Source organism: Streptomyces sp. NPDC058335 (assembly GCF_042723915.1).
Lineage (GTDB): Bacteria > Actinomycetota > Actinomycetes > Streptomycetales > Streptomycetaceae > Streptomyces.
This window is the reverse complement of record NZ_JBHXHX010000038.1, coordinates 1-40,548: the sequence shown is the minus strand read 5'-3', so window position 1 is coordinate 40,548 and position 40,548 is coordinate 1. Positions and strand designations below refer to the sequence as shown.

The 40,548-nt window shown below is 68.3% G+C and carries 33 protein-coding genes and 2 pseudogenes; 20 read left to right on the top strand and 15 right to left on the bottom strand.

The genetic code is table 11. The features are described 5' to 3' along the window. Positions 1-248 precede the first annotated feature (248 nt). From ACFWJX_RS40105 to ACFWJX_RS40080, 6 genes are all read left to right on the top strand, one after another. A complete protein-coding gene (locus ACFWJX_RS40105) occupies positions 249-1,064 on the top strand; it encodes an alpha/beta fold hydrolase (RefSeq protein WP_383251958.1) in 816 nt (271 codons plus the stop codon). A 99-nt stretch (positions 1,065-1,163) separates the two neighbouring features. Continuing rightward, positions 1,164-1,781: an NAD(P)H:quinone oxidoreductase gene (wrbA, locus tag ACFWJX_RS40100; RefSeq protein ID WP_383251956.1), complete on the top strand. Its 618-nt coding sequence runs from the start codon at positions 1,164-1,166 to the stop codon at positions 1,779-1,781. Positions 1,782-1,901: 120 nt separating this feature from the next. Beyond that, on the top strand, positions 1,902-2,348 hold the full coding sequence (locus tag ACFWJX_RS40095; RefSeq protein ID WP_383251954.1) for a hypothetical protein: 447 nt from the start codon (positions 1,902-1,904) through the stop codon (positions 2,346-2,348). A 404-nt stretch (positions 2,349-2,752) separates the two neighbouring features. Continuing rightward, positions 2,753-2,956 carry a hypothetical protein gene (locus ACFWJX_RS40090; RefSeq protein WP_383251952.1) on the top strand — a complete coding sequence of 68 codons (204 nt, stop codon included), beginning with the start codon at positions 2,753-2,755 and terminating at the stop codon, positions 2,954-2,956. Positions 2,957-3,095: 139 nt separating this feature from the next. After that, positions 3,096-3,425 (top strand): DUF485 domain-containing protein, encoded by a 330-nt coding sequence (locus ACFWJX_RS40085; RefSeq protein WP_383251950.1) that lies wholly within the window; start codon positions 3,096-3,098, stop codon positions 3,423-3,425. Further along, complete coding sequence (locus ACFWJX_RS40080) at positions 3,422-5,050, top strand: transporter (RefSeq protein ID WP_383251948.1); 1,629 nt, start codon at positions 3,422-3,424, stop codon at positions 5,048-5,050. The genes ACFWJX_RS40085 and ACFWJX_RS40080 overlap by 4 nt, the downstream gene beginning before the upstream one ends. On the opposite strand, the gene ACFWJX_RS40075 is transcribed toward ACFWJX_RS40080, so the two are convergent. From ACFWJX_RS40075 to ACFWJX_RS40060, 4 genes are all read right to left on the bottom strand, one after another. After that, on the bottom strand, positions 5,044-5,355 hold the full coding sequence (locus tag ACFWJX_RS40075) for a hypothetical protein (protein WP_383251946.1): 312 nt from the start codon (positions 5,353-5,355) through the stop codon (positions 5,044-5,046). The two genes, ACFWJX_RS40080 and ACFWJX_RS40075, sit on opposite strands and share 7 nt — an antisense overlap. 500 nt (positions 5,356-5,855) lie before the next feature. Further along, positions 5,856-6,899: a porin PorA family protein gene (locus ACFWJX_RS40070; RefSeq protein WP_383251944.1), complete on the bottom strand. Its 1,044-nt coding sequence runs from the start codon at positions 6,897-6,899 to the stop codon at positions 5,856-5,858. A 246-nt stretch (positions 6,900-7,145) separates the two neighbouring features. Continuing rightward, positions 7,146-8,489 carry an FAD-binding oxidoreductase gene (locus ACFWJX_RS40065; RefSeq protein WP_383251943.1) on the bottom strand — a complete coding sequence of 448 codons (1,344 nt, stop codon included), beginning with the start codon at positions 8,487-8,489 and terminating at the stop codon, positions 7,146-7,148. Positions 8,490-8,536: 47 nt separating this feature from the next. Next, positions 8,537-8,920 carry a nuclear transport factor 2 family protein gene (locus ACFWJX_RS40060; RefSeq protein WP_383251941.1) on the bottom strand — a complete coding sequence of 128 codons (384 nt, stop codon included), beginning with the start codon at positions 8,918-8,920 and terminating at the stop codon, positions 8,537-8,539. An 898-nt stretch (positions 8,921-9,818) separates the two neighbouring features. Here ACFWJX_RS40060 and icmF point away from each other — a divergent pair. Both icmF and ACFWJX_RS40050 read left to right on the top strand, forming a co-directional pair. Next, entirely contained in the window at positions 9,819-13,049 is a 3,231-nt protein-coding gene (icmF, locus tag ACFWJX_RS40055) for a fused isobutyryl-CoA mutase/GTPase IcmF (protein WP_383251939.1), read from the top strand. 49 nt (positions 13,050-13,098) lie between these two features. Then, positions 13,099-13,959 (top strand): 3-hydroxybutyryl-CoA dehydrogenase, encoded by an 861-nt coding sequence (locus tag ACFWJX_RS40050; RefSeq protein ID WP_383251937.1) that lies wholly within the window; start codon positions 13,099-13,101, stop codon positions 13,957-13,959. Between the two features lie 506 nt (positions 13,960-14,465). On the opposite strand, the gene ACFWJX_RS40045 is transcribed toward ACFWJX_RS40050, so the two are convergent. Then, positions 14,466-15,278: an IclR family transcriptional regulator gene (locus ACFWJX_RS40045; protein WP_383251934.1), complete on the bottom strand. Its 813-nt coding sequence runs from the start codon at positions 15,276-15,278 to the stop codon at positions 14,466-14,468. Between the two features lie 239 nt (positions 15,279-15,517). On the opposite strand from ACFWJX_RS40045, the gene ACFWJX_RS40040 reads away from it, so the two are divergent. From ACFWJX_RS40040 to ACFWJX_RS40000, 9 genes are all read left to right on the top strand, one after another. After that, complete coding sequence (locus tag ACFWJX_RS40040; protein ID WP_383251932.1) at positions 15,518-16,516, top strand: MaoC family dehydratase; 999 nt, start codon at positions 15,518-15,520, stop codon at positions 16,514-16,516. Between the two features lie 47 nt (positions 16,517-16,563). Beyond that, positions 16,564-17,481, top strand: coding sequence for an HpcH/HpaI aldolase/citrate lyase family protein (locus ACFWJX_RS40035; RefSeq protein ID WP_383251964.1), 918 nt, complete (start codon positions 16,564-16,566; stop codon positions 17,479-17,481). A gap of 90 nt (positions 17,482-17,571) precedes the next feature. Beyond that, complete coding sequence (locus ACFWJX_RS40030; protein ID WP_383251930.1) at positions 17,572-18,993, top strand: aldehyde dehydrogenase family protein; 1,422 nt, start codon at positions 17,572-17,574, stop codon at positions 18,991-18,993. Continuing rightward, on the top strand, positions 18,990-20,141 hold the full coding sequence (locus tag ACFWJX_RS40025; protein WP_383251928.1) for an acyl-CoA dehydrogenase family protein: 1,152 nt from the start codon (positions 18,990-18,992) through the stop codon (positions 20,139-20,141). Before ACFWJX_RS40030 ends, ACFWJX_RS40025 begins: the two co-directional genes overlap by 4 nt. 29 nt (positions 20,142-20,170) lie before the next feature. Next, on the top strand, positions 20,171-20,572 hold the full coding sequence (locus ACFWJX_RS40020; RefSeq protein WP_383251926.1) for a hypothetical protein: 402 nt from the start codon (positions 20,171-20,173) through the stop codon (positions 20,570-20,572). Then, entirely contained in the window at positions 20,569-21,423 is an 855-nt protein-coding gene (locus ACFWJX_RS40015; protein ID WP_383251924.1) for an alpha/beta fold hydrolase, read from the top strand. The genes ACFWJX_RS40020 and ACFWJX_RS40015 overlap by 4 nt, the downstream gene beginning before the upstream one ends. After that, positions 21,420-22,619 carry a CaiB/BaiF CoA transferase family protein gene (locus tag ACFWJX_RS40010; protein ID WP_383251922.1) on the top strand — a complete coding sequence of 400 codons (1,200 nt, stop codon included), beginning with the start codon at positions 21,420-21,422 and terminating at the stop codon, positions 22,617-22,619. The genes ACFWJX_RS40015 and ACFWJX_RS40010 overlap by 4 nt, the downstream gene beginning before the upstream one ends. 220 nt (positions 22,620-22,839) lie before the next feature. After that, entirely contained in the window at positions 22,840-25,521 is a 2,682-nt protein-coding gene (locus ACFWJX_RS40005; protein WP_383251920.1) for an alpha/beta hydrolase fold domain-containing protein, read from the top strand. Between the two features lie 353 nt (positions 25,522-25,874). Next, the gene (locus tag ACFWJX_RS40000) at positions 25,875-26,291 is read left to right on the top strand and encodes an SsgA family sporulation/cell division regulator (protein WP_383251918.1); all 417 of its coding nucleotides are present in this window, start codon (positions 25,875-25,877) and stop codon (positions 26,289-26,291) included. Positions 26,292-26,846: 555 nt separating this feature from the next. Here the strand turns inward: ACFWJX_RS40000 and ACFWJX_RS39995 are convergent. From ACFWJX_RS39995 to ACFWJX_RS39950, 10 genes and pseudogenes are all read right to left on the bottom strand, one after another. Beyond that, positions 26,847-28,031, bottom strand: coding sequence for a TetR/AcrR family transcriptional regulator (locus ACFWJX_RS39995; RefSeq protein WP_383251962.1), 1,185 nt, complete (start codon positions 28,029-28,031; stop codon positions 26,847-26,849). A 515-nt stretch (positions 28,032-28,546) separates the two neighbouring features. Further along, positions 28,547-29,353, bottom strand: a complete 807-nt coding sequence (locus ACFWJX_RS39990; protein WP_383251916.1) for an enoyl-CoA hydratase/isomerase family protein — start codon at positions 29,351-29,353, stop codon at positions 28,547-28,549. 5 nt (positions 29,354-29,358) lie between these two features. After that, positions 29,359-30,189, bottom strand: a complete 831-nt coding sequence (locus ACFWJX_RS39985) for an SDR family NAD(P)-dependent oxidoreductase (protein ID WP_383251914.1) — start codon at positions 30,187-30,189, stop codon at positions 29,359-29,361. A 16-nt stretch (positions 30,190-30,205) separates the two neighbouring features. After that, a complete protein-coding gene (locus ACFWJX_RS39980) occupies positions 30,206-30,607 on the bottom strand; it encodes a MaoC/PaaZ C-terminal domain-containing protein (protein WP_383251912.1) in 402 nt (133 codons plus the stop codon). Beyond that, complete coding sequence (locus tag ACFWJX_RS39975; protein ID WP_383251911.1) at positions 30,604-31,062, bottom strand: MaoC family dehydratase N-terminal domain-containing protein; 459 nt, start codon at positions 31,060-31,062, stop codon at positions 30,604-30,606. Before ACFWJX_RS39975 ends, ACFWJX_RS39980 begins: the two co-directional genes overlap by 4 nt. A 3-nt stretch (positions 31,063-31,065) precedes the next feature. Further along, entirely contained in the window at positions 31,066-32,250 is a 1,185-nt protein-coding gene (locus tag ACFWJX_RS39970) for a lipid-transfer protein (protein WP_383251910.1), read from the bottom strand. 281 nt (positions 32,251-32,531) lie between these two features. After that, positions 32,532-32,909 (bottom strand): enoyl-CoA hydratase-related protein, encoded by a 378-nt coding sequence (locus ACFWJX_RS39965; protein WP_383251909.1) that lies wholly within the window; start codon positions 32,907-32,909, stop codon positions 32,532-32,534. A 297-nt stretch (positions 32,910-33,206) separates the two neighbouring features. Continuing rightward, complete coding sequence (locus tag ACFWJX_RS39960; RefSeq protein ID WP_383251907.1) at positions 33,207-35,636, bottom strand: SpoIIE family protein phosphatase; 2,430 nt, start codon at positions 35,634-35,636, stop codon at positions 33,207-33,209. A 236-nt stretch (positions 35,637-35,872) separates the two neighbouring features. Next, on the bottom strand, positions 35,873-35,950 hold the full coding sequence (locus tag ACFWJX_RS39955) for a hypothetical protein (RefSeq protein ID WP_383251960.1): 78 nt from the start codon (positions 35,948-35,950) through the stop codon (positions 35,873-35,875). A gap of 13 nt (positions 35,951-35,963) precedes the next feature. Continuing rightward, positions 35,964-36,349: pseudogene (locus tag ACFWJX_RS39950) on the bottom strand (SDR family NAD(P)-dependent oxidoreductase). A gap of 814 nt (positions 36,350-37,163) precedes the next feature. Here ACFWJX_RS39950 and ACFWJX_RS39945 point away from each other — a divergent pair. From ACFWJX_RS39945 to ACFWJX_RS39935, 3 genes and pseudogenes are all read left to right on the top strand, one after another. Then, positions 37,164-37,541: a DoxX family protein gene (locus ACFWJX_RS39945; protein WP_383251905.1), complete on the top strand. Its 378-nt coding sequence runs from the start codon at positions 37,164-37,166 to the stop codon at positions 37,539-37,541. A gap of 25 nt (positions 37,542-37,566) precedes the next feature. Beyond that, a pseudogene (locus ACFWJX_RS39940) lies at positions 37,567-38,538 on the top strand (pirin family protein). A gap of 45 nt (positions 38,539-38,583) precedes the next feature. Then, positions 38,584-39,150 (top strand): NADPH-dependent FMN reductase, encoded by a 567-nt coding sequence (locus ACFWJX_RS39935; protein ID WP_383251904.1) that lies wholly within the window; start codon positions 38,584-38,586, stop codon positions 39,148-39,150. Positions 39,151-40,548: the final 1,398 nt, after the last annotated feature.

Here is a 40,548-nt window from a genome sequence, read left to right as displayed (position 1 = left end):
AGGCGATCCCCGCTGCCGAGACCGTCGTCGACCTGCCGGTCGTCACCGCCTCCACCGCCACCTCCTGGCAGCTGCTGTCCTCACTCGGCGCCTACGTCCCGGTCGCCAACTCGGGCGCGCTGTTCCGGGGTTGAGCCGTGGAGCGGCGGAGGGGTGGGAAGCTACCCGCCCGTTCTCGGGTTGCCCCTCCGTCACCACGCCCCCGCAATCCCTTTCTCTGCCGTACTCGTCGGAGGCGAGGCCTCACCATGACTGATTCCATCCCCTCCCCCTCTTCCCGCACTGTCGAGCTGCGTGACGGGTTGAGCATCACCGTGACCGAGCAGGGTGACGCCGATGCCGCGGGCGGCAAAGGCATTCTGCTCCTGCACGGTGGCGGCGGACCGTTCACGGTCGCCGGACTGGCGACCGCGCTGGCGGACCGTACCTATGTGATCACTCCGACGCATCCCGGTTTCGACGGCGAGCCCCGACCCGAGTGGTTCGACGACCACACCGACCTCGCCCTGGCGTACCTCGATCTCCTCGACGCCCTCCAACTGCGGGATGTCGTGGTCGTCGGAAGCTCGATGGGCGGCTGGGTCGCCGCGGAGATGGCGCTGCATGACACGCGGGGCAGGCTGGGCGGGCTGGTCCTGATGAACGCGGTCGGCATCGACACCGACGGCCGCGCGAAGATCGTCGACATCAGGGAACTCACCCCTGGCGAGATCGGCCCTCTCGCCTTCCACGATCCGGCCGTGCTGCCCGACCCCGCCACGCTGAGCGAGGAGCAGCTGGTCACGGTCGCCGCCAACCAGATCGCGCTGGAGATCTACGGCGGCGAGCGGTTCAACCATGACCCGAAGCTGCGCCGCCGACTGCACCGCGTCGCTCTCCCCGCGCTCGTCGTGTGGGGCGAGGAGGACGGCATCCTGCCGACCGAGTACGGACGCTTCTATGCCGACTCGATCCCCCATGCCCGGTTCCGCACCGTCGCCCAGGCCGGCCACCTGCCCCACCTCGAGCAGCCCGAGGTCACCGTGGCGGCCATCGAGGAGTTCCTCGACGACAGGGCGGTGTAGCGCCGGAAGGCGCTTAACTCCGACCTCATAGATGATGCATCAATCTGAACGAGGCCGAGACTTTCCCCAACGCCCCTCATCTCCACCGGAGTTCAGCCCATGTCCACCCAAGTCAAACTCGCCGTCATCTACTACTCGTCGACCGGCTTCAGCGCCCAGATCGCCCACGAGATCAGCGACACCGCCGTCAAGGAGGGCGTGGAGGTACGCCTGCTCCGGGCCCCCGAGCTGGCCCCGGAGGCGGCCATCGCCGCCAACGACGCCTGGGCCGCCCACGCCGCCGCCACCGCCCACATCCCCGTGGCCGGCCCGGACGACGTCGAGTGGGCCGACGCGGTGATCTTCGGTACGCCCACCCGATTCGGGAACGTCTCCGCGCAGCTGAAGCAGTTCATCGACACGCTCGGCGGCCTGTGGGCGCAGGGCAAGCTGGCCAACAAGGTCTACAGCGGCTTCGTCACCACGGCCACCGCGCACGGCGGCCAGGAGTCGACGCTCCTCGCGCTGTACAACTCCATCCACCACTTCGGCGGCGTCATCGTCTCCCCCGGCTACACCGACCCGGTGAAGTTCGTGGACGGCAACCCCTACGGCACCTCGCACATCGACGGCCAGGGCCAGAACGCCATCGGCGACCAGACGCGCAACGCGGCCCGCCACCAGGCGCTCCGCGTGATCCAGCTCACGGCCGCCCTCAAGGCGGGCCTGTCCGGCTGACCTGGCCACGGGGCTGCGACTGTTCGTCCGAGTCGCCCACGAGGACCGGCGATCGGCAGGTTCCTCGTCCGCTACGCCCTCACCGACAAACATCTGCGGACGCTGCTGAGCGGCCCGCCCATGAAGGACCTCTCCGGGTGCGTGCGTCAGACGACTGCGCAGCCTGCGCGCTTTTTCCGCCCCACGGCCAAAGCGATCAAGCTCGCCCATCCCATCTTCCGCATGCCCAACCTGGAGGCAGAAACCTCCCTTCGCGATTTCGGCCTCATCGCCGCGGAACGCGGCCGGCAGCGAATCCTGGTCCGCGCCGCGCTACCGCGTCCGCAGGGCGCGAGCAGCGCCTCCTCAGGTCGCACTCCTCGTCGACAGCCTGCCTGGCTGAAGGCACTCAGCGCGCTCCCGGGGCGTGGGCCGATGACGCTGAACGTCGAGGGCCAGCGTCCCCGCGCCAACGCCGGTCAGCGGCCCGCGATGGAGTCCCCACACATCCTCGAACTCGGCCGTGTCGTCCGTGATTCGCCGATTGCCACAAGACGATCGGCTGGTGCACCGAGCACGTCGGGCTGATCCCCAGCGATGTGCAGCTCCGGCCGGACGGCCCCCCTCGTCGCCTTCATGCGGCTGAACCTCGGCGACACCCCTGCCGACCGCTACACACCGCCGCTGCCGGGGGTTGTGGCCCAAAATCAGCCTCAAGGCGGCGCGCCTCGCCTGGCACTGCCGACGTCATACCCCGAAGTGCCAGTCGGCGAACTCCGGTCGATGGCCACCCCTGATCTCCGCATCCCGTGCCCGATGCGCTGAGAGGGGAAAGACATGGCAACCGCCGTGGTGCACTACGCCACCGGCGGTCCAGTGCGCTGGGGCCTACTGCGCGACGGCAAGATCACCCGGTTCCCGGCGAGTTCGGAACGACGGGTGAGCTCGTCGAGGGCACGACCGGCGCCGAACCGGTCGCACTGGACGGTGAGATGGTCGACGTCGACGACGTCCAGCCGCCATCGCCCTCGACCCGCCGCCAGCAGTTCGTCTGCCAGGAAGCCGCCCCGGAACGCATCGTCGGCACGATGCCCGTCGAGGACAACACCCAGGTCCACGGCCTTCTCTGCTCGGCCCGCCTGACCTGCATGGTCCGGGCGTCCGTTCCCAACAGGCCCGAAGGCACGGTTGGCTGACGACTCCCCATGACAGCGTCGAACCCATGGTCACATACGTTGACAAGTCATCGATCAGTGTGACCCTCACGATCACCGCAGGCTGGGCCGTCCCCGCCCAGCCCTTCCTCGGTCATCCACCCTCGCCCCGGAGGTTCCCTTGCACCCCTTTTTCACCCCGGCCCCGCCCAATCGCCCACCGGCGCCACCCCCCTCGTACGATGCGCTCCGTAAGCAACGCACCGAAGCCCTGCGCGCGGCCACGCATCGTGCCCAGCGCTCCTTCCTCATCGTCAACGCGCTCCCTTTCGTCACCGGGATCGTGCTGTCCTGCTTCACCGACGTCCCCGCGGTCTCCGTGCACGGGCACCTGACCCTGGGCCTGGTGTGGGGCGTCCTGCAATGCGTCCTGTTCGTCGCCAGCGCCTGGCGGTACGAGACGCGGTCCACGCGGTCTGGTGATCCCATCGAGGAGATCCTGGCACGATGACCCTGCACCTCTTGAGCTCGGGCGTCCTCGACCCCATCGGCTCGGACGCCAGACGCCCCGTGCTCCTTGCCTTCATGGTCTTCATCGGTATATCCATGCTGTGGCTCTTCACCCTCGCCACGGCGGAGGAGGACCACCCGGAGAGGCTCTACCTGGCCGACCGGTCCCTCTCCCCGGTCCTCAACGGCTTCGCCATGGCGGGCGAGCAGATCTCGGTCCTCACCCTGTTGGCGGCTTCCGGGGTGGTCGCCCTGTTCGGCTACGACGGATTCACCTTCGCCATCGACAGCCTCATCACGCTGGGCGTCCTTCTGGTCCTGGCTCAGAAAATACGCAACAGCGGCCGCTACACACTCGGGGGCCTTTTCTCCTTGCGTGCCGCGGGGCCGGGGCCGCGTATCGCCGCGGCTCTGGTGACGATGACCATCACGATTCCCATCCTCATGGTCCAGCTCCGCGCCGCCGGCATCAGCGCGGCCCTCCTGATCGGCATGCCGACCGATGGGGCCCAGATCCTCTGCACGATCCTGATGGGCTGCCTCGTCGCGTGCTTCGCCGCGGTGGCGGGCCTGAAGGGCACCACCCTCATGCACGTCGTCAAGGTGCCGCTCACCCTGGTCACCCTCGCGGTGGTCACGGTGCTGGCACTCAGGAAGTTCTCGTGGAACCCCGGGGACCTGCTCTCGGCCGCCGCGGCGAACAGCGTGGCACCGGACGACTACCTAAGCCCCGGCATGTGGCCGTACACGGCGAGCCTCGGCTCGCTGAACACCTTCGGCAACCACATCGTCGTCATCCTCGGTACGGCCGTGATGCCGCACCTGATCCTGCGGGTCAGCGCCGCCCGGACGGGGCGCGCGGCGCGGCGGTCCATGAGCATCGCCACCGTACTCGTCGGAGTTTTCGTCGTCCTCCTGGTCGCGACGGGTTTCGGAGCCGCGGCCGTGGTGGGCGGTGCCGAGATCGGCGCCTTCGACGCCACAGGGCAGTCGTCCCCCATCCTGCTGGCCGCCGGCGTCCTCGGTGACGGTGCGGCCCGCGTCGCGCTCATCACCGTGGTGGCCTGTGTCGTGTTCGCCGCCGTCCTCACCACGGTGACCAGCGTGACCTTCGCCGCCGCAGTCTCCTTCGCGCACGACGTGTTCGCGCGCGGCAAGCGGCCTCGTACCGAAAGCGGAGAAGTGCGGGCACTGCGTGTGGCCGCAGTCCTGATGTGCGCCGTGGGGCTGTCGCTGGCCGCCTCCACGCACCGCTATCCGACCGAGTTCCTCGCGACGTTCTCGATCTGCGTCGCCGCGTCGTGCATCTTCCCCGCGCTGATCTACTCGTTCTTCTGGCACGGCTTCAACCGCAGCGGCCTGCTGTGGTCGGTCTACGGCGGGCTGGTGCTCAGCGTGGTCCTGACGATCCTCTCCCCCACCGTCTCGGGCAGTGAGTTCGCGCTGTGGCCGGACGCGAACTTCGATCTGTATCCGTTCCAGACCCCGGGCCTGGTCTCGGTGCCCGCCGCGTTCCTCCTCGGCTGGCTCGGCAGCATCGCCTCTAAGGAGCGCTCGCCGTCCGATTTCCGGCAGATCGAGCAGAGTCTTCTGACGGATCGGGAAGTCGGGCCCAGGATCTACTGACACCGAAGGGGACGCCGTCTTGTGCGGACGGCGTCCCCTTCGGCGTTCTCGGTCAGTCCCGGTGAGCTCGGGGTTAGCTTGTCGACGAAGGGCTTGACGCCTTCACAGAAGACGGCGGTGCCGAACATCAGCAGGTAGACGCTCGTTCGGAACGCGAGCCCCGCGTCCAGCAAGGCGTCGAGCCCCTGCCGTACGACCTCCTTGATCTGCCGGACCGTCGGCGGCGCGTTGTCGGCCACCACTTCGGCGAGCTTCAACGCCCGTGGCAGCGCCTCGCCTTCGACCACCTCGGACGCCAGCCCCATCGGCTTGCCGGGCTGGCAGGAGCGCCTCCCTGATGGAACGTCGTCGGCCGTGCTCGATCGCCCCCACCCTCCAGGGCATCGGCGACCGGTGGAGCTCGCTGGTCTCCTGCGCTCCGGCCGACACGGCATCAAGCGGTTCGACGACTTCCACATCGACCTGGGCATCGCCGAGTGCATCCTGCCCCAGCGGCTCGGCCGGCTGATCGAGTTCGGCGTGCTCACCCGGCGCGGCTACAGGTCAACCCGCCGCGGCACGAGTACGTGTTCACCCCGAGAAGGGGCTCGCGCTCTGCCCGAGCTACCTGGTGTTGCTCGTGTGGGGCCACCGGTGGCTGCCGTCCTGCGACGGTCCCCATGGTGCTGGAGCACGAGTCGTGCGGCCACAGCGTGGAGCCGGTGCTCGTGTACGCCGCCCGCCAGGGGCCTGTCTCCACCAACACGGTCGCCGGAAGGGGCGGTACGCACAGCGCGTACCGCCCCTTGGCACCCCGGCCGATGGCTCAGCCGGCCGCGGTTTCCGCGGACTCCTTCGCCACGGTGTCCGGGACGGCGGTCCGCCGACGCCTGCGCAGCACGGCGATCGTGAGCAGCAGCAGGCCCACGCCGAGCAGCGCCAGCGGGGTGACGGTCCTGAGCACCAGGAGCTGGGTTCCGACGGAGCTCGCCTTGTCGGCGAGGTCCCGCTGCGAGGCCGGGGTGGCGGACGCGTCGAGGGCGAACACCGGCAGGAGCGGGGTCGGCTTTGCCGTGACTGTCGCGTTGGCTGTCAGTTGCTGGCGGAACCGTGCGTCGATCACGATGCCGCTCTTGCTGTCCACAGACATGTCGATCGTCGTGCTGGCCGTGTAGAACAACGGGAGCGGGTCCGGCAGGGTGGCCGAGTTGCGACGGATCTGCGCAGCGGAGGCTGGGGGGAGCAGCGGCAGGAGCGAAACGGCCACGGACTTGGGGAGGGCGGGCGGCAAGGTGTCGAGCGTGGCCCTCTCCTGGAGTGCTCCGGTGACCGTCATCCGGTAGTTGTTGACGTCGTGCCCGCGCACGTGCTCCTTGCCCTTGAAGTCCACCCGTGCCGTCGACTGGGTCATGGGCTCGAAGTACAGGTAACTGTCGTCGGCCTTGGGTGCGGTCGGGAAAGACACGGTCAGGCCCTTGGCCGGCTGTATGCCCGCCCAGTCGGCTGGTGCGCTGGTGGCTTGCAGGCTGCCTCGGTCCACGGCGTACTTGTAGGAACTCGGCAGCTTGGTGCCGCCGGCGTGCACGGTGGTGTCGTCGGCGACCAGGGCCTTGTCCCCCTTGGTCTGCACGACGTGGACCCGTCGGTACACGGTGGCCGGCACGTCGGATGCGAGCGCGTGTTCGGCGTCCCCCGCGGCGAGGGCCTTGTTGTCGAGCAGGGTCGCGGTACCGGTGTACTTCATGGTGGCGTCGGTGTCGCCGGGCAGCCGGGTCGCCCAGGGGGCGATGACCGGTCGGACCGTCGCGGCGAGGGCGATCAGTACGACTCCGAGGACGCCGTACAGGATCGATGAGCGGCGAAATGCCACGGGGTACCTCCTTGATGGGGGCATGCACCGCCATATCTGATGGCCGGGGCGGCCTGTGGCGGTGCTGAGCGGGTGAACCAGTGAGCGGACAGGGCTCAGCCCTCGGGCACGAGTGGGGCAACTCGTCGCGATGTCGAACGTGTCTTATCCGCGGGGATGTTGAGTGATACCGGAGTGATGAGCGTCAGGTCGACAGCGGCATGCGGAGAGGGACGTCGCGGCGAACTTGGTGAGCGTACGCTCAGCTCAGAGCCGGCCCATCCAGGCCTGGAAGCGTCCATGCGGGTCGTACGCGGCGCGCACGCTGTCGAGGCGAGCCATGGCGGTGTCGGCGGCGAACCTGGCGGGGCGCTGGCCGAGGTTCTCATCGGCGAGTTGGGTGCCGCTCGCCAAGGGTTCCATGGCGACCATGTTGGAGCGGGCCCAGTCGGCGTACTTGTCGTCGTCGGCGGGGTCCTGCCAGCTGGAGTAGAGGGTGAGGAAGACGTCGTCCTCCAGGCTGAAGGCCATGTCCGGGCGGGACGGCACGGCTCCCCAGTTCACCAGCTGGAGCTGGGCGGGGTAGGGCGGCATGGTGTCGATGGCGCGGCGGATGCCGGGCAGCAGGTCCGCGGCCGATGCCGATGACCACATATTGTCGGTGGCGTAGCGATAGCCGGCGGGGCAGTTGCTCATCACCTCCTCGTACAAGGTGGCTAGCGTCTTGGGTACGTAGGGAGCCCGCACAAGGGCCTGGGTGACGACCGGGCAGGTGTCGAGCAGGGCCAGGGCCTTGAATGCCTCGTCCTCGGTGTCGGCGAAGACTGGTGCGACGACGACGACCGCGGGCTGGTCCAGGCCGATGTCGGGCACGGTGCGGGAAACGACGAGTTGCATCTCGACCCGCCGGTCGACCTTGGCGCCGATCCGTCGAGCCCAGGTGAACACCTCGTCCAGCACCTCAATGGGGTAGACGTACAGGCCGGCCGCGCACACCGCCGGACGCGGGTGGAGCGCCAGGTGGAAGGCGGTGACCACACCGCAGAAGCCCGGGCCCGAGCCGCGGGCGGCCCAGTACAGGTCGGGATGGTGCTCGGCGTCGCAGTGCAGATGCCGACCGTCGGCGGTGACGACGTCGACGGCGAGGACGCTTTCGCAGGCCGGTCCGAGCCGCCGGCTGTTCCACCCGTAGCCGCCCTGGAGGAGATATCCGCCCAGGGCCACGCCGGTGCAGTGCCCGGTGGGGAAGAACAGTCCTTCGGAGTCGAGTTCGGCGGCCAGGGCACTGCCCTCCTTGCCGGGCCCGACGACCGCGGTCATCCGGTCGGCGTCGATGGCGCAGTGGTCGAGTCGGCCGACGTCGAGCAGCAGTCCGCTGTCGCGGAGGTGGTTCGCGTGCCAGCTGCGTCCGCCCGAACAGACTGTGACGCGCAGGCCGTCCGCACCCGCGTAGCGCAGGGCGGTGGCCACATCCTCGGAGTCGCGAGCTTGCACGATCACGTCGGGATACCGCGGCGGGACCCGGCCGTTCCACACCGTGGCCCGCCGGGCCGCTTCATAGCCGTCCTCGCCGCGCAGGAAGTGCTGCCCGGCCGGGAGTGCCACCATCATCGGAGCTCCTGGTCTCTCGTGTGCCATCACGTTCGGTCGGACAGGGCTCAGGGAGCGAGTGCCGGGTTGATGTCCATGTAGATGCGGTAGTCGTGAACTAGGCCGTCCCGCACCCGGAAGACGTTGCAGCAGGGCAGCGTCAGCTCCCGGCCGTCGCTCCGCCGGTAATGGACGTCGCACGTGACGACGACCGTGCCGGGTTCGGGCTCCCAGAGCGCGTTGATGTCGTGGCGGATCCCGTCGATCGCGCCACCGACGGCCTCCATCGTGCCGACGAGGGCCGCTTTGGTGGACTGCGGCTCGGTACTTCCGAAACGGAAGTACACGTCCTCGGCGACAAGGGTGTCGATCTCGGAGACGAAGTTGCCGTCGTCGATGGCAGTGAAGAGGGAACGGACAGTCTTCGTGGGGGTGCGCTGGATGGCCATCATGATCGACTCCTTTGTCGGGGAGGCTGGGGATGATGCTCAAAGTGGTGGGCGGCGAGCAGAGAACGGGCCGGCGTGGCGGCCGATCAGCCTGCGGGACGGACGAAGATTTTTCTTCTTTGCGCCGGATTACGAGGCAACCCACGAGGTGTGCGCATCACCAAAGCACCCCCTCGTCGACGCGTCAACTAAATCGCAACATTGTTGTTGAACATCGTCACCAATGCACCGGACGGATTGACAGGACGATCACCGCTTCGTGGATGGGGCGCTCGTCAACCCAGCGCGGTTCACCAGAATGCTGATCACTGGACCGGTTGGACATGACGGCCTTCGTCTCTTCGAGAGCATCGCCGCCGTATCTGCGATCAACAGACCCGGGTTCGGGTGTGCCGATGGCACCCGCTTCAATGAGATGCCCGCCGCCTCCAGCGAGGCGTACCTCAGCGAGGGCCAAACCCTGGCCGCTGCCAACAGGCAGGGCATCAGCCCGATCCCCGAGCCAGCCCGTTCATGCGCATGCGCTGCGCGCGGCGTTCGCAGCGCCAACCGGAACCGGCCGAGCTCCCGCCGGACGCGGGAGTCCGCCAGGTGGCGGGCCCCCACTACACGCGGCCGGCATAGGACGCGCCACCCGCATGTCTCACAGAGTTCCAGGAAGGCCTCCCCGAATCGGCCACTGAGGCGCCGTCAACCCGTCAGGCCCTAAGACCGCTTCTGACCAGCAGGAACGAAGGATCCCCACTGGCGGATCAGGACAGGTCCTGTCAACTCAAGGGGTGGGGACAACACATCACCATCTGTGCTTCTGCTCACAGGGCCCGGCTCTCCAGCAATTTACTAGGACGTCCTAGTATCTCTTCAGCCACCATTCCTCGACCCGTCTTGGGAAGGCCTCGCCATGAGCGATCTGCACCATCCCGTCCATCCCGTCCGTCTGGTCACCGCCTCGGCACTGTTCGATGGGCACGACGCCTCGATCAACATCATGCGGCGGATCTTCCAGTCTCAGGGCGCCGAGGTCATCCATCTCGGCCACAACCGTTCCGTGCAGGAAGTGGTGGACGCGGCGCTGGAGGAGGACGCCCACGGCGTCGCGGTCTCCTCCTACCAGGGCGGGCATGTCGAGTACTTCGAGTACCTGGTGCAGTCACTGCGCGCCCAGGGAGCGAAGCACGTCCATGTGGTGGGCGGCGGTGGCGGTGTCATTGTGCCTGAGGAGATCGCCCGGCTGCGTGCGAGCGGGGTGACGATCTTTTCCCCCGAGGACGGCCAGCGGATGGGCCTGGCCGGGATGGTCAACACGGTCGTGCGGGACTGCGACTTCGACCTCTGGGACGGCAAGCCGGCCGATGCGGCCGCCGTATTGGCCGGTGACCGGTTCGCGGTCGCCCGGGCCATCACTGGCGCCGAACTCGGCAAGCTGCCACCGGAGTTCCTCGAGCAGCTGCGTGCCGCGGCGACGGCACGGGTAGTGCCGGTGCTCGGCATCACCGGCACCGGCGGCTCGGGCAAGTCGTCGCTCACCGACGAGTTGGTGCGCCGGTTCCGGGTCGACCAGCAGGACAAGCTGCGGATCGCGGTGATCGCGGCCGACCCGACCCGCCGCCGCGGTGGCGGCGCGTTGCTCGGCGACCGGATCCGGATGAACTCCCTCGACGGGAACCGGGTGTTCTTCCGCAGCCTGGCCACCCGCGGCAGCCGCGAGCTGCCCGAGCACCTTTCCGACGTGATCGATGTCGTGAAGGCCGCCGGATTCGACCTGGTGATCGTGGAGACGCCGGGCATCGGCCAGGGCGACGCGGCGATCGTGCCGTTCGTCGACACCTCGCTGTATGTGATGACGCCGGAGTTCGGCGCCGCCTCGCAGCTGGAGAAGATCGACATGCTCGACTTCGCGGACGTCGTGGCGATCAACAAGTTCGAGCGGCGCGGCGCCAAGGACGCCCTGCGCGACGTGGGCCGCCAACTGGTGCGTAACCGCGAGGCGTTCGGCAAGCGGCCCGAGGACATGCCGGTGTACGGCACCTCCGCGGCCACCTTCAACGACGACGGCGTCACCGCCCTGCACCAGCACCTCACCGCCGTCCTCGCCGAGAAGGGACTCGCGCTGCCCGAGGGCGCCCTGGAGCGGGTCGACGTACGCCATTCCTCCGGCATCCGGCAGGTGGTCCCGCCCGAGCGGGTGCGCTACCTCGCCGAGATCACCGACACCGTCCGTGGCTACCACGCCGAGACCGGCCAACTGGCCGAAGCGGCACGGCGGGTGCAGCGGCTGGAGGCCGTCGAGGAGGAGCTCGTCGACGCCGGATCCGACGCCGAGAACGTGCGGTCACTGCTCGAGGACGCCCGCCGGCAACTGCCGTACGAGATCACGGAGCAGATCGAGAAATGGCCCGCCGTCGTCGCCTCCTACTCCGGCGACGAGCAGGTGGTGAAGGTACGGGACAAGGAGATCCGCACCAAGCTGACCCGTGAGTCCCTGTCCGGCAACAAGATCCCCCGCGTGGCCCTGCCCCGCTTCACCGACCACGGCGAACTGGTCCGGTTCTGGCGCGCGGAGAACCTGCCCGGCCACTTCCCCTTCACGGCCGGGGTGTTCCCCTTCAAGCGCGACGGCGAGGACCCGGCACGGATGTTCGCCGGCGAGGGCGACCCGTTCCGCACCAACCGCCGCTTCAAGCTCCTCTCCGAGGGCCAGCCCGCCACCCGCCTGTCCACCGCCTTCGATTCGGTAACGCTGTACGGCCGCGACCCCGACGAGCGCCCCGACATCTACGGCAAGGTCGGCACCTCCGGCGTCTCGGTGGCCACCCTGGAGGACATGAAGGCGCTCTACGACGGCTTCGACCTCGTCGCGCCGACCACATCGGTGTCGATGACGATCAATGGGCCCGCCCCGGCCGTCCTGGCGTTCTTCCTCAACACGGCCATCGACCAGCAGACCGAACGCTTCCGCGCCACCGAGGGCCGCGACCCCTCGTCCGAGGAGACGGCCCACCTGCGCGCACACGCGCTGGCGAACGTGCGCGGCACCGTGCAGGCCGACATCCTCAAAGAGGATCAGGGCCAGAACACCTGCTTGTTCTCCACCGAGTTCTCCTTGCGGATGATGGCCGACATCCAGGAGTGGTTCATCGCGCAGAAGGTCCGCAACTTCTACTCGGTGTCCATCTCCGGCTACCACATCGCCGAAGCCGGCGCGAACCCCATCAGCCAACTCGCCTTCACCCTGGCCAACGGCTTCACCTACGTCGAGGCCTACCTCGCCCGGGGCATGCCCATCGACGACTTCGCCCCGAACCTGTCGTTCTTCTTCTCCAACGGCATGGACCCCGAATACTCCGTGCTCGGCCGGGTCGCCCGCCGTATCTGGGCGGTGGCGATGAAGGAGAAGTACGGCGCCGGCGAGCGCAGCCAGAAGCTGAAGTACCACGTCCAGACCTCCGGACGCTCCCTGCACGCCCAGGAGATGGACTTCAACGACATCCGCACCACCCTCCAGGCCCTCATCGCCATCTACGACAACTGCAACAGCCTGCACACCAACGCCTACGACGAGGCCGTCACCACCCCCACCGAGGAGTCCGTACGCCGGGCCCTGGCCATCCAGCTGATCATCAACCGGGAGTGGGGCCTGGCGATGAACGAGAACCCCCTCCAGGGATCGTTCATCATCGACGAACTCACCGACCTGGTCGAGGAAGCCGTGCTCCAGGAGTTCGAGCGGATCAGCGAACGCGGCGGTGTGCTCGGCGCGATGGAGACCGGATACCAGCGCGGCCGTATCCAGGACGAGTCGATGCTCTACGAACAGCGCAAGCACGACGGCTCCCTGCCCCTGATCGGCGTCAACACCTTCCGCAACCCCCACGCCGACACCGTCGAGCCCGGCGTCGTCGAACTCGCCCGCGCCACCGAGCAGGAGAAGCACTCCCAATTGGCGCGCGTACAGGATTTCCAAGGCCGCCACCAGGAACCGGCCCACGCCGCGCTGGCCGCCCTCAAAGACGCGGCAGTGGGCGGCGACAACGTCTTCGCCGTCCTCATGGACGCCGCCCGCGTCTGCTCGCTGCAGCAGATCACCGAGGCCTTTTTCGAGGTCGGGGGCCAGTACCGCCGCAACGTCTGACCCGGCCATCGCAAAGAGCACTGCTACCACTCATGAGTGAGGAACTCAGATGGATCACATCACCCGTTTCGGCGTCGTAGGCTGCGGCCTCATGGGCTCCGGCATCGCCGAAGTCGCCGCCCGCCACGGCATCGACGTCCGTGTCGCCGAGGCCACCCCGGACGCCGTCGAAGCCGGCCGCCGCCGCATCACTGCCTCCCTCGACCAAGGCGTACGGCGCCGCAAGCTCACCGAGGAGCAGCGAGACCAGGCTCTGGCCAGATTGTCGTTCACGCGCGACCTCGGCGATCTGGCCGACCGTCAGTTCGTGGTCGAGGCCGTGGCCGAGAACCGCCACATCAAGACCGACGTCCTGCGGGCTCTGGACAAGGCGGTCGAGGATCCCGACGCGATCCTGGCCACCAATACCTCCTCCATCCCCATCGTCGACCTCGCCATCGCCACCGAGCGGCACAGTCAGGTGATCGGCATGCACTTTTTCAACCCCGTCCCCGTGCAGCGACTGGTCGAACTCATCCCTGCCCTCACCACCAGCCCGGAGACCGTGCAGCGCACCCGCGACCTCACGTGGCAGCTCGGCAAGGAGCCCATCCAGGCGCCCGATCGCTCCGGGTTCGTGGTCAACGCCTTGCTGATTCCCTACCTGCTCAGCGCGGTGCGCATGGTGGAGTCCGGCGGTGCACGGCCGGAGGACATCGACCGGGGCATGGAGCTGGGCTGCGCGCACCCCATGGGGCCCCTGCGCCTGCTCGACCTCATCGGCCTCGACACCGCCCAGGCCGTCGCCGAGTCCATGTACGAGGAGTTCAAGGAGCCCTTGTACGCCCCGCCCGCCCTGCTCCGCCGCATGGTCGCCGCCGGCCACCTCGGCCGTAAGAGCGGACGCGGCTTCTACCCTCACGACGCCTGAATGCGGGAGGTCCGACAACGGGCGTGCGCCTCCTGATCGACGAAAACCGAACATGGGGCCGACTGCGTTCAAGAGCCACGAGGCCCTGGCCGGGTGGACCTGTGCCGGTGCCGTGGGGTGGCCCCGCAGCAGGCCGGCGGCAATCCAAGAACGTGGATGTCTCGCTGGGACCGGCCTCACCTGAACGGCATTACCCGTAGGCCGCACGGGCGGTGAGCAGGCCGACGGCCGTGGTTTGATCGGCAACAGTTCGGACCTGTGATGCCGTCCGGGTCAGCACCCCACGTCGCGGTGCGCGTCCGGCCCACCCGGCCGTTCAGGCAACCGCGAAGCAGGCGGCGACACGGGCCATTCGTCAGCACTGGCCACTGTGCCGTCCACTGGCATGACGGACCGGAGGGCGGCACATCCTTGCGTGAAGGAGGCCGCCGGGGGCGGCAAGGCGGGGCATGCCGATCCGGCCTGCCGAACGCCCCCGGAGAGACCGAGGGCGGCGCGGTGGATGACTACGCTCGGCTGAGCAGTTCCTCGCTGATGGCACGCGCCGTTTCACGAACCCATGCCCCCCACTCCGGTACCCGGGCGGGCTCGAAGCGGATGTCGGGCATCGAGATGGCGACGGCGGCGATCGGCCGACCGACAGCATCCGCGACTGCCGCGCCCACCGCGCAGACGTTCGCGCGGTTCTCCGAGATGTTCACCGCATAGCCGCGCTCCCTGGCCTCCAGGATCTGGTGCATCAGGTACTGAGTATCGGTAACGGTATTGGTCATGAACTTCTCGAGGGGGCGCGCCAGGATCTCCTCGACCCGCTCGTGCGGCAACATCGCCAGCACCGCCTTGCCGCTCGAGCTCGAGTGCAGGGCCGTGGTGGCGCCGATGGCGTTGAAGGTTCGGACCGGGTGTATGGAGTCGATACGCTCGACCAGCACGAGCTGAATGTCGCGGTCGAGGACTGAGAAGTGGATGGTCTCGCCAGTCCGTTCCGCGAGTGCTCTCAAGTGCGGCATCGCGACTTCCCGCAGTGTGGCGGTCGGGGCGCTGTGCCGGGCCAGCGCGAGCATCCGCGGGCTGAGCTGCCACCGGGTGACCGGGTCTTTTGAGACCTGAGCCCACCCCTCCTGGGCCAGCGTTCGCAGTAGCCGCTGGACGGTGGACTTCGGAAGGTCGAGCAACCGGGAGAGCTCGCCGACCCCGATCGGCTTCTGTTCCTGGGCCGCCATGGCTTCCAGCACCCGCAGTCCGCGGATCAGCGCCAACGTGCCCGCTTGGGGGCTCGCCTGCTGCTGAAGCCCTGCGGGTTCCTTCATCGTCGTCATCGTCCTGTCCTCGGTGAGCGTCGGCGTCCTGCGCGTACATACCGCTCTGTCAGCGAACGAGCGTACCACTGTGCGGCACACCCTCAGGGCCGCAATCTCTGCCGTATCGATGACAGCCAGCTCATGGGTCGATTTTTTCTTCATGCAGGGGGATTGACACCCGGCCAGTCACCCAGCAGCCTCCCTGTTGTGCCACTGCAAGAAACACTGTGCCATTCAATGAAACAGGAGATCCGACGATGACAGCATCGGATCCGGCAAACTGGCCGCTGATCCCACGCGGCTCCTCGTTCGAAGACCACACCGTCGGCCGGATGTTCGACCATCACTGGGGTCGTACGGTGCACGCGTCGGACAACGTCTTCTTCACGACCCAGATGCTGGCGTTCAACCCGCTGCACTTCAACCGTGAACTCGCCACGGCCGCTGGCCATCCGGACGAGGTCGTCAACCCGCTGCTGGTCTTCGCGATCGTGTTCGGACTCAGTGTCGAAGACCTCAGCGAGGGCGGAGGGCCCTTCCTCGGCGCGAACGACCTTCGCTACCTGCGCGAGATCTACCCTGGTGAGACGCTCTACGCGTCGAGTACTGTCGTTGAGGCGCGCGAGTCAGGGTCGCGACCCGACGCCGGCATCGTCACCTGGCACACCGTGGGCCGGGGCTCCGACGGAAAGCCGGTCATCGAATTCCGGCGGACCAACCTGGTGGCCAGGCGTGTGACCGGCCGCGACCTCGCACCCGTTCCCGACGGCTTCGCCGAGGACTTCCGAGTCGGGGACCGCTTCCGCCACGCCCGCACCCGCACCGTGACCGACATCGACCTCAACGGTTTCACTTTGCTGGTCATGAACACGGCGACCGGGCACTTCAGTGAGCAGGAAATGGAGGACACCCCCTTCGGCGAGCGGATCAACTTCGGCGGCCTCACCCTCGCACTCACCGTCGGACTCGCCACACAGGACACGAGCGGCCAGCTCCTCCGTGAGGAGGGCCTGGACGACATCAGATTCGCCACTCCGGTCCGGCACGGCGACACCATCGGTGCCGCCAGCGAGGTGCTGGCCGTAGAGCCGGACGGAACACAGGCTCGGGTCTCATTCCGTCATTACGGCATCAACCAGCGTGGCGAGATCGTCTGCCAGACCACCCGCACCGTACGGGTCCGCAGCCGCGCCGCTCTGGCGAACCACGCCGGGAACGGCTCCGCCACAACGCCCGCAGCCCCGATCGAAAGGTGAACGACATCGTGAGCTCCACCCGTCCCGCCCGCCCGCGCCGATCCTGCATGGCCGTCCCGGGCAGCAGCGAGAAAATGTTGAAGAAGGCTCAGGGCCTGCCGGCCGACCAGGTGTTCCTCGACCTGGAGGACTCCGTGGCCCCGGTCGCCAAGCCCGCTGCGCGGGCAACCGTGATCGAGGCGCTCAACCACGGTGACTGGTCGGGCAAGACCCGGGTCGTGCGGGTCAACGACGCCGACACGCAGTGGGCCCACGAGGACGTGCTGGAGGTGGTCCGTGGGGCGGGCACCAACCTCGACTGCGTCATGCTGCCCAAGGTCGAGCGGGTCGCCCACATCCACTGGCTCGACGTCCTGCTGACCCAGGTCGAGCGCGAGCTGGGCCTGCCCGAGGGCGGGATCGGCATCGAGGCACAGATCGAGGGCCCCGCCGGGCTGAGCGAGATCGAGGCGATCGCCACGGCCACCCCGCGCACCGAGACACTCATCTTCGGCCCCGGCGACTTCATGGCCGCGATGAAGATGCCGGCCCTGACCATCGGCGCGCCGGGTGCCACGGGCCACGACCCCTTCGACAGCGTCCTGATGACCATCGCCATGACCGCGCGCAAGCACGGCCTGCAAGCGATCGACGGCCCGTATGCCCTGATCAGGGACGTGGACGGCTACCGTGCGTCGGCCGAGCGGGCCTCGGCCTACGGATACGACGGCAAGTGGGTACTGCACCCCGGCCAGCTCGACGCCGCCAACGAGGTGTTCTCACCCACCCAGACCGACTACGACAAAGCCGAGCTGATTCTGGAGGCCTACGCGCACTACACCTCCGACGCGGGCGGCGGCCTGGGCGCGGTCATGCTGGGAGACGAGATGATCGATGAGGCCAGCCGCAAGCTCGCGCTCGTCACGGCCGAGCGTGGCCGACTGCTCGAGATGAGCCGGACCACCCGTTTCCAGCCGAGCGCCTGAGGCGCTTCGTACGGCCCCTCGGATCTCATCCGCTGAGTCGAGCGGCCCGGCGGCCCCCCGCCTCCCTTCCCGTTCAATGAGGAGCGACAGATGACAGCGACGTTCGACCACTGGATCGGCGGGCGCAGCGTGCCGCCACGCCACGGCGAACGGCTGACCACGCACAGCCCCGCCGACGGCACCGAGATCGCGAGCATCGCACTCGGCACGTCCGAGGACGTCACGGAGGCGGTCCGGGCCGCCGTGGGCGCGGCGTCCGGCTGGCGGCGCCGCAAGCCGATCGAGCGCGGCCGGCTGCTGCTGCGGCTCGCGGCGGCCATCCAGGAGCACGCCGAGGAACTGGCAGTGTTGGAGTCCGGGGAGAGCGGCAAGCCCGCGTGGCACGCCCCGATGGAGATCTCCGGCGCGGCCGGCTACTTCGAGTTCTACGGCGGTCTGGTCAATTCGCTGCACGGCGAGACCATCGACCTGGGCCCGGACCACCACTGCTTCACGCGCCGGGAGCCCTTCGGCGTGGTCGGGGTGATCACGCCCTGGAACGCGCCGTTGAACCAGGCAGCCCGCGCGGTGGCTCCGGCGCTGGCCGTGGGCAACACCGTGGTTCTCAAGCCCTCGGAGTTCACCTCCGCCACCAGCCTCGTGCTCGCCCGGCTCGCGACCGAGGCCGGATTCCCCGACGGGGTACTCAACGTCGTCACCGGCGACGGTGCCGGGGCCGGCACGGCTCTCGTCGAGCATCCGGACGTGCGGAAGGTGGCCTTCACGGGGTCGGTGCGGGCAGGCCGGGAGATCGGCCGGATCGCGGCCGACCGGATCATCCCGCTGACCCTCGAACTGGGCGGGAAGTCGGCGAACATCGTTTTTCCGGACGCCGACCTCGAACGCGCGGTCGCCGGCTCGCTCAGCGCGTTCACGCTCAACTCCGGGCAGGTCTGCTCGGCCGGCACCCGCTTGCTCGTCCACCGTTCGATCCACGACGAGTTCGTGCAACAGCTCACCGCCGCCAGCCGTGAACTGACGATCGGCGACAAGGTCGGTCCGCTGACCACCGCCGCGCAGTACGCCAAGGTGCTCGCGTACTTCGACATCGCGCGCAAGGACGGAGCGCAGGCCGTCGTGGGCGGTCAGGCCCTGCCCGAGGCGGAGCGCGGGACGGGCTACTTCGTTCCGCCGACGATCTACACGCAGGTCGACAACCAGATGCGCATCGCGCGCGAGGAGGTCTTCGGACCGGTGGTCGTGGTGATTCCCTTCGACGAGGAGGAGCAAGCCGTGGCGATCGCGAACGACAGCGACTACGGTCTCGCCTCCGGCCTGTGGACGCGGGACGTCTCCCGTGCGTTGCGTGTCGCCGACCAGCTGGAGGCCGGTCAGGTATACGTCAACACCTGGCTCGCGGGCGGCATCGAAACCCCGTTCGGTGGCTACAAGCAGAGCGGCTACGGCCGGGAGAAGGGCGTCGAGGCCCTTCACCACTACACCCAGCTCAAGACTGTGACGGTGGCGCTGTGACTCTACTGACACCGGCTCAGGAGAAGCTCCGGGACGAGGCTCGCGAGTTCACCGCGACCGAACTGCTCCCGGTGGCCAACGAGTTGGATCCCCAGCGGGCCGACCTCCCGAGGTCGATCATCGACCGGATGGGCGAACTCGGCTACTTCGGCATCATGATCGACCGCGAGTACGGCGGCCTGGGCCTGGGGATGACCGAGTACTGCCTGGTCACCGAGGAGCTCGCCCGCGGTTGGATGAGCGCCGCGAGCGTCATCGCCCGCGCCAACGGCGTCGGCAGCGGGCTGGCCGATCCCGAGCGACGCGCGGAGCTCCTGCGCCGCCAGGCAGCCGGCGCCTGGATCTCGGCGGCTGCGTTCAGCGAACCGGAGGCCGGTTCGGACATCGCCGCGGTGTCCTGCCGGGCCGAGAAGCACGGTGACGTCTACCTCCTGAACGGAGAGAAGCGCTGGTGCGGTTTGGCCGAGGCCGCCGACGCCATCATCGTCCTGGCGCGTACCGCGCCGGGACGGCGGAAGGGCCTCGACCTGTTCCTCGTCGAAAAGGAACGCGGCACGTTCCCTGTCGGCATCACCGGCACCCCCATCCCGAAGGTCGGCTACCACGGCATCACCTCCTGGGCGCTGCAGATCACCGACCTCGAGGTCCCCGCGGCCAACTTGCTGGTCGGCGAAGGCGGCGAGACGGGCGACGGCTTCGGGATGTTCGCCAAGGTGATCAACTGGGGCCGGTTGCACACCGCGGCCCGGGCGGTCGGCGCGGCACGCGGGGCGCTGGAGGACGCGACGGCTTACGCCAAGCGCCGGTCCCAGTTCGGCAAACCGATCTCCTCGTTCCAGGGCATCAAATTCCACCTCGCCGACATGGCCACCCAGGTCGCCGCGGCACGCGCGTTCTACCTCGATGCCGCGGCCCGCTTCGACGCCGGTCTGCACTGCCGTCAGGAGTGCTCCATGGCCAAGCTGTTCGCCAGCGAGGCCGCCGAGAAGGTCGCCAGCACGGCCATGCAGGTACTGGGCGGCAACGGCTACACCACCGAATACGCCGTCGAACGGCACTGGCGTGACGCCCGCCTGACCCAGATCTTCGAGGGCACCTCCGAGATCCAGCGCACCATCATCGCCCAGCACGTTCTGCGCGAGGCCTGATCCCACCCCCCCCCAGAAAGGAAACGCCGATGTCCGCCGTCCCCCTTGACCTGAGCGCCCTGACACACAAGGTGCAACAGGATCCCGAGTTCGCCCTGCACAGCCGCTACCTCACCGCCGAGATCCGGGTCGTGATCGGTGAGCTCCAGTCGTTCCGGCTGGTGATGCGCGCCGGTGAACTCGTCGAGACCGACCCCGTCGTCACACCCTTCGACTCCTACGACATCCAGCTGGCCGGCACCGAGGAGCAGTGGTCGGCGCTGCTCTCCCCCACGCCGCCCCCGTTCTACCAGGACTTCTACCCCGCAATGGTCCACCACGGGTTCCGCATCGAGGGAGACATGGAGATGATCATGGCCTATTATCCCGCCATCCGGCGTCTCGGCGAGATCTTCCGTTCCACTGCGGCCTCTTCGGAGGTGTCGGCATGAGCGCGCGCATCCCTGATGTGACGGGGCGGTACGTCTACCTCGACGTTCAGGGCGTCGAATACCGCGTCTTCTTCGAGGAGGCCGGTGAGGGCATTCCGGTCGTGCTCCAGCACACCGCGGGCTGCGACGGACGCCAGTGGCGTCACCTGCTCGAGGACCCCGACTTCACCTCCCGGTACCGGCTCATCGCTCCCGACCTGCCCTTCCACGGCCGGTCGCTGCCCCCGGAGTCGCAGGAGTGGTGGACCGAGGAGTACTCGCTGCGCCAGGACTTCTTCCTCGCCTTCCACGTGGCGCTGGTCGAGGCCCTCGGCCTGGAGCGGCCGGTCTACGCCGGCTGCTCCATGGGCGGACACCTCGCCCCGGACCTGGCGCTGCACCACCCGGGCCTGTACAAGGCCGCCATCGGCATCGAGGCAGCCCTCAACAGCCATGGCGTGGAGCGCATCCTTCCGTGGCTCCACCACCCGCGGATCAACAACGACTCCAAGCCGGCTCTGATGCACACCATGTGCGCCCCGCAGAGCCCGGAGCGGTACAAGCGCGAGACCACCTTCGTCTACAGCCAGGGCGCGCCCGCGGTGTTCAAGGGCGACCTCAACTACTACCTGGTCGAGCACGATCTGACCGAGGACGCCAAGAAGATCGACACCTCGCAGACCGCGCTCTATGTCCTCAACGGTGAGTACGACTGGTCCGCGCCCCCGATGGCGGGTGCGGCCCTGGCGGCCGAGGTCGACGGCGCGACCGCCACCGCGATGCAGGAGGTCGGTCACTTCGCGATGTCGGAGAACCCGGAGGTGTTCAAGAGGTACTTCCTGCCCATCCTCGAGCAGGCGGCCGCCCGATGAGCGGGGGGCCGCTGCACGGGGTGCGGGTCATCGACCTCACCCACGCGCTCGCCGGCCCGTACTCCACGATGCTGCTCGCCGACCTGGGCGCCGACGTACTCAAGGTCGAACCGCCGCAGGGGGACATGGCCCGGTCCGCCGGGCCCGTCCCGGAGGGCAGCCTGCCCGACGCATACGGCGGCTACTTCCAGAGCGTCAACCGAGGCAAGCGCAGCGCCGTGCTCGACCTCAAGACGGCGGAGGGCACGGCTCATCTGCGTGAGCTGGTCGCCGACGCCGACGTCCTGGTCGAGAACTTCTCCGCCGGCGTGATGGAGCGGCTCGGACTGTCCTACGAGTCGCTCAGCGAGACGAACCCGAAGCTGGTGTACGCCTGCGTGCGCGGGTTCGGCGACGCCCGGTCCGGGGAGAGCCCGTATCTCGCCTGGCCGGCGTTCGACCTCGTCGTCCAGGCGATGGCCGGGATCCTCGGCATCACCGGCACCGAGGACGGTGCCCCGATCAAGGTCGGCCCGGGGATCGGCGACATCTTCCCCGGCACGATGCTGGCCCTCGGCATCACCTCGGCGCTCTACGAGGCCCGCGGCAGCGGGCGTGGCCAGTTCGTCGACGTCGCGATGTACGACGCCGTGCTCGCCCTGTGTGAGCGCATCGTTTACCAGCATTCCTATACCGGGGCCGTGCCACACCCGGAGGGCAACCGGCATCCGCTGCTGAGCCCGTTCGACGTCCTGCCGGCCGTCGACGGCTGGGTCACCATCGCAGCGCCCAGCAACGTACGCTGGCGCAGGCTTTGCGAGCTCATCGACCGGCCCGACCTCGCCGCCGACCCGAACCTGGCGACCAACGAGCAGCGGGTCGCCCGCCGCGGCGAGGTGTTCGACGTGCTCGCCGAGTGGTCCCGCCCTCGGACCAAGGCCGAGATTCTCGACCTGCTGGGCGGCCAGGTACCCGTCGGAGCCGTACGGGACGCGGCCGAGATCGTGGCCGATCCACACGTGGCCGTACGCGAGATGCTCGTCGAGGTGGAGCATCCGGGAACGGGACGGACCTTCACGGTGGCCGGACAGCCCCTGAAGTTCTCCAGGACGCCGGCGCGACCGCAGGGCCGCGCGCCCCTCCTCGACGAGCACGGCCCCGAGGAGCGCGCCAGCCTGTCCCTGCCCGGCGCGGCGCAGCACGGCGTACGCGCCTGACCGAGGCGGCTACCCAGCCGCACGCCGAAGTCAGCCCACTTCCGACTGCCTGCTCCTTTGGCGACATCAGCTGCCGGGTTCTGTCCACCTGCCCGGGCTGGAGGGTGATCGGCGGGATCACCGCGTGGCCTCGTCGTCGTCCCGCTCCGCCCGACCCATCGGTCCAGCAGCCCCTGCGAGGGCTGATCCACATCATCTACTCACGAATGGGAGTACGCCCATGCCTGCTGCACCAGGTGTCGACGCAGTGATTATCGGCGGGGGGTTTGCCGGGCTCTACGCAACGCACCGCCTCAGGAACGTCCTCGGTCTTGAGGTGCAGTCCTTCGAGGCCGGCTCCGGTCCTGGCGGCACCTGGTACTGGAACCGCTACCCCGGGGCTCGCTGCGACTTCGAGAGCCTTTGGTACTCGTACTCCTTCGACGAGGATCTCCAGCGTGAATGGCGATGGAGCGAGCGGTTCGCCGCCCAGCCGGAGATCCTGTCCTACCTCGAACACGTCGCGGACCGCTTCGATCTGCGCCGCAGCTACGAGTTCGACACCAGGGTCACCTCCGTCGTCTGGAACGAGAGCGACCAGCTCTGGACGGTCGGCACCGACACCGGACGTACGGTGACCGCGCGGTTCGTCGTCGCCGGGTCCGGCTGTCTCAGCGAGGCGAAGGCCGACGAGTTCGCCGGGCTCGAGGACTTCCGCGGTGAGATTCTTCGTACCAGCGCCTGGCCGCACGAAGGTGTGGACCTCAGCGGCAAGCGCGTCGCCGTCATCGGGACAGGTTCCACCGGCATTCAGGTCATTCCCGAGGTGGCGCGCGTCGCGGAGCAGCTCACGGTCTTCCAGCGCACCGCCAACTTCGCCAGCCCGCTGGGCAACCGGCCCATGCTGGAGGAGGAGTTGGACGAGACCATCGCCAACTATCCGGAGCTGCGTGCCGCTTCGCGGCTCAACTTCATCGGCGGACCGTATCCGCAGGCCCAGCCGTCCGCGCTCCTCGTCGACGAGGAAACACGTCGCCAGGTCTACGACCAGTACTACGACGGCGGCGCCTTCCGGATGGTGGTGTCGACCTTCAGCGACGTGCTGTTCAACAAGCAGGCGAACGACACGGTGGCCGACTACATCCGCGACAAGATCCGGACCCGCGTCAACGATCCCAAGGTCGCCGAAGCGTTGTGCCCCGGCGACGACCACCCCTACGCCACGAAGCGGGCGGCCTTCGAGACCAACTACTACGAGGCCTTCAACCGCGACAACGTGACGCTCGTCGACCTGCGTGCCACACCTTTCGAGACGGTCACGCCGACGGGGCTGCGGACGACTGCCGGGGACCACGAGTTCGACGTGCTGGTCCTTGCCACCGGCTTCGACGCCCTCACCGGGCCGTTGCTCGCGATGAACGTGGTCGGACGGGACGGAGTGCCGCTCAAGGATGTGTGGTCCGACGGCCCCCTGACCTATCTCGGGATCGCCGTGCCCGGCTTCCCGAACCTCTTCACCATCACCGGCCCCCAGAGCCCGGCGGTGTCCTACAACATGCCGCTGGCCATCGAGGACCACGTCGGCTTCACCGCCAATGCCATCTCCACCGTGCGAGAGCGCGGCGCGGTCGTCTTCGAAGCCACCTACGACGCTGCGCAGAAGTGGAAGGACATGGTCGTCGGGATCAGTGAGAACACGCTGCTTCCGCTGGCCAAGAGCTCCTGGTACCTGGGCGCGAACGTGCCCGGCAAGCCCCGCACCCCGCTACTGTTCATCGGCGGTGCACCGCTGTACCGTGCAATCTGCGCGGACGTCGAGGCCAGCGGCTACGGAGGCTTCGCCATCGGCGGCTCGGCCACCCCGACACCTCCCACCATCGACCTCGACCCCGCCGTGGCGATCGTGCTCGGCGCGATGATCAGCCAGGACCCGCGCCCGTTCGAGACACTCACGCTGCCCGAGCAGCGCGCCACAACGGAGGGCCTGCGCGCCCTGCAACTGCCCCCGCGGGAGACAGTACGCGCGGTCGCCACCAGCTACACCGCAGCGGAGGGCGACCTCCCGGTGCGCGTCTACGTCCCCGAGAACGGCGGGACGGACCTGCCGGTAGTGGTGTTCTTCCACCCGGGCGGCTGGATCACCGGCAGCATAGACGTCTCCGAAGAACCCTGCCGTGCGCTGGCTGACGACCTCGGCGCCGTCGTGGTCACACCGAGCTACCGACTCGCTCCCGAGCACCCGTTCCCGGCCGCCACCGACGACACCGTCGCCGCCGTTCGCTGGGCGGCGGAACACGCCCGGGACTACGGCGGAGACCCCGAGCGGATCGTCGTGATGGGGGAGAGCGCGGGCGGCAACCTGGCCACCGTCGCGGCACACCGCCTCCGGGACGAAGGCGGACCGGCCCTGGCCGCACAGGTACTCCTCTACCCTCCGATCGACCCGGACGCCGACACCCCGTCTCACTGCCGCTTCGCCTACGGGCCGCCCCTGAGCACGGCCGCGTTCGGCCAGATGTGGACGCAGTATCTGAAGGACCCGGCGGCCAAGGAGTCACCGCTCGCCGTGCCGAGCAAGGTGGCGAGCATGCAAGGTCTGCCGCCCGCCCTCGTCGTCACCATGGAGGTCGACCCCAACCGGGACGAGGCCGAGGCGTACGCCGGCCAGCTGGCCGCCGCCGGGGTCCGCACAGAGGTCGTCAGGATCTCCGGGCTGGTCCACGCGTCCCTCAACATGTCGGCGTACGTGCCGCGCTCCGGCGAGATCCTGAAGACTGTCGTCGCGTTCCTCCGCACCACCCTGGGTCTTGGCGACCAACCTGGCGAGTCAGCCGTTCACGGAGGGCTGCCGGTGGCGTCAGGTGATGTCGTCGGGAACGGCGTCGGTCAAGGTACCGGCTCTTCTGGGGCCAATCGAACCTGACGTACCAGGTCAGCGACGGACGCCCCGAGCCCTCGGGCCGCGGTACCGGCACCGCGTCGGGGCCGGTACCGCGGCCGGTGCCGCGATGCACGGGACCGGACATAATGCTGTCCGCGCCCGCCGAGCTGCACCGGCTCGATCCCCGTTCCCGGCCTGGTGTCCCGCTTCCATGAGCAGGGCACCAGGTCCACGGTGCCGCGAATGTGCGTGGATCGGGAGGCCTGTCACTCGACGGCGTCAGCCGACAAGGTGAGCACTGACACAATCCGTTGACGCCACAGGAAGCGGATTCCCATCTAAGTTGATGCATCTACTATTGATCGGAACTAGATTTCAGAGGACCGATGTGGCCCATGAGCGATCGCATAGACCACCGGCTGGACACCAAGCTCGTGCTCCCGTTTGGTGAGCGGATAACAGTCCCGACTGTCCTGTCGTACCGGACGGACGACCCTTTCGCCGTACACCTGATCTTTCATGCGGGCACCCATCACACCATCGCCTGGGCATTCGACCGTGACCTGCTGTCGCGGGGGCTGCGCCGGCCGTGTGGGCCGGGCGATGTGTACATTTGGCCCACCGGCATGGGATCGGACGCCGAGCTGCACCTGGTGCTCTCCTCCCCTCAGGGGGCAGCAAGGCTGGTCGCTCCACTTCCGGTCCTTGCCCAGTGGCTGGAACGCACCTACGCGTTGGTACCGGCCGGCCAGGAGACGGACGGCTGGGACGTGGACGCCGAGTTGTCACTGCTCCTGCACGGCGCGGCCTGAGAGGCCGCCTGACCGGCAGTATCCGAGGTCGACCGCTTCGCCCCGGACGGACTGGGTTGAGGGACGCCCAGGCCGCCGGGGCGATCCGCGTACCCGTCACGATGAACCGCCGGCCGGCACTCTGGCGGGGATCATATGAAGCACCCTGGTGCTGTCAGTCGTGACATCGGGGTCGGCGTACGCCGGGAGGCAGCCGGTTGGGGCACCCGCCGCCGAGTGCCATGCTGACAGTGATCGATGCCGGTGGCTCCAGATCCTGGAGCCAGAGGCTGTACGACTGCGGGGCTACCGCCCGGACGAGGACGTGAGCCCGCGGCACCGGGACAGCCATACCCTTCAGGTCTTCCAGGCCTCCCCAGCCGCTGACACTCGACACGGACCTGTCTGCGCTGTCACAGCCCTCGGGCCGGGGGCTCGCAGAGGACCAGGCGGCATGTCTCGAACGGTTGTCATACGACCAGATGCCGGTCGCCCTCGGACTACGACGAGCCGTCGAGACGTTCCCCCGAGTCCAGGAGAGAGTCAGCGCACGGCTGGACCGTACTGAAGCTGGTCTCAGTTCTCCAGCCCCAGGAGACTGCACCCGAGGCTGTGCACGTTCTGTGCGACGCCCGAACGGGTGCGCAACCGAGGCGTCCGGACCACGTCGTTGACGATGGTGAACACGGCCTGCACGCGGACGCGTGCCTCCGCCTGTGACATGGCTGGGTGGACGCAGCGCATCAGGTGCAACCACTCCTCGACGTAGTCGCGTTGTGTCTGACGGGTCCGACGCCTCTCGTCGTCCGGGAGATGCTCCGTCTCGGTGATGGTGAGCGTCACCAGGTACCGGTGAGCCAGCGCGAACTGGGTATATCGCAGGACCAAGAGACGCAACGCGTCCGCGGGGTCTTCCGCGGACGCGAGCACCTCGGCCAGGTCCAGCCACAACCGTTCGACGCTGCGATTCACGGCCATGGCAAGGATCTCGTGCTTGCTGGAGAAGTGGTTGTAGATGCTCTGGCCAGCGATGCCGACGGCGGCCCCGGTGTCCTCCAGACTGACGGCGGCGTAGCCCCGTTCGGCGAACAGTCCGGTCGCCGCAGCGAGGAGACTCTCCCGGCGGGACCGGTGCGTCAGCGCCTGTCCTCTACCTGGTCGGTCACGGACGTGCTGACCCAGGTCCGGGAGCTGCGCCGTCGCAACGCAGTGCATCAAAGCCGCGATCAGGTCCGGATAGTCGGGTGCGGGGAGCTCCACGTGCTGGTAGGCGACACTGGCAGCGACACCGAAGAGGCACCAGGCAAGCAGCTCAGCGTGGGCGGAGTCCAGCTCTCGCCTGGACGTGGTCAGCTGGTCGACGAGCGCGCGACGCGCATCGTGCAGGTGCTCGGCCAGTTCGGCGTGATGCTCAGCGGGGAGGTTCCGGGCTTCACGCTGCCACAGCACGCCGAGCTCGCGTCGGGCCAGGGCTGTCTCGGCGAACGCATGGACGAGCGAGTCGAGGTCTCCCGGTCGCACCGCGTACAGGCCGCCCAGGCAAGATTCCAGCGCCTCGGCGACGACCGCGTACAGCAGCTCCTGCTTGCCCCGAAAGTGCCGGTACAGCGCGGACGGGCCGATGCTCACCGCCGTGGCGATGTCACTCATGGCGACGTTCGCATACCCGTGCCGGTAGAACAGCTCCCGCGCGGCAGCGATGATCAACTCCCGGCGGTTGCGGGGCCGGCTACCTCGCGCAGGAGGTGTCGGTGCCTCCATGTCCACCGTCACCGTCTCCTCCTGATTCCGGGGTCATGTCCGCTTGCCGGGGCAGTCAACCCGGCGTTCGCCATCGCCCAGTATTTCCTGCGCAGCGCCCGCTCCAGAACCCTGCCCCTCCCCCGGCATGGGCAGGGCCTCGGAGAACCCCAGGCTGCGCGGCGCCTCGTTGCCGGTAATGTGCTCCCGAAGTTCGGTCGCCATGGCTCGCGGCCCTGCTTCACGCCTCGCCGACCGAGCTAGGCATCGTCGCAATGGTGGCATGACCCGACATTCCATAAGGCTGAATGACTTGGCGGGTCACGCTGGAGCGGGTCGAGGGCGCCGAGCCAGCCGACGAGATCGGCCACAGTGGAGTACGGGCGTCACGCCGAGCAGGCAGGCATACTCACGAAGGAGCCTGACGCCTGACAGCCCATCAAACTGCTCGGGTACAGCAGATGCCTAGCCAACCGACCTCATTGACGAGTACGCACGGCACGTTGCCCACCCCGCCTCCTCGAACAGGATCTGTCTCATGATGTCCTCGACTCTCCGGAGGGCTGGGTCGAGCGGTTGTTGCTGCGGTTGAGAAAGTGATCTATCCGGTCGGCCGGTCCGGGGCCCAGGAAGAGGGCACGCTGGTGGGCGCGTTCCCCGGCCAACTGGGCGGCGAGCGGCGCGGCCTGTCCGGCTGCGACGAGTTCGCGCGTCGCAGCCACGCCACCGGTGGGTTCCAGCTCCGACAGCCGCCGCACAATATCCCGCACCTCCTCACGAAAGCGGTCGTCGTCCACACAGCTCCAGATGAGGCCCCAGTCGCGGGCTTGTTCCGCCGTGATCCGGTCGCCGAGAAGCGACATGCCCATCGCGCGCGCCCGGCCGGCGTGGCGGGCCAGCGCCCAGGTGATGCCCACATCGGGCACGATTCCCAGCGACGTCATCTGCGGTATCAGGAAGTAGGCCGAGCGGGTGGCCACGGTGACGTCCGCGAGCAGGGCCAGGCCGACGGCGCCGCCCGCGCACAGGCCGTTGACGGCGGCCACCACCGGCACGGGCGTCTCCAGAATCGCCGCGCACATGGGGTCGACACTGCGGGCCATTCCATCCACCACCTCCCGCGCCAGGCCCTTGCCCTGGGAATCGAGGTCTGCGAGGTCCAGGCCGGCGGAGAACGCACGTCCCGTGCCGGTGATGACCAGTACCCTGGTCGCCGGATGGTGGCCGAGCGACTCGACCGCTTCCCGGATCTGGTCCATCAGCTCCCAGCTCAGAGCATTGAGCCGATCCGGTCGGTCGAGCCTGATCGTGGCGACACCGTCGTCGAGGCAGGTGTTCAGCATGGCCGTCAGATCACGAATCCGCCGCCGCAGACCAGGGTCTGCCCACTGACGTAGTCCGACTCGGGTATGCAGAACAGGTACACCGCACTGGCGGCGTCCGCGGGAGTACCGGCGCGGCCCAGCGGAATCGTGCGCTCCATGGCGTCCATCAGCTGGGCATTGACGCCGACCTTGATCTCCCGGCCCTGTACGTCGATCGTGCCGTCGCCGTCCGCCGGGGTGTCGGTCAGCCGGGTCTTGATCAGCCCGAACGCCACCGCGTTGACCGTGACGTTGTAGCGGCCCCACTCCTTGGCCATGGTCTTGGTCAGGCCGGTGACACCGGCCTTCGCTGCCGCGTAGTTCGCCTGCCCGGCGTTGCCGCCGAGCCCGGCGATCGAGGAGATGTTGACGACCTTGCGGCACGGCACCGGCTCACCGGCCTCGTGGGAGCGCTTGACGGCGGCGGAGATCACCGGCTGCGCGGCCCGCAGGATCCGGAACGGCGCCTTGAGGTGCACGTCGAGGATCGCGTCCCAGTGCTCGTCTGTCATCTTCTGGATGACGGAGTCCCAGGTATAGCCGGCGTTGTTGACGATGACGTCCAGTCCGCCGAAGTTCTCCACGGCCGTCCGCACGAAGCGCTCGGCGAAGCCCTCGTCGGTGACGCTGCCGACGCAGGCGACGGCCCGCCCGCCACCGGCCTCGATCGCGGCCACCGTCTCCTTGGCGGGCTCCGCGTCAAGGTCGTTGACGACCACGGACGCACCGTCACCAGCAAGCTTGAGGGCGATCTCCTGCCCGATACCCCGTCCCGAGCCGGAGACGACGGCGACCTTCCCGTCCAGCTTTCCCATGCGGGTCACATTCCTTTCAGCCGACTGCGACGACAGCGTCGCCGAGAAGGGTGGGGGTGCCGTCGTCCAGCTGGACGGTCAGCGCGAGCGTGGCGAGGCCATCCTCGATCGACACCACGGTCGCGGTGCACGTCGGCCTGGAGAGCACAGGGGTGATGGCGGCGAAGCGCACCTTGTAGGAGCGGATGCGCTGTTGCGGAACCCAGTTGGTGAGCAGCCGACCCAGGTAGGCCATGGACAGCATTCCGTGCGCGAAGACGTCGTCCAGACCCGCGGACTTCGCGACGTCGAGGTCGATGTGGATCGGGTTGTCGTCACCGGACGCCCCCGCGAACAGCGCCAGAGTGGTCCGGGAAACCGGCTCGAGTCGCAGTGGGGGCAGCTCGGTGCCCACGTCGATCTGCTGGCTGGGACTCACTGTGGCACCTCCGGATTGCGGACCACGACGACACTGCGTGCCTCGGCGATCAGCTCCCCGTCGCGGCTGATGTCGGTCTGCTTGACCAGAAACTCCAGCGCGCCCCCCTTCTTGCTGAAGGCCTCGGTGATGCGGGGCTCCAGGGTGAGGGTGTCGCCGGCGTTCGCCATTCGGTGATAGGTGAACGACTGTTCGCCATGCAGCACCCGGCGCAGGTCCACGCCGAGCGCGGCGAGGTATCCGAACGGCTCCGGCGACTCCAGCTCCAGGCTGAAGAAAAACGTCGGCGGAACCGGCAGATCGGGATGACCTGCCTGCCGGGCGGCTTCGACCTCCGTGTACACCGGATCCGTCTCACCGATGGCCTTGGCGAAGAAGCGCAGCCTGCCGCGCTCCACGGCCACGCTGATCGGATCGAACGGCAGCTTCCTGGCCGCCTCAACATCGATCGGCATCGCTCAGCCCACCTTCTCGTACAGCGTCACCACGGCGGCGCCACCGATGCCGATGTTGTGCTGGAGCGCCACCTTGACGCCCTCCACCTGCCGCGCTTCGGCCTGGCCGCGCAGCTGCCAGACCAGCTCGGTGCACTGCGCCAGTCCGGTCGCGCCCAGCGGGTGGCCCTTCGACAACAGACCGCCCGACGGGTTGGTGACCACTCGGCCGCCGTAGGTGTTGTCGCCGTCCGCGATGAACTTCTCCGCCGTGCCTTCCGCAGTGAGCGCGAGTGCCTCGTAGGTCAGCAGCTCGTTGGTGGTGAAGCAGTCGTGCAGCTCGACCACCCGCACATCCTCAGGACCGATGCCCGCCTTCTCGTACACCTGCCTTGCCGCTGCCTTGGACATGTCGTATCCGACGATCTTGCGCATGTCCCCGTCGTCGAACGTGGACGGGAAGTCGGTCACCATCGCTTGCGCCCGGATCGTCACATCGGTACGCAGACCGTGCCGGCGGGCGAACTCTTCCGAGCACAGCACCGCCGCGGCCGCACCACAGGTCGGCGGGCAGCACTGCAGCCGGGTCAGCGGGCCGTAGATCCGCGGCGACGCGAGCACCTCCTCGACCGTCGCCTGGTCCCGGAAGACCGCGTAAGGGTTGTGCGCCGCGTGCCGACGCGCCTTCACGGCGATCTTGGCGAAGGTGTCCTCGGCCAGACCGTACTCCTTGGCATAGGCCGCGCCTGCACCGCCGAAATACCGGGGGGCGAACGGAGCATCCGACTCCCCCTCGACGGCGAGCGTCACCTCGTCGAACCGGTCGAACGGACTGGGGCGATCCTGCCAGTGTGTCGCCAGCGCACCCCGCTGCATCTGCTCGAAGCCGAGAGCGAGCACGCAGTCCGCCATGCCGCTCTCGATCGCCTGCCGCGCCAGAAACAGTGCGGAGGAGCCGGTCGAGCAGTTGTTGTTCACGTTCACGATCGGGATGCCGGTCTGGCCCACGCCGTACAGCGCGGCCTGACCGCAGGTCGAGTCGCCGTACACATAGCCGACGAAGGCCTGCTGAACCAGGCCGTAGTCGATCCCCGCGTCGACCAGCGCGGCTCGCGCGGCCTTCTCACCCATCACGTCGTAGGACTCGCTGTTCTTCGGTGTCTTGAACGGGATCATCCCGACACCTGCAACGGCCACCTGTGTCGTCATCAGACTCCAACCTTCCGCTCCATCACACCTGCCTGAGACTACTGCTCATTCACTTGTAGCGGAATAGATGCCGCTAAAAGGGCTACCCGATGCGATTTTGATGATGCTGAACTTCTGGCTATTCACTAAGTGGCAATGGGTGTCCGGCGTCACGCAGGCCATCCCGACCGGGCAAGCAGGACGGCGGTCAGAGCCCGGCACCCCGTCTGCGAGGCGATGTCCAGCTCATCGAGCAGCGCACAACGCCGTCGGCATCGGCTGCTCCGGGCTCGGACTACTGGTCATCGGCCCGCGAAGTCCGGACGACGTCGTTCGATGAACGCCTGTCGGGCCTCGGCGAGATCCTCGCTGGCCAGGAACGCCGCGTTCCACAGGGCGACGTACCGCACCCCTGGCTCGGTCCTCGCATCGCGCTCGGCGTCGAGGACATCCTTGATATCGGCCAGCACCAACGGGGAGTTGCTCGCCATCTCGGCGGCGACCCGGCGCGCGGCTTCGTCGAGCTCGGCTCGTGAGGCGTACGCGTGGTTGACCAGGCCGATCCGCATGGCCTCTGCGGCTTCGACGTTGCGACGTGTCAGGGCCAGCTCACGCAGGTGGCCATCGCCGACGATCCCGACCAGACGCTGGAGAGTACCCAGATCCGCCACGATGGCCATCCGGGTCTGCGGGCCCTCATCCGGACATTCGTCCACGTGGCCGCCGACACCCGGAGCTGTTGCGCCTGATGAAAACGAGAGCGGAGAGCCCAGCGAGCGGCTCGACTACATCAGCGAACGCTTCATCGAACCACAGCTGGCCCGGCTCCAGCGGCTCTGGGACGAGCTTGCCGAGCGCCGCGAGGTCAAGGACGCAATACCCCCGAAGTGATCTACTTCATGATCATGGATGCGTTGCGGCCCTGAGAGATGCGCCTGTGCACACGCGGCATCCGACCGGTCGGCCGGCCGGCCACGTCAGGGCACCAGGTTCTGCACGTCCCACAAGAACGGGCCGGTCTGTTCGGTGAGGGACTGCTCGACCCAGATGGTCTTGCCCGTCTGCCCGTATCGACAGCCCCAGCGTGTGGTGAGCTGCGCCACCAGGAACAGACCGCGGCCTCCCTCCTCGGTGCTCCGAGCCCGCCGCAGCCGCGGCTGGGTGTTGCTGGGGTCGGTGACCTCACAGACCAGTACGTCCTCCCGGATCAGGCGCACTCCGACCGGGCCGCCGGCGTAGCGGATGGCGTTGGTGACCAGTTCGCTGACGACGAGTTCGGTGGTGAAGGCGAGGTCATCGAGCCCCCACTCGGTCAGCTGGCGGGTGACCTCGTCCCGGGCCTCGGCCACGACGGTCGGATCGGCTGGGAACTCCCAGCCGGCGGTGTTCTCCCTCCGCACAGCGCGCGTACGGGCCAACAGCAGCGCGATGTCGTCGCGGGCCGGTTGGTCGCCGATGCCGACGAGGACGGAGCGGCCCACCTCGTCCAGGGGGGCGTCGGGGCGGTGGTGAGCAGCGAGCCTGTCCGTCAGGCGGCGCAGGCCGGCGTCGATGTCGCAGTCCTCGCGGAGCATCAGGCCCTTGGTGTACAGGGCGACGAGGCTGTCGGGCTCAAGAGTGACCGTCGTGGTCTCGAAAGGCATTCCGCCGACGCCGAGCGGGGGTCCGGGAGAGATCGGGACGTCCTGTTCAGTGCCGTCGGATCGGACGACGACCGGCGGGGGATGACCGGCACTGGCGAGCGTGCACTGCTGGCTGACCGGATCGTAGACGACGTACAGGCAGGTGGCGCTGACCGTGTCCCGGTGCCTCGGGGACGCCTCGGCTGACAGGCGCTGCACGAGACCGTCCAGGCGGGTGAGCAACTCGTCAGGGGCGAGTTCGAGGTCGGCGAGTGTGTGAATGGCCGTGCGCAGGCGCCCCATGCTCGCGGTGGCGGGCAGACCGTGCCCGGCGACGTCCCCCACGACGAGGGCGAGCCGCAAAGAGGGCAGGCGGATGACGTCGAACCAGTCACCGCCGATTTCGGCTCCGCCGCTCGCTGGCCGGTAGATCCCGACCGTCTCCGCTGCCGGCGTGTCGTTCGTCGCCCGGGGCAGCAGACGGTGCTGCAGCGCGACAGCGGCACGGTGCTCCCGGGTATAACGGCGGGCGTTGTCGATGGCAAGGGCACCCCTGGAGGCGATCTCCGTGACCAGCTCGACGTCTTCTGGGGTGAACGGCTCCGACTCCTTGACCCGCCAGATCTGCAGGTCGCCGAGTATGAGGCCGCGTGCGTACAGCGGCGCGATCGCCATCGAGTGCCAGGCACCGGGTAGGAGGAGGTCGACCAGTTCGGGGTCGTCCAGTGCGGTGACGAGTTCCTGGCGGGTCATGACGACCGTCTCGCCGTGTTGAACTCTGCGGAAGGCCGGGTGGTCGGGCAACGGAGGCAGGGACTCGCCCCGCTGGATGCGGCCCGGCCACTCGCTGGTGGCCGAGCCCACGGCGCGCAGGTGGAAGTCGCCGCCACCCGACCACTTCGGGGGTTCGTCCCCTTCGAGTACCGCCTCGGCGAGGTCGACTATCCCGAGGCTGCCGAGTGCCGGGACGACCACCTCGGCCAGCTGCTGTGCGGTGCGCTGAACGTCCAGCGAGCCGCCGACCCTGATGGCGGCCTCCCTCAGGAGGTCCAGATGCCGCCTGGCCTGCCGCTGCTCGGTCATGTCCGTGAACAGGACGGCAACCCCCGCCGGGTGCGCCGCCGCATCCTCCAGTCGCACGGCGGACATGCGCAGGGTCCATTCCCGCTCAGGGACCTGCGGTGACCGTATCCGCTTCTCTGCGCCGACCAGAGATACCCCGGACTCCAGCACTTGGCGCAGCGAAGCCTCGATATCGTCGGCGTCCTCGGGGATGAGAACGTCCCGCGGCCGGCTGCGGGACTGCGCGGGAGGACCGCCGAACATCGCCGGGTCCAGGTTCGTCCGCAGGAGGGCTAGATCCGGGTCGTGGATGCCGATACCGATCCCATCCTGGGAGAACAGCGCACGCAGGAGCGAGACTCCCAGTTCCTGCTCGCTCACCATCTGCGTGAGGGCGGCCAGGGCCAGCAACTCGGCGGCCCCCTCCAGCCGGAACACGCGGAAGGTGACGTCGACCGTGCCGCCCAGGCTGTGCCGTAGCAAGGCCCTGCCTCCGACCGGAACCGTTGTCCCCCGCAAGGGTGCAGCGAGTGATCCGCCAGGAACGTCCGCGACCAGGTCCCGCACCGGTCGACCGCGGACTTCCGTGGCGGTATAGCCCACCAGCTTGGCGGCAGTCGAGGACCACCGCAGTACCGTGCCACCTTCGTCGAGCACGGCGGCCGCGAGGGTGTCGAAGGCGAATGAGGCACCGCCGTCGTCGTGGTCGCTGGATCCGCTCATGTCACTTCCTCGCTCGGCACGGCACCTCGCTGTGCTCCACCGGGAGACTGTTCCCATTATCGGCGTTGGGCGCCTCGGTGCCGAGGTGACGCCTCGATTGAGGACGTTGCCGTCGAATCGGCTGCCTGAGACGTGAAACCTGGATGCGGATCGACGAAGGTAGCCGGCACCACAACCGGGATGTGCCGTACACCAAAGGCCGAGGTCAGAGACCTGGGCATCGACTGTTGCCGGTGTCAGACGGTGTAGCCGCCGTCGATGTTGATCGTCGCGCCCGTCACGTAGGCCGACTCAGGGCCGGCGAGGTAGACGATCAGGCCGGTCAGCTCATCGGGAGAGGCAAAGCGGCCGGCCGGGGGTCAGCCCGGTCATCAGCCCGGCGAAGTCGTCTTCGGACGCGTTGCCGTCCGTCGCGATCGGGCCTGGCTGGATGTTGTTCACCGTAATCGCTCTCGGCCCCAGTCCCCGGGCCAGCGCTCGGGTGAAACCGCCGATGGCCGCCTGGTGAGGGAGTACGTCGTACCGTTCGGAATCGGCATCCGCTCGGCGAAGACGCTGCCGATCGAGATGATCCTGCCTCCGTCGCCCATGTGCCGCAGCGCTTCCCGTGTGGCCACCCGCACCGAGCGCACGTTCACCGCGACGGCCCGGTTGAAGTCGTCGACGGTGAGTTCCTCGATCGACGCGACGTGGGCGCCTCCAGCGTTGTTCACCAGTTCGCTTGCGCAGGCGACAAATCCGGGGAGGGCACAGTCGCACGGGTTGGTGCGCAGGATGGACGCCCCGGTCCAGGCCAGGAATCCGACACCCCGGAGAGAGCCGGCGTCGGCATCGGCCACAGAGCGCAGCACACCCCCGCCGAAAGCAGCGCCCGCGACCCCGGCAAGATCACCCTCATGTCGAAATCCTCACCGTCGGCGCGGAACCGGTCACCGCGGCCGAGGCATACTTCGTCATCATGACCCTCTCGCTCGGCGAGTAGCGCGGCATCCCTAAGCGCCGCGGGACAAGCTGGTCATCGACGCCATGAACTACTGATGGAAGGTCGACGGGATCCGCAAGGACCTCACCGACCCACTCGCCTTCTCGAGCGAGACCGTGCAGAGGCGTCTGTCCTGAGCCCGTGCGGCGAAGGCCTGCAACCGTCTGGACCACCACGACCTCAAGGACGGGGCCAGCCCGCGGGAACGTCCGTCGGCTTCAGCCCGTCATGACGGGGCCCTTGACCCAGGGCCGCGCCTCGAACCGGACACCGAGCCGTCCGTCTCCAACGTCGGCATCGCGGAGCCGCGCGTGACACCCCTCCGCTTGCCGGAGGCAGAGCGGGGACGAGTCGTGATCAGCGCACGCAGCGCGGATGTGAAGCCGACCGAGCGTACGGCCTGATCATCAACTCTTGACGAGCCGAGCACCCCGGCTCCTGAGGGTTGATATGTCATCTACCATCGACTACTTTAGGTGATGCATCAATTATTGCTGCGGGGCACCGCGACGCGGATCCGCACAACCCGAACTCAAGAGGTATCAATGAACGTCACCTTGTGGGCTGTCGCGGCCCTGCTCGCTCTGGTCTTTCTCGGTGCCGGCGCTGCCAAGCTCGCCCAGCCCAAGGAGAAGCTCCTCGCCTCCCCGTCCATGGGTTGGGCCGAGGACTTCTCGCCCGGGGTGATCAAGACGATCGGCCTCCTGGAGGTACTTGCCGCCCTTGGGCTGATCCTGCCCGCGGCGGTGGACATCGCCCCGATCCTGGTCCCGCTGGCCGCGTCCGGCCTGGCACTGACCATGTTCGGCGCCGCGATCACGCACAGCCGGCGCGGTGAGCTCCAGTCGGTCGTCGTGAACGTGGTCCTGCTCGCTCTGGCCGTCTTCGTGGCCTGGGGCCGCTTCGGCCCGCACTCCTTCTGACGGCAACAGCAAGAGAGGAACAGACATGCCTGCTATCACCGTGGACGACGTCCTGGTCCCGCCACGCCTGCCGGAACTCGACCCGGCCGGCACCGTCTACCGACCATCCGCCGCCTGACCACCGCGCAACACGGCTTCGAGGGCGAGGGCTTCCCGGTGCGCCGCGCCTTCGCCGGGGTGCCGTTGCCCGAGCTGGATCCCTTCGTGCACATGGACCACCTCGGGGTGGTCGAGCAGGCGCCCGGCGAGGCACGGGGCACCCCGTGGCATCCGCACCGCGGCTTCGAGACGGTCACCTACCTCATCGACGGAGCCGTGGAGCACCAGGACTCCAACGGCGGCGGTGGGCAGCTCACGGACGGCGACACCCAGTGGATGACCGCCGGGGCCGGCGTCCTGCACATCGAGAAGCCGCCGGAGCATCTGGTCAGGAGCGGCGGGGTGTTCCACGGTGTGCAGCTGTGGGTCAACCTGCCCCGTGCCAAGAAGATGAGCCCGCCGCGCTACCAGGACATCCGCGGCAAGCACACCGGACTGCTCACCACCCCCGACGGCGGCGCGCTGATCGGCGTGATCGCCGGAGACATCGCCGGCCACACCGGCCCGGGCGTCACCCACACCCCGATCACCGTCGCCCACCTCACCGTCGAACCCGGCGCCCAGGTCGATCTGCCCTGGGACCCGGCCCACAACGCGATGGTCTACGCCCTAGCGGGCCACGGAACGGTCGGCGCCGAGGCCCGCCCGATCCAGGAGGGCCAACTCGCCGCCCTCGGCGCGGGCGACGCGCTGCGGCTGACCGCCGACCAGGCCCCAGGAGTCCCGCTCCCCCAAGCTGGAGCTTTTCGTACTGGGTGGCCTGCCCATCCGCGAACCCGTCGTCCAGTACGGCCCGTTCGTGATGAACACCCCTGAAGAAATCCAGCAGGCCTTCGAGGACTACCAGGCCGGCCACCTCGGCGTCATCCCCGCCCAACACCTCCCCCACAGCCCCTGACCATCCGTCAAAACTGGCAACTACGAACACCGCCAAGGAGTCTCCATGACCAGTATCGGCATCATTCTCGGCAGCACCCGCCCGGGCCGCAACGGCGAGCAAGTGGCCAACTGGGTCTACGACATAGCCTCCCAGCGCAGCGACGTCGAGTTCGAACTCGTCGACCTGCGCGACTACCCGCTGCCGCACCTGGACGAGCCGCTGCCCCCGTCACTGGGCCAGTACCAGAACGACCACACCAAGAAGTGGGCCGCGAAGATCGCCTCCTTCGACGGCTTCGTCTTCGTCACCCCCGAGTACAACCACAGCACCTCCGGCGTACTCAAGAACGCCATCGACTACCTGTACACGGAGTGGAACAACAAGGCGGCCGGGTTCGTGTCGTACGGTGGCGTCGGCGGCGCCCGGGCCGTGGAGCACCTGCGGCTGGTCGTTGGAGAGCTGCAGATCGCCGATGTGCGCCAGCAGGTGGCACTGTCGATGATGACCGAGTTCGAGAACTTCAGTGTCTTCAAGCCCGGCGACTACAACGTGCAGTCCCTCGGTACCCTGCTCGACCAGGTCGTCGCGTGGAGCGGGGCCCTGGCGCCGCTGCGCACCCCCGCCGCCTGAACCGCAGCTCCTGCCGACGCCGGGTCGCCGGCGACGGCCCTCTCCGTTCACCACCGCGACGTGGTTCACCGACCGACTCGCCATCGTCGCGTCCCTTGAGTTCGGCCGAGGCCCGGCAGCCCGGAGCGGTCCTGGCCCCCTCCACTTCGCCCCGGTACCGACCCGTACTCGAAGATGTCCCTCGTCGGTGACTGCCTGGCGCTGTCCGATCCATGCACCATCTGGCATCCGCCGATGGTGCTTGCGGTGGTCGCCACAACGGAGCATCACCGGCTCAGCGCGCCGTGACGAGCGGCCCGGCGACCATCGGTGCCGTGGAGACCTTGGCCGTACTGACCTTCGGGGAGGATCGGCGTGAAGTTGCCCTGGTCGTCGGCCGCGAGGGTATTTGACGGATCGATCGGCGCACACGCCCTTCAAGGCCCCTCGGCCTCGGCGAAAGCCACACGATCCGCCGGCAGGCCGGCGAAGTCACCATGACATCCCCGGGGGCCTCCGCAGCGAGCACCACCGCAGCCAGATCCGTCAACGGTGCCACCGCGCGGGGCCGTCGGACAGGACCTCGTCAACGGTCCCCCGCGCAATGGGAAGCCGCGACAGCTCCGCCTCCACTGCGACAACTGTGAGACCCGTGGGGTGCCGCCGGATCGGCGGGCATGTCCGTCGAGGTCAACCCTGATCGAGCCATCCGGCGCAGCGGGGCAAGACCGAGGCCGCCGACGCGGACGCCACTGCCCGCGCCGTTCTGTCCGGACGCGCCACCACCGCGCCGAAGACGGGTGAAGGCCCGGCAACGACCTGCACACGTCATCAGACTGCCCTGGGAATCGGCCGTCAAAGCCCGCACCCAGGCGAGGAACCAGCTCGAAGCCGTGCTCCTGGGCGCCGATCCCATTCTGCGCGAGTCATTGTCCGGACTCAGGAACCCGGCGCTGATCGCGCGGTGCGCGGACGGCCTTACCGGCAGCAACGATGCGGTCGTCTTCGTCCTCCGGCTCCTGGCCCGCCGCATACAGCACTTGACCTGCGAGGCTAAGGACCTCGCGATCTACGGCCACATCCAGCCGAAGAAAGTCACACCCCAACTGCCTCCCCCGCCACTTGACGAATCATAGAGGCATCTCCTCCGGACACCCGGCGGTCTGCTCGCGCCGATCGGCGCGGCCGCAAGCCCCCATTCCCCTGGCCTCAAGCGCCTCGACCAACGACTGCGCCACACCACCCACCCGCGAAATCGCTCCGCTTGTACGCCCTCACAAGATCTGCACACGTCATCTCATTCCCAGGTATCAGAGCTCGGTGGTCGACCCGCAGGTGGACCGTCATCACCCCGTGGTGCGCGCGAGTCAGCCGGGCATCAGAAAGGCCGGTCGGGGTCGCCTGGAAGTCGTCCAGGCG

Bases quoted from the DNA above. Each gene is read 5' to 3' on its own strand.
- ACFWJX_RS40060 (WP_383251941.1), bottom strand. From the start codon at position 8,920: ATGATGGCCATCCAGCGCACCCCCACGAAGACTGTCCGTTCCCTCTTC.
- ACFWJX_RS39965 (WP_383251909.1), bottom strand. From the start codon at position 32,909: ATGGCCATCGTGGCGGATCTGGGTACTCTCCAGCGTCTGGTCGGGATC.
- ACFWJX_RS39970 (WP_383251910.1), bottom strand. From the start codon at position 32,250: ATGACGACACAGGTGGCCGTTGCAGGTGTCGGGATGATCCCGTTCAAG.
- ACFWJX_RS40080 (WP_383251948.1), top strand. From the start codon at position 3,422: ATGACCCTGCACCTCTTGAGCTCGGGCGTCCTCGACCCCATCGGCTCG.
- ACFWJX_RS40095 (WP_383251954.1), top strand. From the start codon at position 1,902: ATGAAGGACCTCTCCGGGTGCGTGCGTCAGACGACTGCGCAGCCTGCG.
- ACFWJX_RS39985 (WP_383251914.1), bottom strand. From the start codon at position 30,189: ATGGGAAAGCTGGACGGGAAGGTCGCCGTCGTCTCCGGCTCGGGACGG.
- ACFWJX_RS39945 (WP_383251905.1), top strand. From the start codon at position 37,164: ATGAACGTCACCTTGTGGGCTGTCGCGGCCCTGCTCGCTCTGGTCTTT.
- ACFWJX_RS40050 (WP_383251937.1), top strand. From the start codon at position 13,099: ATGGATCACATCACCCGTTTCGGCGTCGTAGGCTGCGGCCTCATGGGC.
- ACFWJX_RS40090 (WP_383251952.1), top strand. From the start codon at position 2,753: ATGGTCGACGTCGACGACGTCCAGCCGCCATCGCCCTCGACCCGCCGC.
- ACFWJX_RS40105 (WP_383251958.1), top strand. From the start codon at position 249: ATGACTGATTCCATCCCCTCCCCCTCTTCCCGCACTGTCGAGCTGCGT.
- ACFWJX_RS40005 (WP_383251920.1), top strand. From the start codon at position 22,840: ATGCCTGCTGCACCAGGTGTCGACGCAGTGATTATCGGCGGGGGGTTT.
- ACFWJX_RS40010 (WP_383251922.1), top strand. From the start codon at position 21,420: ATGAGCGGGGGGCCGCTGCACGGGGTGCGGGTCATCGACCTCACCCAC.
- ACFWJX_RS39995 (WP_383251962.1), bottom strand. From the start codon at position 28,031: ATGGAGGCACCGACACCTCCTGCGCGAGGTAGCCGGCCCCGCAACCGC.
- ACFWJX_RS39960 (WP_383251907.1), bottom strand. From the start codon at position 35,636: ATGAGCGGATCCAGCGACCACGACGACGGCGGTGCCTCATTCGCCTTC.
- ACFWJX_RS39990 (WP_383251916.1), bottom strand. From the start codon at position 29,353: ATGCTGAACACCTGCCTCGACGACGGTGTCGCCACGATCAGGCTCGAC.
- ACFWJX_RS40065 (WP_383251943.1), bottom strand. From the start codon at position 8,489: ATGATGGTGGCACTCCCGGCCGGGCAGCACTTCCTGCGCGGCGAGGAC.
- icmF (WP_383251939.1), top strand. From the start codon at position 9,819: ATGAGCGATCTGCACCATCCCGTCCATCCCGTCCGTCTGGTCACCGCC.
- ACFWJX_RS40040 (WP_383251932.1), top strand. From the start codon at position 15,518: ATGACAGCATCGGATCCGGCAAACTGGCCGCTGATCCCACGCGGCTCC.
- ACFWJX_RS40075 (WP_383251946.1), bottom strand. From the start codon at position 5,355: ATGGGGCTGGCGTCCGAGGTGGTCGAAGGCGAGGCGCTGCCACGGGCG.
- ACFWJX_RS40030 (WP_383251930.1), top strand. From the start codon at position 17,572: ATGACAGCGACGTTCGACCACTGGATCGGCGGGCGCAGCGTGCCGCCA.
- ACFWJX_RS40020 (WP_383251926.1), top strand. From the start codon at position 20,171: ATGTCCGCCGTCCCCCTTGACCTGAGCGCCCTGACACACAAGGTGCAA.
- ACFWJX_RS39935 (WP_383251904.1), top strand. From the start codon at position 38,584: ATGACCAGTATCGGCATCATTCTCGGCAGCACCCGCCCGGGCCGCAAC.
- ACFWJX_RS40045 (WP_383251934.1), bottom strand. From the start codon at position 15,278: ATGACGACGATGAAGGAACCCGCAGGGCTTCAGCAGCAGGCGAGCCCC.
- ACFWJX_RS40015 (WP_383251924.1), top strand. From the start codon at position 20,569: ATGAGCGCGCGCATCCCTGATGTGACGGGGCGGTACGTCTACCTCGAC.
- ACFWJX_RS40000 (WP_383251918.1), top strand. From the start codon at position 25,875: ATGAGCGATCGCATAGACCACCGGCTGGACACCAAGCTCGTGCTCCCG.
- ACFWJX_RS40035 (WP_383251964.1), top strand. From the start codon at position 16,564: ATGGCCGTCCCGGGCAGCAGCGAGAAAATGTTGAAGAAGGCTCAGGGC.
- ACFWJX_RS39975 (WP_383251911.1), bottom strand. From the start codon at position 31,062: ATGCCGATCGATGTTGAGGCGGCCAGGAAGCTGCCGTTCGATCCGATC.
- wrbA (WP_383251956.1), top strand. From the start codon at position 1,164: ATGTCCACCCAAGTCAAACTCGCCGTCATCTACTACTCGTCGACCGGC.